Source organism: Streptomyces sp. NBC_01446 (assembly GCF_026340095.1).
Taxonomy (GTDB): Bacteria; Actinomycetota; Actinomycetes; order Streptomycetales; family Streptomycetaceae; genus Streptomyces; species Streptomyces aureus.
This window is the reverse complement of the sequence record NZ_JAPEPO010000003.1, coordinates 899411-956066: the sequence shown is the minus strand read 5'-3', so window position 1 is coordinate 956066 and position 56656 is coordinate 899411. Positions and strand designations below refer to the sequence as shown.

Here is a 56656-nt window from a genome sequence, read left to right as displayed (position 1 = left end):
GCGAATCGCGCCATGACCGCGACTCCGACGACCGCGAGGAAGACGGCCAGCGTCGGCACGGTCCACTCGGCGATCGCGACCGCCGCGATGAGCGCCTTGCCTTCGTAGAGGGTGGTGCCGGCGGCTTTGGAGTGGGCGGCCTGGTCGACGTTCCGGGCGCGGCCCGGAACGTTCGTGCCGGAGGAAGGAGGGGTCCCCTGCGGGGCTGCCGCGCTACCCGGTATCTGACCGGACCTCTGCGCCCCGCCGCCCTGAGCGCCCGCGTCCTGCGTCCCGCCGGCCTGTACGCCGTTGTCCTGTGCGGAGCTGTCCTGTGCGGAGCTGTCCTGTGCGGAACCGTTCAGTGCGGAACGGTTCTGCGCGGAGCCTCCCCGTGCCGCGGACTTGGCCATGGCGCCGCTGACCGTCGTGAAGGTGTAGCCCTTCGCCTTCATCTTCTTGATGTACTTCGGCAGCGCCTTGAGCGTCTGGTCACGGTTGCCGCCGGCGTCGTGGAAGAGCACCGACGCGCCCTTGTTCTTCTTGGGCGTCGCCCACTGGACGATCTTCGAGACGCCCGGCTTCTTCCAGTCGTCGCTGTCGGTGTCGACGAAGACGCTGGTGTAGCCCATGGCGCCGAGCTTCTTGTAGACCGGCCAGCTGTAGTTGTCGATCGCGGAGGCCTCGGACGAGTAGGGCGCGCGCACCAGCTTCGTGGTGATGCCGGCCGCTCCCGCCAGGGCCAGCTGGGTCTGTGTGAGTTCACGCTTGACCCGGGCGTCACTCTGGTAGGAGAGGTCGACGTGGGTGAAGGTGTGCAGGCCGACCTCGTTCCCCTGGGCGACCATGTCCTTCACGATGCCGGGGTGCCGGGCGATCATGGAACCCACGAGGAAGAACGTGCCGTCCACATCGTTGTCCGCGAGGATCTTGAGGACCTTCTCGGTGTACGTGGCGTCGGGACCGTCGTCGAAGGTGAGCACGATGGTCTTCTTCGGAACGGACTGCGTCCGCATGGAACCGTTGGCCGAGGTCAGAATCGGGCCGCCGTCGAGGATGCGCTGCGGCACCTTGTCGTAGGCCGCGTCGGTGCGCACGCGGTGGTCGCCCAGGACCTCGGCCCGCAGATATCCGTCGAGCAGCATCACGCTGACGAGTCCCAGGACGAGAACGAGCGCGAGGACGACGCGTGGCCGCTGCAGAGCTGCGGCCCGGCGCCCGGCGCGTTCGAAGCGGGAGGGAGCGGCGCGGCGACGGCGCCGCGCGGAGGTGTTGCGAGTCATGTCTTCCCTTACTGCGCGTCAGTGGCGTCGGCGGTGGCTGACGCAGAGGGGGCGGGCAGCGAAGGGCTGGGCGAGGGGGAGGGGCGGGTGGCCGGAGGCGTTCCCTGCTGCTGACCGGCGCCGCCAGGGGCTCCGTACCCGGCGTCGGCCGGACCACGACCGGTGCCGGCGCCGCCGCCTCCACCGCCGAAGGGCAGCAGGTCGGTCGTGCTCACGGACACACCCCACCCCATGAAGGACAGGCCGAGGACGACCGCGTAGCCCAGGCAGGCGACGACCACGGCAAGGCCGAACCTGCGCAGCAGTTTGGCCCGCCGCCCGGAGCTGTCGACGAAGACGGGGCCCTCATCGGCCCCTTTTCCACGCTTGCGGTGGCTTCCGCGCCCACTGGCACGGTTTTCGACGGAGGAATCGAAATGCATTCTCGGGACGCTAAGGGATCTTCTTGTGGCAACTCGTAGTCATTCCTGTGCGCACCCTGAGAAGGCCCTCAGTTCGCTGTGATTCGCCTGATGACACCTGGAACACAGGCTTCCGTGTTTCAGTTCCGGGACGGGACCGACAAGAAATGGGTGCATGCGCGATGAGGAATTTTTTGGGGAGGCCGGCCGCCGCGATCGTGTCGCTGGCAGCGGCAGCGACCGTCGCGGGGTGCTCATCGGGGAGCCCGGGATCGGACTCTGATCCGGCGGACGCGTCACCGCACGGAGCACCGTCGCCGGTCGAGGCGGCACCCTCGTCATCCAGTCCGTTCGCCCCCTACGTCAGCGCCACGGAGGCTTCGGACCTGGACGCGGCCGGGTCCGCTTCCACGTACAACCTTGCCTTCGCCATCGCGGACGGCAGCTCCTGCAAGCCCACGTGGAACGGCACGCACGCCATCGGCGACGCGACAGTGAAGAAGCGGATCTCGGCACTCAAGGCGTCCGGCGCGTCCGTGCGCGTCTCCTTCGGCGGGGCGTCCGGCAAGGAACTGGCCGAGACGTGCGGCAGCGCGTCCGCTCTGGCCGACGCCTACGCAGCCGCGCTCGACGCCGCCGACGCCACCCAGGCCGACTTCGACATCGAGGGAGATGCGCTCAAGGACTCCGACTCGGTGACCCTGCGCTCGAAGGCGATCGCCCTGTTGCAGAAGAAGCGCACAGACCTCACAGTGTCCTTCACTCTTCCCGTGATGCCCTCGGGCCTGGACGCGGACAGCGTGGCGCTCCTGGAGTCGGCCAACGACCAAGGCGTGAAGGTGTCCAGCGTCAACATCATGACGATGAACTACAGCACGTCCTACACCGGCGACATGGGCGACTACGCCATCACGTCGGCCAAGGCGGCCCATGCCCAACTCGCGGACGTTTTCGGGCTGTCTGACAGGAATGCCTGGCGCGGACTGGCCGTGACGCCGATGCTCGGCACGAATGACGTCGACAACGAGACGTTCACCCTTTCCGACGCCTCCCAACTGCGTGCCTTCGCGGAGAAGAACGGCCTCGCGTGGGTCTCCATGTGGTCCACGTTCCGCGACCAGCAGTGCCATTCCGCGGACACTTCGGCCGACGACGCGCTCAGTAACTGCAGTGGTGTGCAGCAGAGTTCGGGAGCCTTCGGCGAGGCTCTGTCCGGCTGAGGTGACGTGTTCGGGGACAGGGGTGGCGATGACGTCTGTGCCCACGCCTACGTCGCGGCCTGAGGCCTGAGGCCTGCGGCGAGAAGGAGAGCGAGAGCCAGAGCGAGACCAGCGACAGCGACAGCGACGGCAATAGCGACGGCGACGGCGACCGTGATCGACGCACCTCACGCGCCGGTCCCGCATCACTCAGCTCGACGCGCACGCATGCGGCATCATGCTCGGCATGAGCGACTCCCACCACACCCACAGCGCCGGCGGCAACCTGGCGCACAGTCGGGTGCCGATGACCGGCCGCGATCCGGAAGAACCCGGTCGGGCTTCTTCACCGCTGGAGCTGCTGTTCGACCTGACGTTTGTGGTCGCGGTGGGAACCGCCGCCTCCCAGTTCGCCGACATGGTCGCCGAGGGGCATCCCGGACAGGCCGTCACCGCGTTCGTGCTGGCGATGTTCGCGATCAGTGTCGCGTGGATCAGCTTCAGCTGGTTCGCGTCGGCGTTCGCTACGGATGACTGGCTCTACCGGGCTCTGACGATGGTGCAGATGATCGGCGTCGTCGTGTTCTCGCTCGGTCTGCCCGCGATGTTCCACTCGGTCGACGAGGGCGACCACCTCGAACTGAGGGTGATGGTGCTCGGGTATGTGGTGATGCGGATCGCGATGGTGCTGCAGTGGTGGCGCGCCGCGCGGGAGTCCCCTGAATTCAGTGACGTCGGAATGGCGAACATCCGCTGGACGGTGATCGTCCAGACCGGTTGGGTCGCTGTCGCGTTCGCGCATCTGCCACTCGACGCGGTGTTCGTCGCCTTCATCGTGCTCGGTGCGTTCGAACTGGCACTGCCGCTCCTCACCCAGGGCAGCGCGGGCGGCACCCCCTGGCACCCTCACCATGTCGCCGAACGGTACGGCCTGTTCGCCATCATCGTTCTCGGGGAGGGCGTCGTCGGGACCGTTGCGTCCTCGGGCGCCCTTCTGGGCGGTGTGGACGGGACCCAATGGAGCGGCAACGCGATCGCCGTGGTCGTCGCCGGCGTGGGACTGACCTTCGGCATGTGGTGGGTGTACTTCTCCACCCCTTTCGGTGACATCCTCGTGCACCGCCGCAGCCGCGGTTACCTCTTCGGCTACGGGCACATCCCGCTCTTCATCGGAGTGGCCGGCGCCGGAGCCGGTCTGCACGTGGCCGGCCTGCACCTGGAGTACCACTCGGAGATCAGTGACGTCGCCGTCGTGCTGTCCCTGGCCATCCCGGTCGGCCTGTACCTGCTGATGGTGTATCTCCTGCACACGCTGTTGCTGTCCGCGGCCGACTCCTTCCACGTGCTGCTGATCTCGCTCACGCTGGCGGTACTGCTCGCGGCGGTGCTCCTGTCCGCGGCGGGCGTCGCCACCGCGGCGTGCCTCCTCATCGTGATGCTGGCCCCTTTCGTCACCGTGGTCGGCTACGAGACGATCGGCCACCGCCACCAGCGACAGATGCTGGAAGGGCTCGGCACGCAGAACCCCTGACAACTCCCGCCGGAAATAAGGGAGATGGGCATGGGCCAGAGGACGCGGAACCCGTTCAGCCCCTGGGGTGCGGGTCGTACTGGACGATGGCGCCGCGGCTGAAGTTCGCGTCGCCGTGTGCCTCCACTTTCACGGAGCCGACGCCCCAGACGCGGTCGGTGCCGGGGATGGCTGTGATCTCCAGCAGCCGTAGCTTCTGCTTGCGGTCGGTGGCGGTGACTTTGCCGCTTCGGCCCGCGGCGGCCGGCGGGGAGCCGAGCTTACGAGCCCTGCCGTGCCTGGCGCGGTAGTGAATCGAGCTGAGCAGCATGCTGCTGCCGGCGTTGTCCCCTTCCATTCCGTCGGCCGTGATGACGCCGTCACCGGCAGCGATCCCGCAGCGGCGGCAGGCATCGGGCGACGTCTTGCTCCAACTGGTGCCGTTCCAGTGGAACGCGAAGGGTGCGATGTAGACGGCATCCCCGTTGTCGTCGTCCCCGACGAGGCGGCTGATCGCCCAGACGTCGTCCGCGGCCGGCGCGTAGAGCGCCATGGGACTTGCACCCATCGAGTTCGATCTATAGGCGGAAGGGGGTTCGACGGCGGGGAGCTGTTCCCGTTTCCAGGTCTCGCCGTCCCAGTGGAGCACGACGGGGGCGCCATAGGTGAGGCCGTCCTCCTCGCCCGTCGTCAGCCCGGACGCCCACACGTCGTCCCCGGCCACTCCCGCGAGGTGCGTCACGCGGGCAGGCAGGGGCACCGAAGTCCAGCGGGAGCCGTCCCAGTGCCAGGCGGTGGTGCTTTCTCCCACGGCCCAGACGTCGGCCGGTCCGAGGACGGCGACATCGCTGACGCCGCCTGGGGCAGGTGTCTGCTGCCACCGCGTCCCGTCGAAGTGCGCGGCGTACGTGCCGGTATTGGGGCCGCTGCGAAACAGCCACACGTCGCGCGGTGAGGATGCCTCGAGGCGGTACTCGGCGATGGGGGCCGCCGCCATCCCGGGCGGCAGCGTCTGCGGACGCCAGGAGGAGCCGTCGTAGCGCGACAGGGTCACTTGCTGTTTGTCGACGTTACCCACGACCGGCGTCAGGGCGACTGCCCAGGCATCGTGCGCGGATACGGCGGCGACATTGACGACGGAGGAGGAGAGATCCTTGGCCAGATGACTGTAGGTCCAGGCGACCGGATGCCCGCTGGGAGCCGCGGCGGGCTCGCCGGCTCCGCTTCCGCCTCCGCAACCGGCCACCGCAAGTGCCATCACCAGCACCGGAGTTGCCGCACGCCACCGCCGCATCCCGATTCCCCTCCCGCCTAGTGACCGGGACCCTACATGCCGGGCGTGGCACCCCGGGAGGCAGCGCTCGATGGTGAATGGGTTGAATGGCAGGCGACCGCGTCGCGCGGCGGACCCCCGTGCTCGCTCAGCCGGTGTGGAGGATCCGGAAGCGACCGGGTTCCGCCGGATCCCGGTCAGCGACCTGCACTGGCGTCCAAGCCCATTGCCAGACGCTGATGCCTGGCGTGCGGGAGAACCGGATCTGCCCGCGGGTGCCTTCGACCGCGACCCGCGGCCAGGATTCGGCGATGCGCGCCGGGTCCGCGCCGTGAGAGCGCAGCACGTCGGCGAGGACGGTGACCGTGTCGTAGCCCTCGAAGGCGACGAAGGAGGGCGCTTCGCCCAGCCGCTCACGCAGTGCCGTCTCGACTCGTGCACCGAGCGGGCTGAGGCGCTCGGGCAGGTAACGCAGGAACGGGATCGCTGTGCCGTCGTCGCCCAGCAACTTCGCCCATTCGGTGAACTCCGGTTGCCCGGCCGGAGCACCGATCAAGACCTCGGCGAGGCGCTGGTCGTGGCGGACGGACTTGACGATCGACACCGCCGGCTCCGGGTGGCCGGCCAGAAGGAGGAGGGCCGTCGCGCGGTTCTCGACGAGCTGGTCGCACACGTCCGCGGGGTCCAGCTCGCCCATGTCGAGTTCGATGACCGAACCACCGCGTGCAGCGAGGCAGTCCCGCAGGATGCGGGTCCCGGATGCCCAGTAGACACTCGGCTGCGCCGCTACGGCGATTCGGCTGTGGCCCGCGCCGAGGAGAAAGTCCGCGTACAGCTGCCAGCCGTGGGACTGCGCCGGGGCGAGGCGCGCGACCCACTCCGTCGGCCGGTCGGTGAGCGCGTCGAGAACCGCTGACGAGCAGAGGAACGGCAGGCCGAGGGCGTCGGCCCTGGCAGCGGCGGCGCGGGCGACGACGCTGTGATACTCGCCCGCCAGGGCGGCCACGCCCGCGCGAGCCAATTCATCGACGGCCGCCGCGGCCCTGTGTGGATCCGCTGCGGTGTCCCGGACCACCAGCTCGAGTGGCCGTCCGCCGATCCCGCCGGCGTCATTGACTTCGTGAACGGCCAACTCGAGTCCGGCGAGCAAGTGCTGGCCTGCCTCGACCCAACCGGGCCGAGTCAGCGGAACGAGGGCGCCGATCCGGACGCATGATCCGGCGGTCCGCTCCGCGGCAGGTGGCGATGGTGGCGTATTCATGTACTGGCGTCTCCTGAGTACGATGCGGTGCCACTTTGTCCGGTTCGCCGGATCGCAGAGTGATCACCAGTGGCGCCGAGAGTAGCCGAGCGGAGAGTGGCCACCTTCGGCGCCCCGTCTGCGTACGGGCCGACCCCCGGCTCTCCCGGGGAATCGCCATCAGCGGGACTGAGTTGCCAACTGTTGCAACGATGACAACGGGTGGACGGTGGTCCGCCGCGGGAAGGGGACGGGAGCCGATGAGTCTTCGTCAGTACGAGTACGCCCTGGCAATCGCCGAGGCGGGCTCGGTGACGGCGGCGGCGGAGCTGCTGCACGTCGCTCAGCCGTCGGTGTCCCAGCAGATCCGTGGCCTGGAGCGGGAACTCGGCGTGGAACTGTTCGCCCGCACGCCGACCGGACTGGTGCCCACTGTGGTCGGCCGCGCGTTCCTGCGGGAGGCGGAGGTCGCGGTGAGCGCGTCGCGGCGAGCGAGGGCGACGGCGCGGGCCGGTGCCGTTGAGCTGGTGGGCGAGCTGGTCGTCGCGGTGCAGATGGGCTTCGGCACACGGCAGCTGCCGGGCGCCCTCGGCGCGCTGCGGCGCCGCTTCCCGCGGCTGGAGGTCACCGTCTTCGAGGAGCCGAGCTCCGCCGAGCTGGAGCGGCTGTGCCGCCGGGGCGTCCTCGACCTCGCCCTGATGGCGGCGTGCGAGCGGAGCCCCGCCGACGCCCACCACCTCGGCGACGAGGAGTTCGTCGTGGTGCTTGCCGCCGGGCACCGGCAGCTTGCCGCGGACCGGGTCGGGCTCAGCGAACTGGAAGGGGAGCCGTGGGTGAGGTTCGACCGCGACAGCGCGCTCGACGGTGTGCTCCTGAACGTGCTGCGGAACAACGATCCGACCCCGACCACGGCCGCCCGCGTGTCCCAGACGGCGACGGCCGTGCGCTGGGCCGCCCAGGGGCTGGGGGTGACGCTCGTCCCGGCTTCCGCGGTGCCCCATGGGCACGAGTACCTTGTTCGCCCGGTGTTCCCGGCCGTGTCCCAGCCCGTCATCGCCGTGGTCCGGCCCGGCGCCGGGCCGGCGGAGACGGCTCTGCTCGAACTACTGCGTAAGGAGACCTGGACCGAGTCCGCCTCCTTCTCACCGGCCTGACAGGCGAGAAGGAGGCGGTTTCCGCTGAACTCCCTTTGGCGGAACCGGTGTTCCGGAATTCTGTCCGCGTCAACCCCTCGGGAATTCGCCGCCGTCCACGACGAGATTGCTCCCGGTCAGCCAGCTCGCCCGGCCGGACACGAGGAACAGCACCGCGTGGGCGATGTCCTCGGGCCGGCCGTCGCGCCCCAGAGGCACGGTGGGGGCGTCGCTCTGGCCCGGCGCCAGCTCAAGGCGCGACCACTGCTCCCGCGTTCGTTCGCCACCGGGGGTGGCGACTCTGCCGGGAGTCACGGTGTTGACCCGGATCCCGAACGGGGCCTGTTCCAAGGCCAGCCCCCGGCTGTAGTTCTCCAGCGCCGCCTTCGCCGCCGTGTAGTGCAGGAACGGTGCTACTGGTGTGAGGACCGCGGCGGAGGAGACGTGCACGATCGTCCCCGAGCGCCGCTCCCGCATTCCCGGTACCAGCAGCGAGTCCAGCCGCACCGACGCCAGGTAGTTCAGGTCCAGCGCGTCCTGCCACTCCTCGTCGGGGATGGCCGCGCTGCCCTCGTGCGGTCGCGCGCCACCCGCGTTGTGGACCAGGACATCCACCCCGCCGAGCACCTCCTGCGCGGCTTCGGCGAGCGCCTGTGTCCCAGCCCGTGTCCGTACGTCGCCTTCCACGAAAGTGGCCCCCTCCGGCACCGTGCTCGTAGCCGTCCTGGCGGTCGTGACCACCTCGGCGCCCGCGTCCAGGAGTTGGCGCACGACGGCCGCTCCGATGCCGCTGGAGCCGCCCGTGACAAGGGCTCGCTTTCCCGCGAGTTCTCGCGTTCCCGACCCGTTCTCGATCGTGGTCATGCCACCGGTCCTTTCGATCGCGTGTTCGTCAGCTCGACGGAAGAAGGATCGACGTGCGCAGAACGCGAATTCGCGGAGAAATCGCGGTGAGCACCTCATCGAGCTGTTTCACGGTAGGTCCGGAAAAGAGCGAGAGGCAAAGACGAAATATCAGCAGGTGCCATAGGGAATTCCTATGGCACCCCGGCCCCGGACGCCGAGCGCCGGACCCGCGGCGAAGTCCTGGTCCTGTAGTTGCTCGAACCGTGCCCGAACTGACAGCCGCGACCTCCAACGACGGCTCGCCGCCCCGGAGGCCGGGGCGGCGAGCCGTAGGTCGGTCGATCCCGTCAGCGGTCGTCGCTGTAGTGGCCGGCGTGGTCACCCTCGGTGTGGTCGTCGTCGCCGACGATCGTCCACGGGCGCATCAGGTCGTCGTCTTCGTGTTCGAGGATGTGGCAGTGCTGGACGTACGTCGCCGGCAGCTTGGTGCCGCTTCCCCGTAGCCCCGCGATCCTCTCCGTCGGCGGGTCGAATTCATTGATGACGATTCTGGTCACCGTCTCCGGATAGGACTTGACCGTGTCCTTGCGGGACAGTGCTTCATCCGGGTCCGGCGGAATCGGCGGACCGGTGAGATAGTTCGCCAACACCGGCTTGTCCTCGGGTTTGCGGCCCCCGGCAATCCACTTCTCATACTGTGCCTGGTAGCCGGCCGCGTCGATCGGCTGCCTGTTCAACACCTGGAAGTTGACGAGGTGGACATGCATCGGGTGGCCGTCGTGATTGGGATTGATGTACTCCCAGATCTCGGTCGAGCCCGCCTTGACGAAGTCCTCGGACGGCTCCATGAACGGCACCGCGTTGAACGTCATGGTGCCGAAGAGCTGGTGCTGGTAGAGGACCCACTCCCGCCGGCGGGTGTGCGCCGTCACCTGGATGGGTTCGGCCTTCGGCAGCTCGAGCTCCATGGGTGGCGTTGTCCTGTCGCCGCCTCCGGACGACCGTTTGGTGACATGGAATTCCATGACTTCCGAGATCTCCGGTCCATCTCCGCCGGGGAAGTGCACGGGCGCGTTGTAGTTCGTCAGCGTGACCTTCGTGCCCATGGGCACCTTGCTGAAGTCGACGATCAGGTCGTACCGCTCGGCCGGCGAGATCAGGAAGTTCAGCATCTGCAACGGGGTGCGGAGACCGCCGTCGGTGCCGATCAGCCAGAACGGCAGGACGGGCTGAGGCATTACGTCCTCGGGAACGTCGAACCTCAGCCGCCAGAAGCGCTCGTTCGAAGCGTTGAGAACGCGCAGCCGGTAGCGTCGCCGCTCGACCTCCAGGAAGGGGTATGCCTTCCCGTTGACGACCGGGGTGTCCTCGCCTTGCTGCAAGGTCATGGTGTAGGCGAGCGAGCCGTCCGGGTGGAAGGTCCGGTCCTGCAGGATGAGGGGGACCTCGAATTCGCCTCGCGGCAGTCCTAGCCGATCGTCGGCGGGGTCACCGACGCGGTAGAGACCGGCAAGGCCCGCATAGACGTTGACGCTGGTCATCCCCATGCCGTGGTCGTGATACCAGAGCATGCACGAACGGTCGTGGTTGGTGTAGGCGCAGATCTGCTCATTGGGTTCGACCCGGCTCGGGTCCAGGCTGCTGTAGGACTCGGCGTGGATGCCGTCCGGGCTGAACGACTGCAGCGGCATGCCGTCGGACTGTGGCGCGGTGAAACCGCCGTGCTGGTGTACGACGTTCCACACGTTGACGTTCGCGGGAAACGGCTGCATGGGCTTGTAGGGCGGCGGAGGGGTCGGGGTGAGCTGGGGGTCCCCCTTGCGAATCTTGTTGATCACGAACTGGAACAGGTGGGTGGTCGGCAGGTGGTTGCGGTACTTGACGACCGTCGGGTGGTCCCTGGTCACGCTGAGGGTCGGCCCCAGGTAGCCCATGCCGATCGGCTTGCGAGGGTCGTGCGGGTTCGCGGCCCAGTAGCCCCACACCTTGGCCGGCCCGAGATCCCGGTGGAAGCGCCATGTGCCCGGCCGCATCGTGATCTCGTAGTAGTCGGCGCCCGGATAGACGGAGGGATCCGAGATGGCTGTCCTCGGGATGGGCAGCGGGTCGACGAACTTCTTCAGCTTGGGGGTGTGCGGAATCGACGTGTTCGCGGACGCCGACCCATGACCGTGACCGTCCGCTGCGTACGCCTGCTCTCCCGCACCCCGTGGAAGCATGGTCGCACCGCCCATGGCACCGGCCATGAGGAATCTCCGTCGCCCAACCATCGTCTGCAGCCCTTCGTCGCCTCGCGTGACGTTGAAGAGATACAGGGCTGGTCAGAGCCGTGGACGCAGCGCGCCGGTCCGGTTCGGGAAAGGCACTCATTGAGCCGATCTCGGCAGTAATTCGGAAGGTATCGGTATCGGGATCGAATTATTACCACCAATCCGAATGCGCGGTTCGCCGCTTTTCCGTGCGCGAATTGCGCCTATTTTGCGCATTCAATGCTGCGGCCCTCTCGGATCGCGGACATGAGCGCTCAGTACCGCGCCGACAGCCTCGGGTTGCTCGACCGCGAGATGCCCGATGGCGCATGCCTCCAAGGTGGCATCGGCGATCCCGTCCGCGAGTTCCCGGGCGTGATCGAGAGGGGTGGCGATGTCGAGGGAGCCACCGACGACGAGAGTGGGAGCGGTGATGCGGGCCAGGTCGGGTCGCAGGTCGTAGGCGGCGAGTGCGTCGCAGCAGGCTGCGTAACCGACCGGATCGCTTTCGGCTAGGTCCCGGAACAGAGCGCGTCCGAGAGGAGTTTCGGCGGTCCCCGGATCGCCGAACCAGCGGCCCGGGCTGGTCTCCACCACCGGCCCGATCCCCTCGCGCCGCACGAGGGCGGCACGCTCCTGCCAAGGCTTCGGCGGCCCGAAGTGGGCGGAGGAGCAGACCAGTCCCAGCGAGGCGACACGTTCCGGGTGGTGGACCGCGAGATGGGCCCCGACCGCGCCGCCCAGCGAGATACCGGCGTACGCGAACGACTCCCAGCCCTGCGTGTCCGCGAGCCGCAACACCTGTGCCGCCAACGCGGCGACGCTCGCCGTCCCGTCGTGCGGAAGGAGGTCTGTACGCGAACCCCCGTGCCCCGGAAGGTCCCAGCGCAGTACGCGGTGCGTCCGCGTGAGAGTGGCCAGTTGTGGACTCCACACGTGCAGGGACGTTCCGAGCGACGGGCCGAGGACGAGCGGGGGAGCGCTGGGTGGACCGTCGAGTACATGGTGCAGGAGATGAGGATGGGCCACGCGGAATCCCTGAGTGCTGTTCGAGGAGGGCTTTCGGAGGGGCTGTGCGGAGGGGGCTTTCGGGGGAGGGATCTCAGCCGGTCGGCGTGCGGCCCGTGTCGACGATGCGGACGTCCTTGAGGCGGCTCACCGGACCACCTCCGGGATGTGGGCGTCCTTGAGGCGGCTCACCGGACCACCTCCGGGATGTGGACCTTGGCGCCGGTCTTGGCGACGACCTCGTCCACCGTCACATCCGGCGCCAACTCCACCAGCTGCATGCCGTCTTCGGTGATGTCGAGGACAGCCAGGTCGGTGACGATCCGGTCGACGCAGCCCTTGCCGGTGAGGGGGAGCGTGCAGGTGTCGACCAGCTTCGGCGAGCCGTCCTTGGCCGTGTGGGTCATGGTGACCAGCACCGTGCGGGCACCGTGGACGAGGTCCATGGCGCCGCCGATCCCGGTGATCATCTTTCCGGGGACGGCCCAGTTGGCCAGGTCCCCGGTCGAGGAGACCTGCATCGCGCCGAGGACGGCGACATCGATGTGACCGCCGCGGATCATCCCGAAGGAGAGAGCGGAGTCGAAGTAGGAGGCGCCCGGAAGGACCGTGACGGTCTCCTTGCCCGCGTTGATCAGGTCGGGGTCGACGGCGTCGTCGGTCGGGTACGGGCCGGTGCCCAGGATCCCGTTCTCGGACTCCAGGATCACCTCCACGCCCGCCGGAAGATGGTTCGGGATCAGCGTCGGCAGGCCGATGCCGAGGTTGACGTACTGCCCGTCGCGCAGTTCACGGGCGGCGCGGGCGGCCATCTGTTCGCGTGTCCAGGCCATGGTTAGTTGCTCACCGTCCTTCGTGCCGGAGGCGCGGAGATCGTGCGCCGCTCGATGCCCTTGTCGGCGGCCTGCGCCGGGCTCAGCTCGATCACGCGCTGCACGAAGATGCCCGGCAGGTGCACCTGGTCCGGTTCGAGGACGCCGGGCTCCACCAGCTCCTCCACCTCGGCGATCGTGACCCTCCCGGCCATCGCCGCGAGCGGGTTGAAGTTGCGGGACGACTTGTTGAACACCAGATTCCCGTGCCGGTCGCCCTTCGCGGCGCGGACCAGCGCGAAGTCGGTGCGGATGCCACGCTCCAGCACGTACTCGACACCGTCGAAGACGCGCACCTCCTTGGGCGGGGAGGCGAGGGCGACGCCGCCGGTGCCGTCGTAGCGCCAGGGCAGACCGCCGTCCGCGACCTGGGTGCCCACCCCGGCCGGGGTGTAGAACGCCGGGATTCCGGCGCCGCCGGCGCGCAGCCGCTCCGCGAGCGTGCCCTGCGGGATCATCTCGACCTCGATCTCGCCGGCCAGGTACTGGCGGGCGAACTCCTTGTTGGCGCCGATGTAGGAGCCGGTGACCCGGGCGATCCGGCCCGCCGTGAGCAGGACGGCGAGGCCGGAGTCCAGCGCGCCGCAGTTGTTGGACACCACGGACAGGCCGGTGGTGCCCTGCTCGTGCAGCGCCTTGATCAGTACGTTCGGCACCCCGCTCAGTCCGAACCCGCCGACCGCCAGGGACGCACGGTCCCCGACATCGGCGACGGCCCGCCCGGCCGACGCGACCACCTTGTCCATCAGGCGGCCTCGCCCGTCGCGGCGATGTCCGACGGGTGCAGCGCCAGCGGGGTGACCTCGATCTCCATGTACGGGAACAGCGGCAGACCCCACAGGATGTCGTGCAGCTCGTCGTTGTCCCGGACGTCGAAGACGCTGAGGTTGGAATACTGGCCCACGCAGCGCCAGATGTGCGGCCAGATGCCCTTGCGCTGGAGTTCCTGCGAGTACGCCTTCTCGCGGGCGAGCGTGTCCGCGCGGACGTCGGGGTGGAGATCGTTGGGTATGCGGACGTCCATCTTGACGGCGAACAGCACAGCGGGCTCCTTGAGTTACGGGGTGGGGCGGGTGCGCGCCCCGGAGGCCGGGCCCCCGGGGCGGGGCGCGTCAGGCGCGGTCGAGCACGAAGTCGTACGTCACTTCGTTGCCCTCGCCGGTCGTGGCCGGGGAGGGGGCGAGGACGAGTTCCGGCTTGACGGCCTGTGCGATGTCGTCCTCCACGTGGTTGCCGCCCTTGAAGTAGAGCTGCGTGGTGATGAGGTGGTGGCCCTCGGCGGCGACCTTCAGGTGCAGATGGGCCGGGCGCCAGGCGTGCCAGCCGGCGGCGGAGATGAGGTTGCCGCAGGCGCCGTCGGTGGGGATCTGGTAGGGGGCCGGCTCGATTGTGTGGATCTTGAAGTTGCCCTGGTCGTCGGCGACGACGGTGCCGCGCAGGTTCCACTCGGGCAGACCGGGGGCGTACTGGGAGTAGAAGCCGTCGTCGTCGGCGTGCCACATCTCGATCGTCGCGCCGGGCAGGGGGGTGCCGTCGACCGACGTGACCTGGCCCTGGAAGAGGAGGGGTGTGCCCTTCTCGTCGGGGCGCAGGGGGAGGGTCGCCTCGGCGGGCAGCTCCGGGGAGTCGGGCACGTAGTAGGGGCCCTCGATGGTGCCCTTGGAGCCCTCGCGGCTCTCGTTGGCGACCTCCTCGACGACGTGCTCGATCCACACGTCGAGGAAGAGCGGCCACTCGCCGTCCTGGCCGATCTGGATCAGCCATGCCTTGAGGGCGTCGTACTCGGCGTAGGTGACCTTGTGGCGGCGGATGATGTCGTGGACGGACGTGATGAGTTCGGACGCGAGGGTGTCGACGCGCTGCTGGCTGCTGGCCGCGCCGGAGCGGGCCTTCTGGGCGAACGCGGCGGTGGCGGCGTTCCCGGACGCGGCGGCGGTGGCCTGCTCCTGCTCGGCTTCGGTGAACGTGGTCATGATGCGGCTCCAATCGGGAGAGGTGGGGCAAGTCGAAGGTGTGGCAAGGGAGTTCAGCTGTCCTGGCGGTAGCGCGTCAGCTTCTCGGGGTCGAGTTCGATGCCCAGACCCACGCCCTCGCGCACCCGCAGCGTGCCGTCGCGGATCTGGAGGGGCTCGGCGAGCAGGTCGTCGCTCATGTCGAGGTAGTTGGAGAGCTCGCCCGCGCGGCGTGAGGTGGCCTCGAAGGCCGCGCCGAACGCGACCGAGCACAACGAGCCGATCTGACAGTCGATCTGATTGCCCATCACTACTTCGACGCCGAGGCCCTCGCTCTCGAACAGCACGCGCTGGGAGTGGCTGAAGCCGGTGCGGGCCGTCTTGATGCTGATGGCGGTGGCCGAGCCCCCGAGGAGTTCACGCGTGACCTCGCCGGGGCGGGTGGCGCTCTCGTCGGCGACGAAAGGGACCGGGCAGCGTTCGACGAGCCAGCGGCGGCCCAATACGTCGTCGGCGGGGCAGAGTTCCTCGGCCAGGGTGAGGTCGAGGTCGTCCATGGCGCGCAGGGCGCGGGCCGACTCGGAGGCGGTCCAGCCGCGGTTGCCGTCGACGTACAGCTCGACGCCGTCGCCGAACGCCTCGCGCAGCGCCCTGCAGACCTCGACGTCGAGCTGGTAGGGGCGGCGGCCGACCTTCACCTTGAACGTCGTGATGCCGTAGGTGTCGCGGACGCGCTGCGCCTCTTCGACCATCTCCGCCGGGGGAGCGAAGCCGAGCATGTGGGACACGGCCATGAACTCGCCGTAGCCGCCCAGGAGTTCGGTGACGGGCAGGCCGGCGGCCTGGCCGACGATGTCCCACAGGGCCATGTCGACGGCGGCCTTCGCCGTCGGGTTGCCGACGGTCCGGTTCAGCTTCGCGCGCACGGCCTCGCGCCGGGTGGGCGCCATGCCGAGCAGCTGCGGCTCGAAGATCTGCCGGATCACGGTGACGATGGACTGCTGGGTCTCGCCGTAGGTGAAGGGCCGGGGCGGTGCCTCGGCCAGGCCGGTGAGGCCCGCGTCGGTGTGCACCCGGACCAGGACGTGCTCGGCGGTGTGCACCTCGCCGCTCGCGAACTTCAGCGGCTTTCGGTAGGGGATGGCGAAGGGGATCGCCTCCACTGCGGTGATCTTCACGTGGTTCCTCTGTGATTCTGTGCACCGGCCCGGCTGGGGGCGGTGACGTCTGGGGAAGCGTCGCCGGTGGAGAAGGCGTCGGCCGCGGTGAGGGCCGCGAGGACGGCCGCGAGCAGCGGTGAGGTGTCGCCCGTGCGCCAGGCGAGGGCGAGGCGGACCCGCTGGGCGTCCGGGACCGGCCGGAAGACGACCCCGTCCCGGCTGACGGACCGCACCGAGTCGGGCAGCAGCGCCACTCCCAGACCCGCGGCGACCAGGGCGAGGGCCGTGGACGTCTCCGTCACCTCGTGGGCGGTGTGCGGATGGAAGCCGGCGCTCAGACAGCTGCTGATCACCGCGTCGCTGACGATGGAGCGGGACGTGGCGGCGTACATGATGAAGTCCTCGCCCCGCAGCCGCTCCAGTGGCACCTCGGGTGACTCGGCGAGCCAGTGGTCCGCCGGCAGCACCAGGACGAGCGGCTCCTGCGCGATGTCGCGGCAGGTGATGCCCTCGCCGCGGACCGGGGGCCGCAGCACCCCGATGTCCAGGCGCGACTCGGAGAGCGCCGCCTCCTGGGCCGGGGTGAACATCTCGGTGTGGACCTCCAGGGCCACCCCGGGCAGTTCGCGCTTGACGGTCCGGGCGAGCTCCGGCAGATGCCGGTAGCCGGCCGAGCCGGTGAGTCCGATACGCAGGATGCCCTCGGCGCCCTGCGCGAACCGCCGGGCCCGGGCGGCCGCCTCGTCGACGGAGCGCAGGATGCGCACCACGTCGGTGTGGAACACCTCGCCCGCACCGGTCAGGCCGACCTGGCGGGTGGTGCGGTGGAACAGCGCGACCCCCAGTTCCGCCTCCAGTTGCCGGATCGCCTGGGAGAGCGGTGGCTGTGCCATGCGCAGCCGCTCGGCGGCCCGCCCGAAGTGCCGGGTCTCCGCGACGGCGGCGAAGTACCGGAGATGGCGCAGTTCCATGAGGGCCTCCACAAACGAAGGGACACGCAGACACGCGGACAACGCGGACATGCGGACACGCAGACAACGAAGACAACGCAGACAACGCGGAAAGCGCAGACAGCGCAGACAGCGCTGACGACCAGGGGTCTTGGGGCGTCCGCACCTTCGTCGATGCAGCTCAGCGTAGGAGCCGTCATTCAGATGGCACAAATACCGAATTCAGCGTGATCCATATCTGCTGCATATGAAAAGCACCCTGGGTGGGGACTGGGCAAATGTCCGGGGTGGCCCGCCCCTGGCCCTGCCATGGTGCTGAGCACCCGATGAGCCGTGCCGGCGGGCGGCACCTCGCCGGGCATCAGGAGGAGCCATGACCGAAACCTGGGCAGCGGCCCGCAGTGTGTTGAGCGAGGCACTGGTGGAGGATCCCGGAAACGGGGTGTACCGGCTGCGTCGCAGCGCCTTCACCGACGAGCAGCTCTTCGAACTGGAGATGAAGTACGTCTTCGAGGGGAACTGGATCTACCTCGCGCACGAGAGCCAGATCCCGGAGATCGGCGACTACTTCACGACGTACATGGGCCGCCAGCCGGTCGTCGTCTCCCGCACCAAGACCGGCGAACTCACCGCCCTGATCAACGCGTGCAGCCACCGCGGCGCGATGCTGTGCCGCCGCAAGACCGACAACCGAACCACGTTCACCTGCCCCTTTCACGGCTGGACGTTCAACAACGCCGGCAAGCTCCTCAAGGTCAAGGACCCGCGGGACGCCGGATACCCGGAGCAGTTCAACAAGGACGGCTCGCACGACCTGACCAAGGTGGCCCGCTTCGAGAACTACCGCGGATTCCTCTTCGGCAGCCTCAACCCGGACGTCAAGCCGCTTGTGGACCACCTCGGCGACGCCGCCAAGGTCATCGACATGATCGTCGACCAGTCCCCAGAAGGCCTCGAGGTGCTGCGCGGCTCCTCGACGTACACCTACGACGGGAACTGGAAGCTCCAGGCCGAGAACGGCGCCGACGGCTACCACGTCTCCGCCACCCACTGGAACTACGCGGCCACCACCGCGCGGCGTACCTCCGGCGAGTCGAAGAACGACACCAAGAACATGGACGCGGGCGGTTGGTCCAAGCAGCGCGGCGGCTTCTACTCCTTCGAACACGGACACCTGCTGCTGTGGACCGAGTGGCTCGACCCCGCCAACCGCCCCCTGAACGAGCGGCGCGACGAACTCGTCGAGAAGTACGGCCAGGCCCGCGCCGACTGGATGATCGGCGTGTCACGCAATCTGTGCCTGTACCCGAACGTCTACCTGATGGACCAGTTCAGCTCGCAGATCCGGCACTTGAGGCCGCTGTCCGTGGACCGCACCGAGGTCACCATCTACTGCATCGCGCCCAAGGGCGAGAGCGCCGAGGCCCGCGCGAACCGCATCCGCCAGTACGAGGACTTCTTCAACGCGACCGGGATGGCCACCCCCGACGACCTGGAGGAGTTCCGCTCCTGCCAGAAGACGTACCAGGCCACAGCCGCTCCGTGGAACGACCTCAGCCGCGGCGCCGCCCACTGGATCGACGGACCCGACGACGAGGCCCGCAAGCTCGGCATCGACCCGATCGCGAGCGGCGTCCGCACCGAGGACGAGGGCCTCTACCCCGTCCAGCACGGCTACTGGCTCGACACCATGAGCGCGGCACTCGCCGCCGAGGACGAGCTGGCCGGGACGACGCGCAATGAGCGAGGGGGCGACGCACGATGACGACGACCACCGTGCCGGGCGAGAGCGCCTCGACGCAGGCCGACGAGTTCCAACTCCTCGAATCCGTACGGAAGTTCCTGTACCGGGAGGCCCGGTATCTGGACGACCGCGAGTTCGAGCGCTGGCTGGAGTGCTACCACCCCGACGCCGAGTTCTGGATGCCGGCCTGGGCCGACGACGACGAACTCACCCGCGACCCGCAGACCGAGATCTCCCTGATCTACTACGCGAACCGGGCCGGCCTGGAAGACCGGGTCTTCCGCATCCGCACTGACCGCTCCAGCGCCACGAGCCTGCCCGAACCGCGCACCGGCCACAACATCACCAACGTGGAGATCGCAGGGCGCGGCGGCGCGGACGGCGAACTGCTCGACGTGCGCTTCAACTGGTTCACGCTCTACTACCGCTACCAGCACACCGACATGTACTTCGGCACCTCGTACTACACGCTCGACCTGTCGGGCCCCGAGCCGGTCATCCGCCGCAAGAAGGTCGTCCTCAAGAACGACTTCATCCACCACGTGGTCGACATCTACCACCTCTGAGTGGCACCCGGCCGGCACCGGCTCCGCACCCGTCAGTCAACTCCCCGAATCGAGAACGTACATGGGCTACCAGGTCGCCTTGGGCTTCGAGGACGGCACCACCCGGTTCATCACCTGTGAACCGGCCGAGACCGTCGCCGACGCCTCCTACAAGGCCCGCATCAACATACCGCTCGACTGCCGCGACGGCGCCTGCGGCACCTGCAAGTCGTACTGCGAGTCCGGCAGTTACGACGGCGGGGACTACATCGACGAGGCGCTCACCGACGACGAGGCGGCGCGCGGCTACTGCCTGCCATGCCAGATGACCCCGCACAGTGACCTCGTGCTGCGCATCCCGACGACGTCGGCCGCCTGCAAGACGGGACCGGCCACGCACACCGCGACCGTGACGGCCGTCGACCGGCACTCGCCGACGACCGTCGGCATCACTCTCGCCGTCGACGACAGGGCCGCCCTCGGCTTCCTGCCCGGCCAGTACGTCAATGTCGGTGTGCCCGGCACGGACGGCGAGAGCCGCGCGTACTCCTTCAGTACGGGGCCCGGCCAGGAGCGGGTCTCCTTCCTGGTGCGCGTCGTCGAGGGAGGAGCCATGTCGACGTATCTGACCGAACGGGCCCAAGCCGGCGACCGGGTGACCTTCACGGGTCCCATGGGCGGCTTCTTCCTGCGCGAACTCGCACGACCCGCACTGCTGTTGGCGGGCGGAACCGGTCTCGCCCCGCTCCTGTCCATGCTGGAGACGCTCGCCACGGCGGGGTCCCCGCCCGCACACCCCGTCCACCTGCTGTACGGAGTCACCACCGACCAGGACCTCGTCCACCTCGAAACCCTCGCCGACTACGCGGCCGTCCTGCCCGGCTTCACCTTCGACCACTGCGTCGCCGACGGGGCGAGCAACGCCGCCAACAAGGGGTACGTGACAGCTCTGTTCGGCGCCGACGAGCTGCACGACGGCGACTGCGACGTGTACCTGTGCGGGCCGCCCGCGATGGTCGAGGCCGTGCGCGCCCACATCGACGCGCTCGGCGTCGAGCCCGCGCACTTCCACTACGAGAAGTTCACGCCCGCCGTCGCGGCGGCCGACCTGGTGGGGGCGGGCCGATGAGAGGCCAGGTCTACGCGGGCCGGTTCGCCGGGCGGACCGCCGTGGTGACCGGCGCGGCCCAGGGCATCGGCGAGACCGTGGCCCGCCGCCTCGCCGCAGAGTCCGCCCATGTGGTCCTCGTCGACCGCGCGGAACTCGTCCACGACGTGGCGGGGGAGATCATCGCGGCCGGCGGCGAGGCCGAGTCCGTCGTCGCCGACCTGGAGGAGTACACGGGCGCCGAGGAGGCGGTCGCCCGGGCGCTCGACCGGTTGGGCCGTATCGACGTCCTCGTGAACAACGTCGGCGGCACCATCTGGGCCAAGCCTTACGAGCACTTCGCCCCGCAGGAGATCGAGACCGAGATCCGCCGCTCCCTCTTCCCGACGCTGTGGACCTGCCGTGCCGTCCTCCCGCACCTGTTCGCCCAGCGCTCCGGCACCGTCGTGAACGTCTCCTCGGTCGCGACCCGGGGCATCAACCGCGTGCCTTACGCGGCGGCCAAGGGCGGCGTCAACGCCCTCACCGCCGCGCTGGCCCTGGAGGCGGCACCGTACGGAGTGCGCGTCGTCGCCACGGCGCCGGGCGGCACCGAGGCGCCGCCGCGCAGGGTCGCCCGTGGCCCTGCGGCGGGAGACGAGCAGGAACGGGGCTGGTACCAGCAGATCGTCGACCAGACCGTCGAGTCGTCGCTGATGAAGCGCTACGGCACGCTGGCCGAGCAGGCGGCGGCGATCACGTTCCTCGCCTCCGACGAAGCGTCGTACATCACCGGGACCGTCCTCCCGGTGGCGGGCGGCGATCTGGGGTGACGCACGCGCCCGCTGGTGGCGACGCCGGAGCGTCGCGTAGCGTCCGCCACATGCACAGCCGCGACCGGACACACCCCGAAGGCCCGGACGGACCCGTCGACGCGGTGGGCCGGGAGCGCGAACGGGCCGAGCTGGAGTCCGCGTACGCCGCCGTCGCCGAGGAAGGCCCGGCCGCCGTCCTCGTGCGTGGCCCCCGGGGCAGCGGCAAGAGGACGCTGGTCGAGCGCTTCGCCGCCGCGCACCCGGAGTCCCTGACGGTGCGCGTGCGCGGTCTGCGCTGGGAGGCGGACCGCGCCGGCGGGGTGGCGGGTCAGCTGCTGCGGAGCGTGGAACGGGCGGTGTCCGGTTCGCCGCCGAACGGGTCCTGCGACGAGGGCCGGCACGCCGGACCTGCGCAGGGCATGCCGCAGCCCGAGTCGCCGGGGGTGGCCGACCCGCTGGTCTTCGCCGAGCTGCTGGCGTCGGCCCTGGCCACGGGGCGCACCGGTGGACGGTGTGCGCTGATCGTCGTGGAGGACACCCAGTGGGCCGACGCCGCCTCCCTGCGGGGCCTCGCGTCTGCCCTGCGGCTGATGACGGACGTGCCCGTGCTCGCCGTGCACCTGGTCGACGACGACGCGGTGGCCGAGGCGGACACGGCGCGGTTCCTCGCGGAGTTCCCGGGCGATGTCGTCCACCTCGAACCGCTGCAGCCGCACGACGTGCGACGCCTGGCCGCGCTCCATGGAGTGGACCTGTCACCCACCGCCGCGCAGGAGCTGTGCCTCCACACGGCGGGCGTCGCGGGAGACATCACCGCCCTGCTGCGCGAGGCGCCGCGCGAGACCTGGTCCGACCCGCCGACCGTGCTGCCCGTCCCGCGTGACCGGGCGGCGGACGTACACCGCCGCCTGAGCGCCTGCGCCGACGAGGCACGGCGGCTCACCGAGGCGTGCGCCGTCCTCGGCAGCCCCGCGCGCTTCGCGGACGCGGCTCACCTGGCTGCGCTCACCGAGCCGCTGGACGCCCTCGACGAGGCGTGCCGCGCGGGCCTGCTCAGCCCGCCCGTGGGCCCGGGCGCTGGCCGCGTCGCCTTTTGCGACCGCCTCACCGCAGCGGCCGTGTACCACTCGCTCGGCCCAGGCGAGCGCGCCCAACTCCATTCCCGTGCGGCCGAGTTGGTCGAGGACGAGGGGCAGCGGCTGCGCCACCGGGCCGCCGCCGAACCGCCGCTCGCGAACGAGGAACTGGCCGCAGCCCTGGAGGCGCACGCCGCCGGGCGGGCAGCCGTCGGCGCCTGGTCGTCCTGCGCGCGGGCCCTGCTCCTGGCCGCCGACCTCAGCCCGTCCCCCGCCGGCCGACAGGCCCGGCTGCTGAGGGCCGTCGACGCCCTGGTCGGAGCGGGCGACCTGCCGCGCGCACAGAGTTTCTCGGCCGTCCTGGAAAGCTTCCCGTCCGGCGCCCTGCGGGACGCCGTGCTCGGCTACCTGACGCTGCTGGGCGGACGCCCGGCCGAGACCCAGCGCCTCCTGGACAGCGCCTGGCACAGGGTCGACCGGGGGCGCGACCCGGAGACCGCCGCACTGATCTGCCAGCGCCAGGTCCTGCACGCCCTCGCCGACTGGCGTGCTGACGACCTCGTGCGCTGGGCCGGGACCGCCCTCGAACTCGCCCCGGAGAGCTCGCCCGCCGTCGTCGAGACCCGTGCGATCCTCGGCCTCGGCTATCTCGGCCAGGGCCGGGTGGCCGAGGCGCTGGAGGGCGTCGACCGGCTGGTCGGCGAGGTCGCCGACAGCGCGCAGCGCCAGCGCGTCCGGATGTGCCGCGGCTGGCTGGCCCTGTCCCAGGACGACCTGTACGGCGCCTGGCACGACCTGGAGAGCGCCGTGCCCACCGAGTACCGCAAGGGCTCCACCCGCATCTCGCTGTGGGCGCAGGCCTGGCTCGCCCGTACCCGCTTCACCCTCGGCGACTGGGACGAGGCCCTGGAGACGGTCGACCGGGCCGCGGGCCGCGCCGCCGCGGCCCGCATGGAACTGCTGCGCCCGCTCATTCACTGGACCGGCGCCCAGATCCACGCCCTGCGCGGCGACCGGGCCCGCGCCGAACAGCACGTCAGAGATGCCGCGGCCGACCGCCGCCACTACGCGATGATGCTCATCCCCGCCTGTCTCGCCCGCGCCCACCTCGCCGAGATCCGCGCCGACTACGAGCAGGTGGTGGAGGCGCTGACCCCTGTCACCCGCCTCGCGTCACGCGACGCTGTCGACGAGCCCGGCATGTGGCCGTGGCACGACATCTACGCCAACGCCCTCGTGATGTGCCACCGCACCGACGAGGCCGACGCCTTCCTCGCCCCGCTCGAAGCCCGCGCCGCCGAGCGCGGCCACCGCTCCACCCGGGGCCGGCTCGGCTACCCGCGCGGCCGGATCGCGGCGGCCCGGGGCGACATCGACGAGGCCCGCGAGCACTTCGAACGGGCCCTGGCGGCGCTGGAACCGCTGCCGATGCCGTACGACCGGGCCCGCGTCAACTTCGCCTACGGCCAGACCCTGCGCCGGGTCGGCAAGCGCCGCGACGCCGACACCGTGCTGCGGCGGGCCAGCGACGGGTTCGCGGCCCTCGGCGCCACCGCCTACGTCGAGCGCTGCGACCGCGAACTCAAGGCGGGCGGCGTCACCGGCCAGCTCACCGACCGCACCACCGCCGACTTCAGCCGCCTCACACCGCAGGAACAGCACGTCGCCGAACTGGTCGCCCGCGGCGTGACCAACCGCGAGGCAGCGGCCGAACTGTTCATCTCCGTCAAGACAGTGCAGTACCACCTGACGCACATCTACACGAAGCTCGGCATCCGCTCGCGCGGGGAGCTGGCGGCGCTCCGGCGCGACGAGGCCTGACCGCACCCACCTGCGACGTGCCGTACGGAGCTGAGGAATTCCCCTACTCAGCGCAGTCAACTCTCAATAGTCCGCGCCCCTTTGCGCCTCGTAGCGTGAGGAGCAGGGCGGTACCGACACCGCCCGGCAAGGCGAGGAGACACTCACATGACGCAGGCGCTGAACTCGTCAAGGACAGCGCAGGAAACCTCCGGAGCGGACACACGCCCCGACATCCCGGGTCTCGACACGTCGGACCCCCTCGATCGCCTGCTCGCCGAAGTCGCCGCCCGACGGGGCGAATTCGAGGAGAAGCGGCACGTGCCGCGCGACAGCACGTTCGGGTGGACGGCGTGGAGGGAGAAAGGCCCCGTGACCAGGACCGCGTGGCAGGATGCGACGCCGTCGTCCCTGCGGCAGACGGACGGACGGCCGGCCTGGCGACCACGACACCGTGTGAGGGCCCTGGGCGCCAGAGGTAGGTCCCATCCAGAGGGGAAGCGGGCGGTGGTGTGGTGCCGGCCCGCCCGAGCGCCGTCCTGGCAAGATGGCGGCATGGAACGTGTGCTTGGTATCGGTGGGTATTTCATGCGGGCCGACGACCCGGCGGCCCTGAGCGCGTGGTATCGCGACTGCCTGGGCCTGGACGCCGATGAGAACGGCCTGTGGCATCAGGAAGCCGGGCCCACGGTGTTCGCGGCGTTCGAGTCCGGGACCGACTACTTCGGGTCCTGTACCCAGCGGACCATGCTCAACTTCCGGGTCCGCGACCTGGATGCGATGCTCGCGCAATTGCGCGCCAAGGGCGCGGACGTGGCCGGGGAGACACAGGACATGGAGGGTGTCGGCCGATTCGGCTGGGTCACCGATCCTGAGGGCAATCGGGTTGAGCTGTGGCAGCCTGCCTGACCGGGTCTTCACCCACGCGGTGACGTGCCGGGGGTGTCCGGGTTCTCACGGTGCGGCCCGCACAGCAGCCCGGAAGATCGCCGCAACCATAAACCGTGCAGTGCGGTTCAAAGGATGACCGGCGCATCGGCCTCACCCGCAGATGCTCACTCCTTCGAACCGATCCGGAGACAGCCACGATTGCGTGCTCAGGCGCGGATCGTCGCCAGTACCTCGTCTCGGAGGGCGCGCATCGCCGACTCGGTCGGGGCTTCCACGTTGAGTCGCAGCAGCGGCTCCGTGTTCGAGGGGCGGACGTTGAACCACCAGTCGGTTCCGCTGACGGTCAGGCCGTCGAGGTCGTCGAGCGTCACGTCCGGGCGGGTGCTCCACGCCGCGCGCACCGCCGCGGTGCGTGAGCTCGGGTCGCCGACGGCGGAGTTGATCTCACCGGAGGCGGCGTAGCGCTCGAAGCTGCTGGTCAGGTCGGACAGGGGGGCGCTCTGTGTGCCCAGGGCGGCGAGGACGTGGAGGGCCGCGAGCATGCCGGTGTCGGCGTTCCAGAAGTCGCGGAAGTAGTAGTGCGCGGAGTGCTCGCCGCCGAAGACGGCGCCGGCGCGGGCCATTTCCCGCTTGATGAAGGAGTGGCCGACGCGGGTGCGGACCGGGGTGCCGCCCGCCTCGCGGATCACCTCCGCAACCGTGCGGGAGGTGATGAGGTTGTGGATGACGGTGGCCCCGGGATGCCGCGCAAGTTCGCGTGAGGCGACCAGTGCGGTGACCGCGGAGGGCGAGACCGGGTCGCCGTGCTCGTCGACGACGAAGCAGCGGTCCGCGTCGCCGTCGAAAGCGAGGCCGATGTCGGCGCCCTCGGCGCGCACGCGTGCCTGCAGGTCGACGATGTTGGCGGGGTCCAGGGGATTGGCCTCGTGGTTCGGGAACGTACCGTCCAGCTCGAAGTACATCGGGACGATGTCCAGCGGCAGACCGGCGAGGACCGTCGGCACGGTGTGCCCGCCCATGCCGTTGCCCGCGTCGACCACGACCCTCAGCCGGCGGATCGCCGACAGGTCCACGAGGGAGTGCAGGTACGTCGCGTAGTCGGCGAGCGTGTCCCTGGTGGTGACGACGCCCGTTCGGCCGGCCGTCGATGGGGCGCCGTTGTCCGTCCACCCTTCGACCAAGGTGCGGATCTCGACGAGGCCCGTGTCCTGGCCGACCGGTTCGGCGCCGGCGCGGCACAGCTTGATGCCGTTGTACTGGGCCGGGTTGTGGGAGGCCGTGAACATTGCGCCGGGCAGGCCGAGGGATCCGGAGGCGTAGTACAGCTGGTCCGTCGAGCAGAGGCCGATCTCGGTGACGTCGGCGCCCTGCGCGGTCGCACCGCGGGCGAAGGCGCGGGCCAGGCCGGGGGACGAGGGACGCATGTCATGGCCCGTCACGATCGCGTCCGCGGCGGTGGCCTGGACGAACGCGGCGCCGAAGAGTTCGGCCGTCGTCTCGTCCCACTGGTCGGGGACCACCCCGCGCACGTCGTACGCCTTGACGAGTCCGGACAGGTCGGTGCGGTGCGTCGCGTCAGTCGCGCGTGTCATCGGTGTCGCTTTCGGCGAGAGGGGCGGGGGCGGTCGGGTCGAGGAGCCACAGCGCGGTGTCGGGCGGCAACGTGTCGCCGTCGAGCGGGCCGCTGCCGAGCGCCGGTCGGCCGGGCACACCGAGTGAGGCGAGGCGCAGGGGCTCCGCGCCCAGGTTGACGACGCAGACCAGCGCGCCGCGGCGGAAGGCGAGGTAGGGGGCGTCGGGTGCGGACAGCCAGGTCGGTGGGGCCGTCGGGTCCGGCGCCGGATGGCTGTGGCGGATCCGCAGCGCCGCCCGGTACAGGGCGAGCGTCGAGTCGGGGTCCCGCTGCTGCGCGGCGACAGCCAGGCCCGACCAGTCGTCCGGCTGGGGCAGCCAGGTGTGGCCGGGCGCCACGCTGCTGAATCCGTACGGTGCGTGCTCACCGGTCCACGGCAGCGGCACACGCGCGCCGTCGCGGCCGCGCTCCGTGCGGCCCGAGCGTTCCCACAGCGGGTCGAGGATGCGGTCGATGGGCACCTCGACCTGCGGCAGTCCCAGCTCCTCGCCCTGAAAGAGGTACGCGGAGCCGGGCAGGGCCAGCATCAGCAGCGCGGCCGCACGGGCGCGCGCCAGGGAGCCGTACCGGGTGACCGGGCGGACCGCGTCGTGGCTGGAGAGCAGCCAGGTGACCGCGCTGCCCGGCACGGTGAACGAGCCGTCGACGACCCGGCGCAGCTCCGCCGCCTCCCAAGGCGCCTCCAGGAACGCGAAGTTGAAGGCCTGGTGCATTTCGTCGGGCCGGATGTAGCGGCTGAGGCGGGCCGGGTCGAAGACGGCGGACTCGGCGACCATCACCCGGTCCTGGGGTGCCACCGCGCCGGCGGGTGCGGGGTGGGTGTCGAGAAGGGCCCGCCATTCGCGGTAGAGCGGGTGCAGCTCTTCCTGGTCGTAGTACGGCATCAGGTGGTTGCGCAGCGGGTCGGTGTGCTGGCCGGGGCCCGCGTCGGGCAGCCCTTCCGCCTTGAACAGGGCGTGGGCGACGTCCACGCGGAAGCCGTCCACGCCGCTGTCGAGCCAGTACCGCAGTACCTCGGTGAAGGCGCTCTGCACCTTGGGATTGCGCCAGTTGAGGTCGGGCTGCTCGGCGGCGTGGAGGTGGCAGTACCACTCGCCGTCCGCGACCCGGGTCCAGGCGGGGCCGCCGAACGCCGACTGCCAGTCGTTGGGAGGAAGTTCGCCGTCCGCGCCCCGGCCGGGCCGGAACAGGTACATCTCCCGCTCCGCCGACCCGGGCCCCGTGGCCAGAGCCTCCTGGAACCAGGGGTGCTGGTCGGAGGTGTGGTTCGGCACCAGGTCGATGATCAATCTGAGGCCCAACTCATGTGCACGGACCGTCAGTTGGGTGGCGTCGTCGTCCGTTCCCAGGTCCGCGGCCACGCCGGTGTAGTCCGCGATGTCGTAGCCGCCGTCGGCCAGCGGCGACGGGTAGAACGGGGTGCACCACACGGCGTCCGCGCCCAGATCCCTGATGTGCTCAAGGCGTGCGGTCAGGCCGGGCAGGTCGCCGATCCCGTCGCCGTCCGAGTCGGCGAAGGCGCGCGGGTAGACCTCGTAGCAGACCATGTCCTGCCACCAGCTCATGCGGAGGCTCCCTCGGAGACGGCCAGGTCGGGGGAGGGGACACGCTGTTCGGAGCCGGTGGAGGCGGCGAGGGTGGCCGCCTCGGCGACGGCGACCGCGGCGAGACCGCCGGCGGCGTCCGCGACCGGCGGCGTGCCCTCGCGGACGGCCCGGACCAGGTCGGCCACAGCGGCGCGCACGCTCTGCGCGTACACGTACTGCTTGCGGGCCTCGCCGCCCAGGTCGATGACGGCGGTGACGTGGTGCGGGACCGTGCGCTGCTCGCCACGCCCGCGGGCCGGGGCGACGGAGCCGGCGTCCCGTTCGACGCGGACGGTGATCCGCTCCTTGCCGTGCGGCCGGAAGCCGTCGACGGACAACAGCGTGCCCAGCTCGTCAGGCAGTTGCTCCCAGCAGCGGGCACCCGCCTCGTCGGTCCACGCCGAGGTCTCCGCCTGCACGGGGATCCAGCCGCTGATCCGCGTCTCGGCGAACCCGTGGTCCAGACGCATGAGTTGACGCTCGGCACGGTGGGCGTGCGTGAAGGAGTGCAGGTGGGAGGCGAGGACGCCGCCGGGGTGGACGACGTCGGCGCTCACCATGTCGACCGGGCCTCCGGGCCGGGCCACGGCGGTCGCCCGCACGCTGACCGGGTCCGAGTCCAGGAGTGCGCGGGCGGCGTCGAAGAAGTGGACGCCGTGCTCGACGAAGATGCCGCCGCTGTGTGCCGGGTCCCAGAACCAGTGGTCGGGGCCCAGGTCCTCGTCGGAGGCGTCGTTCTCGAACAGGAACCGGCGCGGGGGCGCGAGCAGCCCCCGCTCGGTGAGGCGCCGCACGGCCCGCAGCAGCGGGTTGTAGCGCAGCACGTGGTCCACGACCAGGACGCGCCCGGCGAGCCGCGCCTCGTGGGCGACCGCCGAGGCGTCCTCGGTCGTGGTGGCGAGAGGCTTCTCGCAGAAGACGTGGCGCCCCGCACGCAGTGCGCTGATGGCCATCGCGGCATGGGTGGCGGGCGGCGTGGCGATCAGCACGGCCGCCACGTCGTCCCGGTCGAGGAGCTCGTCGAGGGAAGCGAGCGCCGGGACGCCGTGCCGCGCGCCGAGCCGCTCGGCGCGCTCGCGCGAGGGGTCGACGACGGCCGCGATGCCCAGGCCGGGCAGGCCCGCGACGGCGTCCAGAACGAACTCGGCGAAACCGCCGCAGCCGACCAGGCCGACTCCGAGAGGTGTCAGGGCCTGTCCTGGGGCGCCGCCGGTCATGCCGTGCGCTCCAGGAGGGCGACGCCGATGTGCGCGTCGGCCATGCCGTAGAAGACGTAGAGCCGGCCGTCGATCTCCTCGATCGCCGTCGGGAAGACGACGTTCGGGACGGTGCCCGAGATCTCCTCCTCGGTCTCCGGGGCCATGAGCGGCTTGTCGGAGCGCGCGAGCACGTTCGACGGATCGGCGGGGTCGAGGATCATCGCGCCGGCGGCGTACGACACCTTCTGGTTCTGCGCCCACGGGTCCTCGATGGATCCGGAGACACCGTGGTGGATGAGCAGCCAGCCCTCGGGCACGCGGATCGGGGCCGGGCCGCCGCCGATCTTCAGCGACTCCCACGGGAACTCGGACAGAGCCAGCAGACGGTGGTCGCGCGGACGGGTCAGGGCGCGGATGTCGGCCTCGACCTCGGCGACCGGGACGTACGAGATCCAGATGCCGGGACGCTCGTCGGTGACACCGGCGGGCAGGTGCACGCCCTCGCCCGGACGGAACCAGCCCAGGTCCCACATCGGGCGGTGCAGCATCGCGTACGCCATCTCGCCGTCCGGGCCCGGGACGGGCTCCGGGAAGTGGACGACGTCCTTGTTCGGGAAGAGGTTGAGGTCGGTGTCGAGGTCGGCCTGGTACTGGAACTGGATCGGCCCGAGGCGGGTCCAGTCGGTGAGGTTCTCGGAGACGGCGAGCGCCGGCTTCGGGCCGAGCGGGCCGTAGGCGACGTAACTCATGACGTGCTTGCCGAGCGAGGGGACCCAGGTGATGCGGGGGTCCTCGACGCCGGCGTTGTTCTTGCCGCGCTCCCAGCCCTCGTCGGGGGAGAGGACGACGCCGCGGCGCTCGACGGCGCTGGGCACGCCCGTCTCGTCGAAGGTGACCTCGGCGAGGCCGACGCGGGAGACATTGCCCTCGGCGACCAGGCGCGGCAGCAGGTGCAGCGTGCCGTCCGGGGTGCGGCCGGAGGCGGGGTTCAGGACGCCCTCGACCTCGTTCGCCTCACCGGCCAGTGGGGACATGACCACGCCCTTGCGCACCATGCGGTAGGGGATGTCGGTGGCGACGGTGGTGTTGCTCATGGCGATTAGCCCTTTACTCCGGAGTCGATGTCGGTAGAGGTGAAGTGGCGCTGGAACAGGAGGAACAGGGCCACCGCGGGGACGGCCAGCACGCATGCGCCGGCCAGCAGGGCACCGGCCGGGTTGGCGACCGTGCCCTGGAGGTTGGAGAGGAAGCTGGCCAGCGAGACGGCCAGCGGCTGCATGTCGGCGTTCTTGGTGACGAGGAACGGCCACAGGAACTCGTTCCACGGTCCGATGAACGTCAGCAGCAGCGCGGTCAGCACCGCGGGACGTGCCATCGGCAGCGCGATCTGCCACAGGATCCGCAGCTCGCTCGCCCCGTCGATCCGCGCCGCCTCGAAGAGGGACTGAGGCAGCTGGGAGAAGAACTGGCGGAAGAGGAACACGGCCGTCGAGTTGATCGCGAACGGCAAGATCATGCCGAGGTAGTTGTCGCCGAGCCCGTAGTCGCGGACGACGAGCACGTACAGCGGCAGGGTGAGCAGCTGGAACGGGATCATCTGTACGAGGAGCAGCGCGGCGAAGACGGCGCCCTTGCCGCGGAAGCGCAGCTGGGCGAGCGCGTATCCGGCGAGTACGCCGAAGACGAGCGTGCAGACCAGGACGCCGATGGTCATGATCCCCGAGTTGAGCAGGGAGCGGCCCAGCGAGATCGCGCCGTTGACGGCCGTGTAGTTGGCGCCGGTCAGCCCGGACGGGACCGCGGCGGACAGATCACCGACCGTCGTCCCGCGCAGCGAGCCGACGACCATGTAGTAGAAGGGGAACAGGAAGGCGACCGCACCGAGTGACAGCAGGATGTAGCGGACCGCGCTCCCGCCGTGGTGGCGGGTCTCCAGGGTGTCACTCATGTCAGTTGTCCCTCTCGGTGAGCTTGCGGGCGGCGAGCGAGACGACCATGACGAACGCGACGAGGACGACGCCGAGCGCGGCCGCGAAGTCGGGGTGCCCCTGCTCGATGCCCTTCTGGTACATCAGCAGCACCGGCGAGGTGGAGGCGTGGTCGGGACCGCCGCCCCCGGTCAGTAGATAGGGCTCGCTGAACAAGTTGGCGCCGGTGATGATCGCGTAGATCACGACGAGCGTCGTCGCCGGGCGCACACCGGGCACGGTCACCGAGAAGAACTGCCGCACGCGGCCCGCGCCGTCCATGGCGGACGCCTCGTACAGCTCCTTGCCGACGTTCTGCAGCGAAGCGAGGTACAGCATCACGAAGAAGCCGAGCTGCTTCCAGGTCACGAAGACGGCGATCATCGGCATCGCGAGATGCGAGTTCACCAGCCACGACGGGTCGGGAGCGTGCGAGCCCAGCAGGTGGTTGACGAACCCGTCCGAGCCGAACAGGAACTGCCACACCGCGACCAGCGCGACGCTCGCGGTCACGTACGGGAGGTAGAACGCGGCGCGGAAGAACGCGCGGCCCCGTATCTTCGCGTTCAGCGCCGTGGCCAGGACCAGCGAGACGCCCACGGTGAGCGGCACGTTGATGACCAGGAAGATCACGATGTTGAGGAACGCCCGGCCGACCACGGGATCGGTGAAAACGTCCTTGTAGTTCGACAGGCCAACCCAGGGCGAGTCGACGTCGGTGCCCGGAGCCGTGAAGTAGAAGCGGTGGAAGGAGATCCACACCGTGTAGACCAGCGGGACGGCGAAGACCACCACGAGGAACAGCACGTAGGGCGACACGAACAGCGCGCCGACACGGGGCAGGCCACGGGCCTTGCGCGGCCCCTCCCGCCGGGCGGGAGCGCTGTCCCTGACGGTGGCGGGCGCTGACTGGAGATTCACGCTCATGACGGGTCCCCGTACTCGTTCAGCAGGTCGGTGATCTCGGACGAGGCGTTGCGCAGACCCGTCGGCGTGGACTCCCGGCCGAAGACGACCGACTTCGTCCACTCGTCGCGGAAGGTCTGCCAGATGTCGATGGAGCCCGGCACATTGGGCACCTCGACGACGCGTTCCGCCTGGTCGGCGAAGGCCCTGTACGTGGGATGCGCCTGGAAGTAGGCGGCGTACTTCTCGGTCAGGTGCTCGCGCATCGGCATCTGCCCGGTCGTCTCGAGGAACTTCCCGTCCTGGCCGGCGGAGCTCGCGAACTTGAGCACGTCCCAGGCCGTGGCCCGGTTCTTGCAGGAGCTGAACATCGCCGCGGACTTCTCGTCGCTGAACGAGTGCTTGTCCGAGCCGCCGTCCGCGGTCGGTACCGGCGCGACACCGATGTCCACGCTGTTCTTGTACGCGGCGAGCGCCCAGGGACCGACCGTGGCCATCGCGGCCTTGCCGTCGTTGAGCGAATCGCCCGGGTAGGCCTCCTGCGGCGCCAGCTTCTCGGCGTACAGCTTGCGCCAGAACGCCGCGACCTGGCGGCCCGCGGACGAGTCGAACTGCGGCTTGCCGTCCTCGATCAGCTGCTTGCCGCCGCTCTGCGCGGCGAAGGCCGGGTAGAAGTCGTACCAGGGCTGGAAGAAGTCGCTGCTGGGAGAAGGCCAGATGGCCGCCTTCGCGGCGCCGCTGTGCACGAGCTTGCGCGACGTGTCGAGGAACTCCTTGTACGTCGCGAGCTTCGGGTGCTCCGGATCCAGACCGGCCCTCTCGAAGAGCTTCTTGTTGTAGAGGATCATGACGGGGTTGCTCTTCCAGGGCAGCTGGTAGAACTTGCCGTCCGTCGACCGGTACTGGTCCGTGAGGGCGCCACCGCGCTCGGTGATGTACTTCTCGCCGTCCGGGAAGTCACTGAGGGACACGAGCCCGTTCTGCTTCTGGAACGTCGGCACCGCCGCGGGCGAGGTGTTGAAGGCGAGACAGGCCGTCGTTCCCGCGATGATCGAGGCGCTGATGGCCTCCTCGGACGTCTTGCCGGCCGGGATCTGCTGCGCCGTCACGTGCTGGTCGGGATGGCGCTCGTTCCACGAGGCGACCATGGCCTTGCCCCACTGGACCTCTTGCGCGTTGTTGGAAAGCCAGACCGTGATCGGACCGCGCGCGTCAGCGGCGGCGGCCGGATCCGGAGCCGACCGGCCGCAGGCCGTCGCCGTGCCCGCGAGTGCGAGCACGAGCAGCGCGTACGCCGTTCTCCTCAGCATGATTGATCTCCGAACTGTTCACGCGCGGCCTCGTCGCCGAGCGGAATTTCCGGTCGGCGCCAGCGCGACCGGTGCTTGATCCCTGCATGCGGGGGTGCGGTCCCCGCGTCACCCGCGGGGCGCGGGCCCGATCGACGCGCGGGGCACGAACTGGGCGGGCGGCAGCTCCACGTGCGCCGCGGTGCCGAGGGCGATCACCGCGTCCAGGGCGCGGGCCGCCGCTTCTCCCCAGCCGCGGGCGTCCGCGCGGGCGGAGGCGAGCGGCGGGTAGCTGTATCGGGTCAGGGGGGCGTCGTCGTACCCGACCACCGACAGCTGATCGGGGACGCGGACGCCCAGCTCCTGGGCGACCGAGAGCCCGGCCATCGCGGCAAGATCATTGCCGTAGACGATCGCGGTCGGGGGCTCGGGGAGCGTGAGCAGTTCGCGCGTGGCCCGGGCGCCGCCCTCGGGGCTGAACCCGCCGGGCAGCACCGGCCCCTCGGGCAGACCGAGCGCGTGCAGGGTCTGTTCCCAGGCCGTCCGGCGCCGGTGGGCGTGCCGCAGTTCCTGGGGGCCCTCGACGTGGGCGATGCGCCGGTGTCCGAGCTCCGCGAGCCGGCGGATCGCGTCGGCGTAGGCGGGTTCGTCGTCCAGGCTCACGGCCGTCAGATCGCCGCCCCACTCGGGCTGGCCCACCACGACGGCGGGCAGACCGAGTTCGCGCATGAGCGGGGGGCGTGGGTCGGCGCGGCGCAGGTCGGTCAGGAGGACACCGTCCACCTGCCGCTGTGCGGCAAGGCGTTCGTACACGCCCTGTTCCTGCTCCGGGGTGGTCAGATGCACCATGAGTCCGTCGCCGCGCTGCCCGATGACGGCTTCGACGCCGGCGATGAACGCCGGGAAGAACGGGTCCGCCCCGATCTGCTCCGCCTCCCGGGCCAGGACCAGGCCGAAGGCTCCGGCCTTGCCCAGCGAGAGGCCGCGTGCCTGACGGCTCGGCGTCCAGCCGAGGTCGGCGGCGGCCACGAGAACCCGGGCCTTGGTTTCCTCGGCGATGCCGGGCCGGTCGTTGAGCGCGAAGGAGACGGTGGCGCGCGAGACGCCCGCACGCTGTGCGACATCCGCGATGGTGGGCTTGCGTGCCATGGTGCTGGACTCCCTGGGTGCGGCCTTGGACGAGCCGGAGCGCGACGAACCGTCCAGCTGACACGGAACGATGGTCCGCAACCAGTCCTTAAACCGGTTTGAGTCGCTGAACGAGGCCGACTAAACCGGTTTGAACGTCGGAGGTCAAGGGGTCGGCGGGTGTGATCTGTGTCGTTCCTCCGGGCTCTCGCGCCGGCTCCGGAGCGGGACCCGTCCCGGCGAGCGTCCTCGCCCCGCGTCAGTTGCCGGTCTGCCTACCAGTGCCTTTGGCCCTTGCGGGACCGCTCTGCCTTCCGCAGTGCGCTCTCCGTCACCCGAACCGCGGGCCCTCGCGGAACGCTCCCGGCGTCATGCCCGTCCGCAGTCGGAAGAACTTCGTGAAGTCGCTCGCGTCCGTGAACCCGAGCCGGACGGTGACCTCCTTCGCCGGCAGGCCGCTGTGCTGCAACAGGCGCTTGGCCTCCAGAAGGACCCGGTCGTCGACGTACTGCTTGGCCGTGCGTCCCGTCGCGGCGAGCGTGGCCCGGGTCAGCGTGCGCGAGCTGTAGCCGAGCGCCGCCGCGTAGTCCTCGACGCGCCGGGTCACCGCATGGTCCCGCTCGACGGCCGCGTGAAAGCGACGGAACGTCTCCGACGCAGCGGTCGGCCGCGGCGCCGGGCCGCGCGCCTGCGCGAGCCGCACCACGAGGACGGACAGCAGCGCGCGCAGCACCTCGGTGTGTGCCTGGAGGGGGAGCGAGGCCATCGCCCCGTACTCGTGGACGAGATGGTCGAGTGCCAGGCGCACGCCTTCCGCGTCCGAGCCCTCGAGGACCGACGGGCGCTGTTCGTACGGCGGATCCATGTGTGCCAGCGAAACGGTCGTCGGCGGCAGGAAGCCGGGCTGGAACAGCACGATCACCCCGTCCGCGGCCACCAGATCGGGGCCGAACCGCTGCACCTGCCCCGGCCGGATCCACAGCCACGACCCGGGCCGCAGCTCGTGCTCGACGAAGTCGACCCACATGCGCAGCGGCCGTTCGCGGACGCCGATCAGCTGGTGGAAGGCGGGGCGCAGGGGCGCGTACGGGTCATTGCCGTGGCGCCGCGAGCGTTCGAGCAGGTCGGCGAGTTCCATCACCTCGACTCCGGCCGGTGCGCCCACGGCCGGGGTGTACTCCAGGTCCCTGACATCGGGGCGCCCTGCAGGGTGTCCGTTTTTCCCCATCGATGGTCCCGAGGGTACCGCTGCCGCGTCCAGATCGCTCCGTAGCGTGAAAGCACAGGTCAGCGACGTGTTTGAGGTGGTCCTATGCGGTTGGTCGTGGGAATGACCGGGGCGACGGGTGCCCCGTTCGGTGTCCGTCTGCTGCAGAATCTGCACGAGTTGCCGGGCGTGGAGACGCATCTCGTCCTGTCCCGCTGGGCGCGCACCACCATCGAGCTGGAGACGGGCCTGTCCGTGGCCGAGGTGTCCGCTCTCGCGGACGTCACGCACCATCCCGAGGACCAGGGCGCCACCATCTCCTCCGGTTCGTTCCGCACCGACGGCATGGTGATTGTGCCGTGCTCCATGAAGACCCTCGCCGGGATCAGGACCGGGTACGCCGAAGGTCTCGTCGCCCGGGCCGCCGACGTGGTTCTCAAGGAGCGACGCAGGCTCGTCCTCGTCCCGCGCGAGACACCGCTGAGCGAGATCCACCTCCAGAACATGCTCGAACTCGCCCGCATGGGCGTGCAACTGGTGCCGCCCATGCCCGCCTTCTACAACAACCCGCAAACCGTCGACGACATCGTCGACCACGTGGTGGCCCGCATCCTCGACCAGTTCGACCTGCCCGCGCCCGCCGCCCGGCGCTGGGCCGGGATGCGCGCCGCCCGCGCCGCCTCCCGATCCTTCGGCGACGCCGCCTGAAGTCCCCTGCCCCGTAAAGGAATTCACCATGGCCTATGACGACTTGCGCAGCTTCCTCGACACCTTGGAGAAGGAGGGGCAGCTGCTGCGCATCACCGACGAGGTGCTGCCAGAGCCGGATCTCGCGGCCGCCGCCAACGCGACGGGCCGCATCGGCGAGAACGCCCCCGCCCTCCACTTCGACAACGTCAAGGGCTTCACCGACGCCCGGATCGCGATGAATGTGCACGGCTCCTGGGCCAACCACGCGCTCGCGCTCGGGTTGCCGAAGAACACGCCGGTCAAGGAGCAGGTGGAGGAGTTCGCGCGGCGCTGGGACGCCTTCCCCGTCGCCCCCGAGCGGCGCGAGGACGCCCCCTGGCGTGAGAACACCCAGGAGGGCGAGGACGTCGACCTGTTCTCGGTGCTTCCCCTCTTCCGCCTCAACGACGGAGACGGTGGCTTCTATCTCGACAAGGCCGCCGTCGTCTCCCGCGACCCGGAGGACCCGGACGACTTCGGCAAGCAGAACGTCGGCACCTACCGCATCCAGGTCATCGGCACCAACCGGCTCGCCTTCCAGCCCGTGCCCATGCACGACGTGGCCCAGCATCTGCGCAAGGCCGAGGAGAAGGGCGAGGACCTGCCCATCGCCATCACCCTCGGCAACGACCCCGTGATGGCGATCGTGGCCGGGATGCCGATGGCGTACGACCAGAGCGAGTACGAGATGGCGGGCGCCCTGCGCGGCGCGCCCGCGCCGATCGCGACCGCGCCGCTCACCGGCTTCGACGTGCCTTGGGGGAGCGAGGTCGTCATCGAGGGCGTCATCGAGTCCCGCAAGCGTCAAATAGAGGGCCCCTTCGGCGAGTTCACCGGTCACTACTCGGGGGGCCGCCGCATGCCCGTCATCCGCGTGGACCGCGTCTCGTACCGCACGAACCCGGTCTTCGAGTCGCTCTACCTCGGCATGCCGTGGACCGAGTGCGACTACCTCGTCGGACCCAACACGTGCGTGCCGCTGCTCAAGCAGCTGCGCGCCGAGTTCCCCGAGGTGCAGGCCGTCAACGCCATGTACACGCACGGCCTGATGGTGATCATCTCCACGGCCAAGCGGTACGGCGGCTTCGCCAAGGCCGTCGGCATGCGCGCCATGACGACGCCGCACGGTCTCGGCTACGTGGCCCAGGTGATCCTCGTCGACGAGGACGTCGACCCGTTCAACCTGCCGCAGGTCATGTGGGCGATGTCCGCCAAGGTCAACCCGAAGGACGACGTCGTCGTGATCCCCAACCTGTCGGTCCTGGAACTCGCGCCCGCCGCGCAGCCCGCCGGTATCAGCAGCAAGATGATCATCGATGCGACGACGCCGGTCGCCCCGGACGTCCGCGGCAACTTCTCCACTCCGGCCAAGGACCTGCCCGAGACCGCCGAGTGGGCCGCCCGCCTGCAGCGCCTGATCGCGGCCCGCGGCTGACACCCACCGATTCTCACTGAAAGGACAACTCTCTTGAACCCGTTGCCTGTTGAATGTCCACGCTGCGCCTTTGAGGAGATCTCCCTGCTTGCCACGTCCCCCGTCCCAGGCGTGTGGGACGTGGTGCAGTGCGGCCGCTGTCTCTACACCTGGCGCACCATCGAACCCGCCCGTCGCACCCGGCGTGACGCCTACCCGGACAGCTTCAAGCTGACGGCGGAGGACATCGAGAACGCCATCGAGGTGCCCGCGGTGCCGCCACTGCTCAAGTGACGTTCCCGGCACGTCCGGAGGACACGTCCGCCAGAACCGGAAAGGGCCCGGCTTCGAGCTCCCGCCATGGGAGTGAGGGCGGCGGGTGCGGCGGACTGCCCGGACCCGTCAGTGAGGAGATTCCACCGAGAGTTCGCCCTGGTCGCTGATGACCTCGACCTCGACATCCTTCTGATTGGGGCCGTCCCAGACCCGGCAGTCGACCTTGTTGCCCACCTTGACCTCGACGGAGACCGGGCAGGTCACCCCCTGAACGGAGGCCTGTTTCGGGCCGAGGACCACCTCGGCCACCTGCCGCTCCAGCGCGTCCTGGTTCAGCACCCGAGTCTGTTCGACGGATATGACGTCGGTGGCCATCACCTTGACCGTCACCGCCACCGCGCAGCAGGCGATGACGGCCGAGGAGATCGCCAGGACGGTACGCGCGAAGTTTCGTTGATCTGCCACGCGGACAGTCCTATCGATCAGGCGACGGGCTGACAAGGCCTCCCGCTCCTGCACCACGGCCCATGGAGAGGAAGGCGTACGGGGCCGGCCGCCCGGAGTTCACCAGGACGGACAGCTCCGGCCGGGAAGGCGCCCCGAAGTCCTGCGACGCCTCCTGCCGCCAACGTCGCGTCGGGGAACGGAAAGTCCAGCGGGGGCCATCCGTGGGTACCGCGCCGTCATCGACCCGACCTCGGGTCCTGGCTAGCATCACGACCATGCCATCCGACATGGATCCGTCGATCATGAACCCGCTCGAACAGTTGACGATCGACCAGCTGCGGGCCCGGACCAGCATGAAGTGGACCACCTTTCCGGCGGACGTCCTGCCCCTCTGGGTGGCCGAGATGGATGTGCCGCTCGCCGAGCCGGTCGCGGCCAGGCTGCACGAGGCCATCGAGGCCGGCGACACCGGCTATCCCAGCGGCCGCGCGTACGCCCGTGCCCTCCAGTCGTTCGCCGAGGACCGCTGGGGGTGGCGGGGCTTCGAGGCCGAGCAGACCGCCATCGTCCCCGACGTGATGATGGGCATCGTCGAGGCGCTGCGGCTGATCACGTCCTCGGGCGATGCGGTGGTGGTGTGCCCGCCCGTCTACCCGCCGTTCTACGCCTTCGTCACCCACGCCGACAGGAGAGTGATCGAAGCGCCGCTCGGTCCCGACGGCCGACTCGACATGGAGACGCTCAGGGTGGCGTTCGCCTCGGCCCAGCGCGTCTCGGCGCGAACCGTCCTGCTGCTGGCCAATCCCCACAACCCCACCGGAACGGTGCACACAAGGGCCGAACTCGTCGCGGTTGCCGCTCTGGCCAGGTCCTTCGGAGTGCGAGTCGTCTCGGACGAGATCCACGCACCCGTGGTCCTGTCTGGTGCGGAGTTCGTCCCCTACCTGACCGTCCCGGGCGCCGAGAACGCGTTCGCCCTGCACTCCGCGTCGAAGGCCTGGAATCTCGCCGGCCTGAAGGCGGCGCTGCTGGTGGCCGGACCGAACGCCGTCGACGACCTGCACCGACTTCCGGAGGAGGTCAGCCACGGACCCAGCCACGTCGGCATCCTCGCCCACACCGCCGCCTTCGAGGAGGGACGCCCCTGGCTGGACGCGCTGCTGCGTGGTCTCGACACCAACCGCGCGCTACTCGCCGACCTCGTGGCCGAGCGTCTTCCCGGGCTCGCCCTGATGTGGCCGGAGGCGACGTATCTCGCCTGGCTCGACTGCCGCACCCTCGGCCTCCATACGACGTCCCCGACGGCTGCCGCTCCTGTGGTCAGTGACATCGACGGCCCCGCCCGGCTGTTCCTCGACCGGGCACGGGTCGCGTTGAGCTCGGGGCACGTGTTCGGCAGCGGCGGCGCCGGGTTCGTACGGATCAACTACGCGACCTCATCGGCGGTCCTCAGCGAAGCGGTGGACCGCATGGCCGCCGCGGTGTCCGGCCTCGAAACCCCCTGACCAGCCGAGAAGCGGACCACATGTCCAGGTCCGTGACCAACTGCGAGAAGTCGGCCACGGCGCCGCCCGGAAGACCGTGACTGTCCGTCAGAGAATGCGCACCGTGCCGCGGGCCCGCGCCGTCGAGCTCGTACCCGCGTAGACGTCGACGCGCCCGCGCTCCACGACGTACGTCCCTGCCGGGTCGTTCGTCCAGAAGCCGAGGTCCTCGGCGCCGAGCCGGAAGCGGACCGTGGTGCTCTCGCCCGGCTCCAGCGTCACCCGCTCGAAGCCGCGCAGCCGGCGCACCGGCTGGGCGATGCTCGCCGCGACGTCGTGGATGTAGAGCTGGACCACCTCGTCGCCGACGCGGTCGCCGGTGTTGGTGACCGTCACCGTGACCTCGAGCGTCTCGCCCGCCGCCAGCTCGTCGCGGGTGATCTCCTCGCGCCGCAGCTCCGGGGCGCCGGTGGTGAACGTCGTGTAGCTCAGGCCGTGCCCGAACGGGAGCTGCGGGGTCTCGTCCAGGTCCAGGTACTTCGAGACGAACTTCGGGTCGGCGCCGGGGACGTGGGCGGGGCGGCCGGTGTTCTCGTGGTTGTAGTAGACCGGGATCTGGCCCACCGCCCGCGGGAAGGTCACGGGCAGCTTGCCGCCGGGGTTGACCGTGCCGAACAGCACGTCCGCCACAGCGTGCCCCGCCTCGATGCCCGGGTGCCACGCCTCGAGGACCGCGGGCGCGGCGTCCAGCCAGCCTCCGATCGTCAGAGGCCTGCCGTTCAGAAGCACCACGGCATACGGCTTGCCGGTGGCGGCGACGGCGGCGATCAGCTCCTCCTGCCCGCAGGGCAGTGCGATGTCGCTGCGCACGGCCGCCTCGCCGCTGAGTGCGGGAGGTTCGCCGACCACGACGACGGTGACCTCGGCCTCCTGCGCCGCGGCGACCACGGCCGCGATGTCGTCATCGGCGTGGGTGACGCGGGCGCCGGGCGCCGCCGTGCGCACCGCGTCCAGGATGCTCACGGACGGGAGCCGGAAGCCGCCGGGGCCGGCCCAAGTGCCGTGCAGGTCCGTGGAGTTCGCGAGCGGGCCGACCACCGCGATCGAGGGCGTGGTGCGCTCCAGGGGGAGGACACCGTCGTCGTTCTTGATCAGCACCATCGACCGGGCGCCCGCGGCTCGCGCCGCCTTCCGCGCGGCCGGCGTCGGACGGGTGATCTCGGTGGCCTCCTCCGTGTACGGCTGGTCGAACAGGCCGAGGGCGAACTTGAGGCGCAGGATGCGCGTGACCGCGTCGTCGAGGCGGGATTCGCCGATCAGGCCGTCGGCCACGAGCCGCTCGCCGTGCTCGGTCACGTTGGTGGAGACCATCTCCATGTCGAGCCCGGCGCTGAAGGCGAGGCGAGCCGCGTCGGCACCGTCCTCGGCGAAGCCGTGCGCGACGAGTTCCTCGACACCCGTGTAGTCGCTGACGACGAACCCGTCGAAGCCCCACTCCTCCTTGAGGATCGTGTTCATCGTGTGCGGATTGCCGTGTGCCGGTACGCCCGCCACGGTGTTGAACGCTGCCATCACCGTGGCCACGCCCGCGTCCACGGCGGCCTTGAAGGGCGGCAGGTAGTGGTTGCGCAGCCGCTGCTCGGAGACATCGACCGTGTTGTAGTCGCGGCCGCCCTCCGCCCCGCCGTAGGCGACGAAGTGCTTGGCGCACGCCGCGATGCGCCCCCCGTCCGTCAACTCGCTGCCGTCGTCCGCGCCTTGGTAGCCGCGGACCTTGGCCACCGCGAAGGCGGCGTTGACGTACGGATCTTCGCCACAGCCCTCCGCGACGCGGCCCCAGCGCGGCTCGTGGGTGACGTCCATCATCGGTGAGAACGTCCAGCGCACACCGTTCGAGCGGGTCTCCGCCGCAGACACCTCGGCGTCCCGGCGGGCCACCTCCGGGTCGAAGGACGCCGCCTGGGCCAGCGGGATCGGGAACGTGGTCCAGAAGCCGTGGATGACGTCCAGGCCGAACAGCAGCGGGATGCCGAGCCGGGACTCCTCGACGGCCATCCGCTGCAGCGCGTTGGTGTGCGCCGCGCCATGGATGTTGAGCACCGAGCCGAGCAGACCGGCGCGCGCCGCCGCCTCGATGTGCGCGGTCTGGCCGCCGCCGGGCCCCGTGTCACCGGTCCAGGTCAGCTGCTGCACCTGACCCAGCTTCTCGGCGGTTGTCATCTGGTCGAGAAGCACCTTGACCTGGTCCTCATACCTTCGAAGCACGCGAGCCCCTCACCGCTCTATTGCCGCATCGCCCACGCGAAGTTAACGTGTGCGCCAGTCATGTAAGCGCATTCAGGAAGCGCGTACAAGTGGGTGATGGAGGTTTCTGATGGCCGACCTCGGGACTCCGACGGCCGGGGACGGACTGCACGTCATGAGTTTCAACCTGCAGGTCCACTGGAACAATCCACCCCACACCTGGCCCGAGCGCAGACAGGCGGTCGCCGACCTGCTGCGCCGCGCACGTCCCCACCTCATCGGCACCCAGGAGGGCCTGCGGCACCAAGTGCACGACGTCGAGGCCGCCTTGGGCGAGTACGGTGGCGACTACGGCTGGATCGGCGAGGGCCGGGAGGGCGGTGACGACGGCGAGTTCATGGCCATCTTCTACGACCGTCGGCGCCTGGCCCCCCTGACACACGGTCACTTCTGGCTCTCCGGCACACCGGACATCCCGGCCTCCAACTCCTGGGGCGGCGGCTGCCCCCGCATGGTCACCCACGTCCACTTCCGCGACCTGGCCACGGGCGGTGAGCTGTACGCCGCCAACACCCACTTCGACCACGCGAGCGCCGACGCACGAGAACGGTCCGCGGCCCTGCTCGCCGAGCGGCTGAGCGCTCTCGCGCCGGCCCTCCCGACCGTCGTCACCGGCGACTTCAACACCCCGGCGGGACCGAACAGTCCGCCCTACACCCGCCTGCTCGCCGACGCGGGTCTCATGGACGCCTGGGACGCGGCCGAGGAACGCGGCCCGGACCTGGGCACCTTCCACGACTACGGGCCCCCGGTCCCCGACGGCGAGCGCATCGACTGGATTCTCGTCTCACGCGGCGTCCGGGTGCGCTCGGCGCACGCCGACACCTTCGCGCCCGGCGGCCGCTTCCCCAGCGACCACCTGCCGATCGAGGCTGTCCTGCACACCGCATCACCCCGACCGTCCTCGGAGGACCCCACCCCATGACCCCTCGCCGCCCCGCCACCGAGTGGCTCGCCGACTCCGTCCTCTACCAGATCTACCCGCAGTCCTTCGCCGACTCCGACGGCGACGGCATCGGCGACTTCGCCGGTGCCGAGGCCAAGCTGGACCACCTGGCCTGGCTCGGCGTGAACACCGTCTGGTTCAACCCGTGCTTCGCCTCCCCGTTCCGGGACGCGGGCTACGACGTCAGCGACTACCTCACCGTAGCCCCGCGCTACGGGACCAACGACGACCTGGTCAAGCTCGTCGACGCCGCCCGGAGCCGCGGCATCCGCGTCCTGCTCGACCTGGTCGCAGGCCACACCTCCGACGAACACTCCTGGTTCAAGGCATCGGCGGACGACCCCGCCGACCAGCGCTACATCTGGGCCGACACCGACGCGGCGCCGCCCGGCTTCGTCGCCTCGCCCGGCACCCGCCCCGGCTTCTACCAGCCCAACTTCTTCGAGTCGCAGCCCGCCCTCAACTTCGGCCACGCCCGCAGGAACGCGGACGAGCCCTGGCGCCTGCCCGTCGACGCCGAAGGACCCCGCGCCAACCGCCGCGCGCTGCGCGACATCATGGACCACTGGCTCTCCCTCGGCCTCTCCGGCTTCCGCGTCGACATGGCCGCGTCACTGGTCAAGGACGACCCGGGCCACGTCGAAACCGCCAAACTCTGGCGGGAGCTGCGCGGCTGGCTCGACAACAGCCACCCGCACGCGGCACTCCTGTCCGAATGGGGCGACCCGGCGATCTCCGTCCCGGCCGGCTTCCACGCCGACTTCTTCCTCCAGTTCGGCTCCGAGAACGACGGCCTGTACCTGCGCTCCCTGTGGAACAACTTCGCCGGCACCGTCAGCGAGCCCTGGACGCCGCAGACCCCGTACTTCGACGCGTCGGGCGAAGGCTCCGCGCGGACCTTCCTCGACGGCTGGCGCGCGGCCTGCGACGCCGTCGGCGACGCCGGCCTCATCGCCCTTCCCACCGCCAACCACGACTTCTCCCGCCTCGCCTGCGGGCCCCGCACCGCCGAGCACCTGCCCGCCGCCTTCGCGTTCCAGCTCACCTGGCCCACGCTGCCCGCGATCTACTACGGCGACGAGATCGGCATGCGCTACGTCCCCGGCCTGCCCGACCACGAGGGCAGCCGCCTCGGCCCCCGCTACAACCGGGCCGGCTCACGCACCCCCATGCAATGGGACGACACGCCCAACGCGGGCTTCTCCACCGCCCCGGCCGACCGGCTCTACCTGCCCCTCGACCCCGACGCGAACCGGCCCACCGTCGCCGCACAGCAGGCCGACCCCGACTCCCTGCTGAACCTGGTCCGCGGCCTCATCGCGCTGCGCCGCACCACCCCGGAACTCGGCCCGGCGGGCAGCACCGAGGTCCTGCACGACGGCTACCCGCTGGCCTACGTCCGCGGCGGCCGCTACCTCGTCGTCGTCAACCCCCGCGGCGAACACGCGGACGCAGCCGCACCGAAGGACACCGCCACGCCGGTGGTGGCCTCCGGAGTCACGGTGAGCGAGGGCAGGATCAGCGCCGACGGCTTCGGTTACGGCATCTTCGAGCTGTAGCCCGATCTTCGAGCTGTAACCCACAGGAGAGGGGCCGCACTGCCGTCCGGCGGTGCGGCCCCCTCGTGCGTCGACGGCGTCAGCCGGCGCCGGCGCCGACGAGGACCTGCTTGTCGCGGTACGTGACCGAGGCAGGGCAGCCGTCGCCCGACGGCGAGGCCTCACCGGCTGCCGCCGCGGAGTTCAGCGACCCGCAGGCCGCCGCCAGGGCCACCCCTGCGCCCAGGCCGCCCAGGACAGTTCTGCGCCGCGCAGCGGAGGCGCCGGCGATCGGCGCGGACTGCTGCGTCATCGCGGCTCCTCGGCGCTCACGTGCTCCGGTGTGTCCAGGTAGTGCAGTTGCAGCGCGGTGAGCCGCGCCGTGAGGTCCTCGACGATCTGTGCGTACTCGGGGTCGTCGTACCGGTTGTGCAACTCGTCCGGATCCCGCTCCAGATCGAACAGCTCCCACTGCGGCGCACACGTCTGAGGCGACGCCCCGACCTGCCCCGAACCGTGGCCCGGGTAATGAATCAGCTTGTGCGTGCGGGTGCGGATCCCGTAGTTGGCCTGCACGCCATGGCACACGTCCAGATGCTCGAAGTAGCGGTAGTAGACCGCGTCACGCCAGTCCTCCGGGCGCTCGCCCCGCAGCAGCGGCAGCAGACTGCTGCCCTGCATCCGCTCGTGCGCGGGCACGTCGGCCACGTCGAGGATCGTCTGCGCGTAGTCGACGTTCGCCACCAGCTCGACGCACGACGACCCCGGCTCCACCACCCCCGGCCAGCGCACGACCAACGGGATGCGCAGCGACGGCTCGTACATGAACCGCTTGTCGAACCAGCCGTGTTCACCCAGATAGAAACCGTGGTCGGAGGTGTACGCGACCACAGTGTCGTCCGTCAGCCCGCCGACATCGAGATAGTGCAGGACACGGCCCACGTTCTCATCGAGCCCCGCGATCACCCGCAGATACTCCTTGATGTAGCGCTGATAGCGCCACTCCCGCTCCTCCCGCTCCGAAAGACCCTCGGGCACCGGCATCTTGAGGTCCTGCGGCAGCAGATCGGACATCCGCATCCGGGCCTCGGCCGCCGCGCCCGACCGGTTCGCGTAGTCGTCGTGGAGCGTGGCCGGGGCCGGAATTTCCTCGTGCTCGTACAGGTGACGATGGCGCTCGGCCGGCTCGAAGGCGCGGTGAGGCGCCTTGTGCTGGATCAGCAGCGCGAACGGCCGCTCCGGGTCCCGCCGGTCCAGCCAGTTCAGGGCCAGGTCGGTGATGATGTCGGTGACGTACCCGCTGTACTCGTGCTCACCGTCGGCAGTCAGGAACGTCGGGTCGTGGTACCGCCCGTGCTCCGGCAGGATCTCCCAGTGGTCGAAGCCGCACGGGTCACTGACGCCACCGTGCCCCAGATGCCACTTGCCGACGATCGCCGTCTGATAGCCCGCCGCCTGCAACATCGCGGGGAACGACGGCTGACGCGCGTCGAACTTCTGCCCTGGCTGCTCCAGCGTCGTCATGCCGTGCACATGGCTGTACGCGCCGGTGAGGAGCGTCGCCCGGGCGGGCGAGCAGATCGAGTTCGTACAGAAGGCGTTGTCGAACCGCATGCCCTCAGCCGCGAGCCGGTCCACCGCAGGGGTCCGGTTGATGACACTGCCGTAGGCGCCGATGGCAGGCACGGCATGGTCGTCGGTCATCATCAGGATGATGTTGGGGCGGCGGCCCTGCCCGTGTCTCGGATCCGTCATAGCCCGAAGTTCTCCTTCGCCAGCAGTGGCCGAACGCGCCGGGCGAACCCTCCGCTGCGGAACGGGCCTTGCAGCAGGCCCGGCTTGAGCACCTGGGCGAGCGCCGCCGCGATCATGCCCTGGTCCAGCGCGAGCATGTAGTCGCTGACCCGGCCCGTGTGCACGTCGACCGAGTCGCGGAAGCCCAGGCCGTCCTCATACGCCCCGAAGTCCTGGGCGATGCGCACTAGGTTGGTGACCGCCTCGTGGCGCGCGAACGGCATCGCGAGGAAGGACGCGTGCGGAGTGACCACGCCCCCGGAGGCGTAGCCGTCGACCGCCATGCCGAGGGCGTCCACGCCGTACGTGGCATAGCCGCCCGCGGGAATGTCGGCGGGCGAGAAGCCCCAGTAGCCGTACGCCTCCTCGACCATGCCGTGCTCGATCTGACTGCGCACGTAGTGCTGGTGGTTGAGCCCCCACGCGCCCGGGGACCACGCCGCCTCCGGCACGAACAGCGGCACCATCAGCGCCTCGAACATCGACCCGCCCCAGGAGGGGACGATCGTGCGGCCCCGGTACGTGTAGTGCCCGCGCCACAGCCGTACACCGTCGACCGTGACCCACTCACCCTCGGGCTGCTGGTCCTGCTCGGCGCCCGGCTCCAGCGTGCGGAAGGTGTGCCAATAGTGCTCGCCGGGCAGCGAGCCATCGGCGATACCCAGGTAACTGGCCATGCGTGGTTCGGTGTTGAGCGCGCCGTACCAGTGCGGGGTGAAGGACTCGGTGGCCGTGGAGTAACCGCCGTGCAGCTGGCCGGGGTTGGCCGCCGGATCCGCGGCGTCGTACGGCGTGTAGTAGAACGACCAGTCGGCGTCCGCGAGCAGCCGTGCCACGCGCGGGCGCAGCTCCGCGTCGGCGTCGGCGGCGATCCGCAGGCCCGTGACCAGCCAGGCGTTGTCGACCGACGACAGGAACGGGTCGACCGGGTCGCCGCTGCCCGGCCACGAAGTGAGGGTCTCGCCGGTGTAGGCGTCGTACCAGTTGAACCAGAAGCCGTGGGCACGCTCCAGCCGCTCGACGGCGGTGACGGTGCGGGCGAGGCGGCGGTGCATCGTCGTGGCGTTGATGACCCCGAGCCCGCCGGCCGCGACCGTTGCCCACTGCCCGCAACCGATGTTGGTCGGCGAGGTGTTGACGGACGGCGTGAGCCTGCTCGCCGTGACGTCCATGGTGTCCGCGGCCAGACCGAAGTCCGTGGTCAGGGCCTCGATGGAGCGGTACGTGTCGCGGAACCAGCGGCGCAGCAAGGCGTCCGTGCCGGCGCCGGCGGCCGTGGTGGCGGTGCCGAGAGCGAGGGCGGTGGAGGCGCCCGCAGCGGTGGCGAGGAAGGTGCGGCGTTTCATCCGGTCTCTTTCCATTGAGGTGCGGCGTGGTCAGATACGGGACAGACGGAGCGAGCGCAGGCCCGGCAGCGGGACGTCGAGCGACAGGGACGCGGTGCCGTCCGGTGTCGTCGTCAGCGGCGGGAGCGGCTCGTGGGGCAGGAGGCTGCTGGATGTGTCGTGGGCCCTGGGCAGGGTGTCGCTGAGTGCGCCGCAGGCCGTCTCGGCATCGGTGGGAACGGCGTCCGAGCAGTGCAGTGAGGCGGCGTACGAGGTGTCCGGGGCGAGGCCGGTCACCCGCAAATCGGCCGTGCGGTCGAGTGCCGGCGATCCCGACGACGTACCGGTGCGGTCGGCGGCCGTGTTCCACACCACGACGTGCACGTGCGAGCCGTCGTCCGTGTGCCTGGCCACGGCGCGGACCAGGGCCTGGGCGCCGTCGCCGGTGACGTGCGGGGGCGCGGTGCCGGTGGCGTCGACCGTGACGGTCACGGTCGCGAGGGCGATACCCCGCGCCTTGACGCACCCGGGAACGGGCGTCGGGGTCAGCGCGCCGGTGCCGTCGTCGCTCAGGGCCGCGATCTTGTACCAGTAGCCCCGACCGGGTTCGGCCCGGGTGTCGGCGTACGAAGGGCGGGGGAGGGGCTGTACGGGCAGGGGCTCGTAGGGGCCCTCCGCGAACGGCGAACGATGTACCACGTAATCACGGGCGCCCGGCACCGGCTCCCAGGTCAGGAGCACATGACCGGTGCCGTCCTCGGCGCGCAGTGCGGCGGGCGGTGGCAGGGTGACGTCCTGTGCCGGACGAGAGGCCCGGTCCAGGGCGCGTAGCTCGGCGTTCCTCGGTGACCTGGTCGTGAACATGGCCCGCCTCTCGAATGGATGCGCATTCATTCTTGGCGTACGGATTCACCGGTCCCCGCCCCCGTGGCACGGGACGGGAACCGGCCGGCGGGTAGGGCTACTTCAGCCCGGCGGTGGCGATGCCCTGGGTGAAGAAGCGCTGGAGAAGGACGAAGACAAGCAGCACCGGCAGCACCACGAGGAACGCCCCCGCCATCAGGACGCCGTTGGAACCGTCCGCCTGGGTCGGGTCCGTGGCGAAGGTGGCGAGTGCGACCGGCAGCGTGTACTTGCCCGGGTCGTTGGTGGCGACCAGCGGCCACAGGAAGTTGTTCCAGGAGCCGAGGAACACGAAGATCGACAGCGTCGCGAGGGCCGGCTTGACCAGCGGCAGCACAATCCGCCAGAAGATGTACCACTCGCGGGCGCCGTCCATCCGCGCCGCCTCGAGCAGCTCGTCCGGGATGGCCTGGATGAACTGCCGCATGAGGAAGACACCGAAGGCCCCGGCCGCGAAGGGCAGGATCAGTGCGGCGTAGCTGTCGATCAGCCCCATCGCGCTCATCATCACGAACATGGGCAGCAGCATGAGGTTGCCGGGCACCATCAGCGCGCCGAGCACGATGCCGAAGATCGGCCGCTTCCCGGCGAAGTTCAGCTTCGCCAGGGCGTAGCCGAGCATCGAGCAGAACAGCAGATTGCAGACGGTCACGAACACGGCCACGAGCAGGGAGTTGAAGAGCGCCTGCCCCACGTCCATGCGGTCGAGCAGTTCCCGGAAATTGTCCAGCGTCCACTCGGACGGCAACCACACCGGCGGGCTCGCGCCCAGCTCCCGCTGCGTCTTGAACGACGACAGCGCCATCCACGCGAACGGCGCGACCGTCACGATCAGCCCGAGGGTGAGCAGGACGTACACGAGCGTCCGGCGGGCGCGGGCCGCCGGGTCCCGCCGCGCCCTGCTCGCCGGGGCCGCGAGCGGGGCCCGGGTCTCAGTCGTGCTCATCAGGTCTTGTCCTTCAGGAGGCGGAGCTGGAGCGTGGTGATCGCGAGGACGATCACGAACAGGACGTACGCCATGGCGCTGGCGTAGCCCATGTGGAAGAAGTCGAAGCCCTCGCGGTACATGTGCAGCGAGATCGTCAGGGTGCTGTCCGACGGGCCGCCGTCGGTCATCACGAACGGCTCCTCGAATACGTTGAGGAAGCCGATCGTGGTCATGACGGCGACGTAGAGCATGGTGGGCCGCAGCAGCGGCACCGTGATCCTGCGGAACTCCTGGAAGATCCCCGCGCCGTCGATCCGTGCAGCCTCGCGCACCTCCGTCGGAATGGCCTGCAGACCGGCGAGGAAGAGCACCATGGCCGAGCCCATGTTGCGCCAGACGGCCATCATGATCAGGGAGGGCATCGCGAGTGTCTCGGAGCCGAGGAAGTCCGGTGTCTGGACGCCGAGTTGGTGGCCGAGGCCGGCGATCAGGCCTTCGCTGGGGTCGAGGACGAAGCGCCAGATGACGGCGACGGCCACGATGGCGGTGACGACCGGCGCGTAGAAGCCGACCCGGAAGAAGGTGCGCAGCCGGTCGATGCCCGAGTTGAGCAGCACGGCGGCCGCCAGGCCGCTGCCGATGGTGAGCGGCACGCCGAGGACCACGAAGTACCCGGTGTTGAAGAGCGCCTTGAGGAACTTGTCGTCCTGGAACAGCTTCGTGTAGTTGTCCAGGCCCACGAACTGCGCCGACAGCGGATCGGTGACGTTGCGCAGACCGAAGTCGGTGAAGCTCATCAACAGCGTGGCCACGATGGGGAAGGCCATGAAGGTGAGGAACAGGACCAGGAACGGCGTGGAGAACAGCCAGCCGGCCAGATTGTGGCGGGACAGCCGGTCCCGACGGCGCCGGTCGGGCCCGGCGCCGTCGTCCTGGGCCTTCGGCACCACTGCGTCCGGCCCGGCACCAGGCGTACCGGCCTGTGCGGTGGTGGTGCTCATGGGATCAGCCCACCAGCCCCTCGGCCGTCTTCTGCAGCGCCTTCGCGGTCGCCGCCGGGTCCGCGCCCTGCGAGATCTTCGCCAGGGCGCCCTCGACGGCCGCGGCGAACTCGTTCCACTTCTCCAGCGGCGGGATCGCCTTCGCCGTGTCGAGCGAGGTCTTGAAGGTGGCGAGCGAATCGCCGCCGCCCTTGAGGGCGGGCTCGTCCCAGGCGGCCTTGTTGGCCGGCAGCGCCTTGTCCGCCTCGTACCACTGGGCCTGCGTCTTCGGCGTGGTGAGGTACTGGGTCAGCTGCTCGGCCGCCGCCTTGTGCGCGCTGTTCTTGAACGTGACGAGGGAGGCACCGCCGACCCAGGAGGTCGAGGTCTTGTCCGCCGGGACGGGCACGACCTTGTACTTGTCCTTGATCTGCGGCTGCTGGTCGGCGATGTTACGCACCATCCATGGGCCGGACTGGAACATCGGGCGCTTGCCGGAGCCGAAGTCCTTGGTGACGTCGTACCCGGGCGTGAAGGTCTTCTTGGCCAGACCCTTCTTGAAGTAGCCGGCCCACTCGGTGAACGCCCGTATCGCCGCGGGGGAGTCGAGGGCCGGCTTGCCGTCCTCACCGATCAGCTCGCCGCCGGCCGAGTACAGGTACTGCACCCAGCTCTGCCAGGCGCCGGTGCTGCTGGGCTGCAGGTCCGTGCCCCACTCGGCGCCCGCCTTCTGGTAGGCGGCGGCGAGGGCCTGCTGCTCCTTCCAGGTGCTGGGGGCCTTGTCGATGCCGGCCTTCTTGGCGAGGTCGGTGCGGTAGTAGAGCGCGCGGGTGTCGGCATACCAGGGAACGCCGTACGCGGTTCCGTCCTTGACGTTGCTGTCCCAGGTGGCGGGGAAGAAGTCGGACTTCTTGAACGTCTTGGTGTCCACCGGCTCCAGGGCGTCCAGGGCGATGAACTCGCCCATCATCGTGGAGCCCATCTGCGCCATGTCCGGCGTCTTCTTGGCGGCGATGGCCGACACCAGCTTCTGGTGCACGACGTCCCAGCCCACCGGGGTCACCTTGACCTTGATGTTCGGGTGCTGCTTGGTGAACTCGTCGGTGACCGCCTTGAGGCGGGTGCCCTCCTCGCCCATGGCCCACACCGTGAGCGTCTGCTTCTTGTCCGCTGCCACCTGCTCGCCCCCGCCGCTTCCGCAGGAGGTCAGGGCGAGCGCCGTCACCACCACGGTCGCGGCGACGCTGACGGACTTGGTGCGTGTCATGGGGCCCTCCAACACATTCATGTATGCGCTGTACGTAAGCGCATACATGACCCTGTAGTACGACGCGGACCGACTCAAGGGGTCTGGAGGTAACGCTTCCGTAAACGTGCGGAAATCTGCGAACGCGTAGTCGGCAAAAGGCGGTTACGCCCCGCTCAGACCGTGCGTTCCCCTGCGCATCCGCAGCTCGCCCGGCGTGTCACCGTCACTGGCAGCACGCGTACCTCGGCCGCCCGGTCGCGCTGGTGGAGCCGGGCGATCAGCAGCTCCACGGCCACCTCGCCCAGGAGCCCGGTCGGCTGCCGTACGGTCGTCAGCGTCGGCCGCACCAGACGACTCAGCGGGATCCCGTCGAAGCCGGTCACGGCGATGACGTCCGGGACGGCGACGCCGCGCGCCTCCAGGGCGTGCAGCGCGCCCACCGCCATCTGGTCATTGGCGAACACCAGGCCGTCGGGCATGGCCTCGTCCCGGTCGAGGAGCTCCAGCGCGGCCTTGCGGCCCGCGGCCTGGGTGAGGTCGCCTCTGGTGTCGGGCGTTTTCGGCAACGGCAGTCCGGCCTCCAGATGGGCTGCCTGGAAGCCACGAAAGCGCGCCTCGCCGTCAGGTGAGTCGGCCGGGCCTCCGGCGAACGCGAGACGGCGCAGCCCATGGTCGACGATCAGATGCCGGGTCAGCTCCAACTGACCGTCGAAGTTGGCCACTTCGGCATGGTCGTAGCCGGCGTGCCGCTCTCCGGCCAGCAGGACGACGGGCTGCCGGCGCCCCACGACGTCGAGATCCTCTTCGGTCAGCGACTGCGCGAGCACGGCCAGACCGTCCACGCGCCCCGCCACCTCGGCGAGTTGCCGGCCGGCCTGGTCGGCGTGCGCGGCCGAGATCAGCAGCGCGTAGCCCTGGCGCCGCGCCGCACGCTCCATGCCGCGAATGACCTGGTCCGAGTAGAGCACCAGCTCCGCGTCCTCGGCGCCCGGCGCGTGCTCCGCCTCGGTGTCGTGGAAGTCGGGGAAGCAGAGTCCCAGCACTCCGGTCGCGCGGCTGGCGAGCCCCCGGGCACTGCCGCTCGGCACGTAGCCGAGTTCGCGTGCCGCGGCCAGGACCTTGTCGCGGGTCGCCGCCCGGACCGCGTCGGGGTTGCGGTAGACGCGCGAAACGGTCGCGATCGATACGCCCGCCTGTTCGGCTACGTCGTACACCGTGGGAGTGGTCATCTTGCTGTCTCGCCTCGCCCCTTCGCCCGGCACCCTGTGGCGTGCCCGGCTGCCCGCCGTCGTTGCTGAAAGCGCATTCAGCCTACGGTCGGGCCGGGTGCCGGGGCAACATACCTGGTGCTGGTGCTGGTGCTGGTGCTGGTGCTGGTGCTGGTGGGGCGGGTGGGCCGAGTGGCGACGGCAGATGGCCGCTGGCGACGGCCGCCGGCCTGGGCGCATGCGGGTTGCGGTGCCGTCAGCGGCACGCGTCGTACAGCACGGGGTTGAGCGGAGTGTCCGGGATCTGGCCGATCGCGGTGCCGGGCATCCAGCCGCGGTCCGCGGCCTGGTGGTCGTTCGTGGGCTCGGCGACGCGGATGCCGGCGTCCACGTAGATCACCGTCATGACGCGGCGTGGGACGGTGGCGCGGTTGGGCCCCGCGTGGTGGAAGGTCCACCCCCGGTGGAAGCTCGCGTCGCCGAGCGCGAACGGCTCCACGACGTCCTCGAAGTTCTGCTCGCCGACGGTCTGCTTGAGGCGGGCCTCGGACTCGTCGGAGATGGGCAGGTCACGGCCGTACGCGAAGTGGTGGCTGCCGCGGGCGAAGGCGAGCGGGCCCATCTCCACGGGGGTTTTCTGCAGCGGCAGCCAGACGGTCAGGCAGCGGTCGGAGGACAGGGGCCAGTAGTACTGGTCGGCGTGCCAGGGCGTGATGCCGCCGGACGGCTCCTTGTACAGCGCCTGGTCGTGATAGAGCCGCACCGCGGGCACCCCGAGCAGTTCGGCGGCGATTCGCGCGAGACGCCGGGAGAACACCAACTCCTTCACCTTCTCGTTGTGTTCCCACAGGTTCGTCACCTGAAGGAACGCCTTGCCGTAGGTGTCACGCTCCGCCAGCGGCAGGTCCTGGGTGTTGAGCCGGATCACCTCCGCGGTGATCGTCGGCTCGTACGCGGCGATCGTCTCGGACGTGAGCACGTTCCGCAGATGCGCGAACCCGTCCCGGTCGAAGTCCGCCACGGCGTCCGACGGCAGGCCGTCGTAGGGGCGGTCGAGTTCCGGCATCGGCGACGTCGCCGTAACGGTCATGGCGGACTTCTCCTCGCTGTATCGGCGTGGTGCTGTTCCTGCGGGAGGCAGGTCTCCACCGTCCCAGCGGACGCCCGTGGGGGCTACGCCGCCAATGACCCGTTCCGGTACTCAGTTGCCCCGTAGGCGGGGGGCCCGCCTGCGTTAGCCTGCCCGCCGTGATCGACGCCGGTCGTGTGCGCTGGTCCCGCAGGTCGTCTCCGGCCTTGTGCCGAAGTGCTCTTCCAGGCAGGCGCGCAAAGCGACTCCGATAGGAGGGAGAGGGGTCAGGCACCTTCCGCCAGGGTGGCGACGCCGGGACCGTGGAGATCGTCGAGTGCCACCCGGCGCCCCATCACGGCCAGAAGCAGAGAAAGCGCGGGCCCGTTGACCTCCGGCCCGGTTCCGATCGTCAAGTCGGCGTTAATCGCGGTGAGTTGAGTGCGCGTCAGCAGCTCCTTGGCGCCCCCGAAGGACGCCGGGGTGCGTGTCTGAAGGCGGAGTGATCTGACCACGGCCTGTGCGGGGTAGGCGCGGGTGAGGCCGAGGGGCCGGCGGATGTCCTCGCCATGGACGATTTCTTCGACGAGTCGGCTGTCGAGGGGTGCCGGAGGGGTCGATGTGCGCGATGCCACCTGACGGAACCGCTCCAGGGTCTCCTGTGGTGTGCTCCGGCGTTCACGTTCCACGCCACGGGTGTTCTGGCGGTTGAAGTCGAACCGTGCGAGGGCCAGGTCCTTCACGAACCCGAGGCGTGTGGTGCGGGCTGTGTCGACCAGGTGGGCGAGCACGTCGTGCACGGTCCATCCGTCACAGAGCGACGGCTTCAGCCACTGATCGTCCTTCAGGTGTGGGAGGTCGTCGATCAGCGCCGTACGCTCGGCGTGCACGATTGCCCAGACATCGTCCGTCACGGCTTCTCCTTCATCGGCGCAGCGTCTGTCAGCCAGGACTTCGGGGACGGCGGGAACTCATCGTCCGGCGTGCAGGGCATCCGTTCCGCGACGAGCGGCCCTGCGGTGTCCCACCTGTTCGCAAGGACTGGCTCAATTGCAATTCTCTGACTAAAGTCAGAGGTATGGGTGTGACGCAGGTAGACGCGGTGCGGCGGTTCAACCGCACGGTCACTGAACGTGTGGGCGTGCTGCACGATCACTATCTGGGCCTCGACCGGCCCGTCGCCGAGGCGCGGCTGCTCTGGGAGATCGGCGTGCGAGGCCGGGACGTACGGTGGCTGCGCGAGCGCCTCGGGCTCGACTCCGGCTACGTCAGCCGCCTGCTGCGCTCCCTGGAGACGGACGGCCTGGTGACGGTGGAGCCGCAGCCCCAGGACAGGCGGGTACGCACTGTACGTCTCACTGATGCGGGCCGCGCGGAGTTCGCCGTGCTCGACCGGCGTAGCGACGAACTGGCCAGCTCTCTCCTGGAGCCGCTCAACACCGACCAGCGCGCCCGGCTGGTCGCGGCCATGGCTGAGGTCGACCGGCTGCTGACGGCCGCGACGGTCACGCTGGACGTGGTCGACCCGGACCGCCCGGACGCCCAGCACTGCCTGCGGTCCTACACTGCCGAAGTGCGGGAACGCTTCGAGACCGGATTCGACCCCGCGCGGAGCCTGCTGCCCGACGCGGGCGAACTCCGGCCGCCGCACGGTGTGTTCCTGGTCGCCCGGCTGCACGGGGAGCCTGTCGGCTGCGCAGGTCTGAAGCTGCCGGCCGGCGCCCCGGCCGAGATCAAACGCATGTGGGTCGATCCCCGCACCCGGGGCCTCGGTCTCGGCCGCCGGTTCCTGACGGAGTTGGAGGAGAGGGCAGCCCAGCACGGCTGCGATGTACTGCGCCTGGACACCAACAAGGCGCTCACCGCCGCGATCGGCCTGTACCACTCGTGCGGCTTCCAGGAGGTCGCCGCCTTCAACGACGAGCCCTACGCCCACCACTGGTTCGAGAAGCGCATCAGCACACCGCGATCGGATTGAGGCTCCGGCAGGCCGGCGGGTTGCGTGCCGGATGTTGATCAGGCCTGGTGCGCGCGAGCAACTGCGCCGTGTGGACCACCTGCACGTCGGCCGGTTGTAGCCTCTCTCCCATGAGCTGGCTCCCGGATGACTTCGTCCACCCCGTCCATGTGCCCG

The 56656-nt window shown here is 70.1% G+C and carries 51 protein-coding genes (2 of these 51 cut by a window edge); 17 read left to right on the top strand and 34 right to left on the bottom strand.

Annotated elements, in window-relative coordinates:
* Together OG456_RS49050 and OG456_RS49045 are read right to left on the bottom strand one after the other, a co-directional pair.
* Positions 1-1262 carry the 5' portion of a bifunctional polysaccharide deacetylase/glycosyltransferase family 2 protein gene (locus tag OG456_RS49050; protein ID WP_266571588.1) on the bottom strand. It extends 1153 nt beyond the left edge of the window, so only the first 1262 of its 2415 coding nucleotides appear in the window; it begins with the start codon at positions 1260-1262; its stop codon lies off the left edge, out of view.
* A gap of 8 nt (positions 1263-1270) precedes the next feature.
* A complete protein-coding gene (locus OG456_RS49045) occupies positions 1271-1684 on the bottom strand; it encodes a hypothetical protein (protein WP_266571587.1) in 414 nt (137 codons plus the stop codon).
* Between the two features lie 161 nt (positions 1685-1845).
* On the opposite strand from OG456_RS49045, the gene OG456_RS49040 reads away from it, so the two are divergent.
* Together OG456_RS49040 and OG456_RS49035 are read left to right on the top strand one after the other, a co-directional pair.
* Positions 1846-2883: a chitinase gene (locus OG456_RS49040; RefSeq protein ID WP_266571586.1), complete on the top strand. Its 1038-nt coding sequence runs from the start codon at positions 1846-1848 to the stop codon at positions 2881-2883.
* Between the two features lie 226 nt (positions 2884-3109).
* Entirely contained in the window at positions 3110-4393 is a 1284-nt protein-coding gene (locus OG456_RS49035; protein ID WP_266571585.1) for a low temperature requirement protein A, read from the top strand.
* Positions 4394-4448: 55 nt separating this feature from the next.
* On the opposite strand, the gene OG456_RS49030 is transcribed toward OG456_RS49035, so the two are convergent.
* Positions 4449-5630, bottom strand: a complete 1182-nt coding sequence (locus OG456_RS49030) for a hypothetical protein (protein WP_266571584.1) — start codon at positions 5628-5630, stop codon at positions 4449-4451.
* Between the two features lie 163 nt (positions 5631-5793).
* Positions 5794-6906 (bottom strand): ABC transporter substrate-binding protein, encoded by a 1113-nt coding sequence (locus OG456_RS49025; RefSeq protein WP_266571583.1) that lies wholly within the window; start codon positions 6904-6906, stop codon positions 5794-5796.
* Between the two features lie 239 nt (positions 6907-7145).
* On the opposite strand from OG456_RS49025, the gene OG456_RS49020 reads away from it, so the two are divergent.
* Positions 7146-8039, top strand: coding sequence for a LysR family transcriptional regulator (locus OG456_RS49020; RefSeq protein WP_266571582.1), 894 nt, complete (start codon positions 7146-7148; stop codon positions 8037-8039).
* Positions 8040-8108: 69 nt separating this feature from the next.
* Here the strand turns inward: OG456_RS49020 and OG456_RS49015 are convergent, their stop codons facing one another.
* The 9 genes from OG456_RS49015 to OG456_RS48975 all read right to left on the bottom strand — a co-directional run bounded on the left by OG456_RS49015 (position 8109) and on the right by OG456_RS48975 (position 17076).
* Positions 8109-8882, bottom strand: a complete 774-nt coding sequence (locus tag OG456_RS49015; RefSeq protein ID WP_266571581.1) for an SDR family oxidoreductase — start codon at positions 8880-8882, stop codon at positions 8109-8111.
* 329 nt (positions 8883-9211) lie between these two features.
* A complete protein-coding gene (locus OG456_RS49010; RefSeq protein WP_266571580.1) occupies positions 9212-11110 on the bottom strand; it encodes a multicopper oxidase family protein in 1899 nt (632 codons plus the stop codon).
* Between the two features lie 240 nt (positions 11111-11350).
* Positions 11351-12142, bottom strand: coding sequence for an alpha/beta fold hydrolase (locus OG456_RS49005; protein ID WP_266571579.1), 792 nt, complete (start codon positions 12140-12142; stop codon positions 11351-11353).
* 167 nt (positions 12143-12309) lie between these two features.
* Positions 12310-12954: a CoA transferase subunit B gene (locus tag OG456_RS49000; RefSeq protein WP_266571578.1), complete on the bottom strand. Its 645-nt coding sequence runs from the start codon at positions 12952-12954 to the stop codon at positions 12310-12312.
* Positions 12955-12956: 2 nt separating this feature from the next.
* Positions 12957-13739: a CoA transferase subunit A gene (locus OG456_RS48995; RefSeq protein ID WP_266571577.1), complete on the bottom strand. Its 783-nt coding sequence runs from the start codon at positions 13737-13739 to the stop codon at positions 12957-12959.
* The gene (gene catC / locus OG456_RS48990; protein ID WP_266571576.1) at positions 13739-14035 is read right to left on the bottom strand and encodes a muconolactone Delta-isomerase; all 297 of its coding nucleotides are present in this window, start codon (positions 14033-14035) and stop codon (positions 13739-13741) included. Before catC ends, OG456_RS48995 begins: the two co-directional genes overlap by 1 nt.
* 70 nt (positions 14036-14105) lie before the next feature.
* Positions 14106-14966, bottom strand: a complete 861-nt coding sequence (gene catA, locus OG456_RS48985) for a catechol 1,2-dioxygenase (RefSeq protein ID WP_266571575.1) — start codon at positions 14964-14966, stop codon at positions 14106-14108.
* A 53-nt stretch (positions 14967-15019) separates the two neighbouring features.
* Positions 15020-16123 carry a mandelate racemase/muconate lactonizing enzyme family protein gene (locus OG456_RS48980; RefSeq protein WP_266571574.1) on the bottom strand — a complete coding sequence of 368 codons (1104 nt, stop codon included), beginning with the start codon at positions 16121-16123 and terminating at the stop codon, positions 15020-15022.
* Positions 16120-17076, bottom strand: coding sequence for a LysR family transcriptional regulator (locus OG456_RS48975; RefSeq protein ID WP_266571573.1), 957 nt, complete (start codon positions 17074-17076; stop codon positions 16120-16122). Before OG456_RS48975 ends, OG456_RS48980 begins: the two co-directional genes overlap by 4 nt.
* A 352-nt stretch (positions 17077-17428) precedes the next feature.
* Between OG456_RS48975 and benA the strand changes: the two genes are divergently transcribed.
* From benA to OG456_RS50760, 6 genes are all read left to right on the top strand, one after another.
* A complete protein-coding gene (gene benA / locus OG456_RS48970; protein WP_266571572.1) occupies positions 17429-18820 on the top strand; it encodes a benzoate 1,2-dioxygenase large subunit in 1392 nt (463 codons plus the stop codon).
* The gene (gene benB / locus OG456_RS48965; RefSeq protein ID WP_266571571.1) at positions 18817-19365 is read left to right on the top strand and encodes a benzoate 1,2-dioxygenase small subunit; all 549 of its coding nucleotides are present in this window, start codon (positions 18817-18819) and stop codon (positions 19363-19365) included. Before benA ends, benB begins: the two co-directional genes overlap by 4 nt.
* Positions 19366-19426: 61 nt before the next feature.
* The gene (benC, locus tag OG456_RS48960; RefSeq protein ID WP_266571570.1) at positions 19427-20473 is read left to right on the top strand and encodes a benzoate 1,2-dioxygenase electron transfer component BenC; all 1047 of its coding nucleotides are present in this window, start codon (positions 19427-19429) and stop codon (positions 20471-20473) included.
* Complete coding sequence (locus tag OG456_RS48955) at positions 20470-21264, top strand: 1,6-dihydroxycyclohexa-2,4-diene-1-carboxylate dehydrogenase (protein WP_266571568.1); 795 nt, start codon at positions 20470-20472, stop codon at positions 21262-21264. The genes benC and OG456_RS48955 overlap by 4 nt, the downstream gene beginning before the upstream one ends.
* Positions 21265-21314: 50 nt before the next feature.
* Positions 21315-24143, top strand: coding sequence for a LuxR family transcriptional regulator (locus OG456_RS48950; RefSeq protein ID WP_266571567.1), 2829 nt, complete (start codon positions 21315-21317; stop codon positions 24141-24143).
* 534 nt (positions 24144-24677) lie between these two features.
* A complete protein-coding gene (locus tag OG456_RS50760; protein WP_323136495.1) occupies positions 24678-25031 on the top strand; it encodes a VOC family protein in 354 nt (117 codons plus the stop codon).
* A 188-nt stretch (positions 25032-25219) separates the two neighbouring features.
* Here OG456_RS50760 and OG456_RS48940 read toward each other — a convergent pair whose 3' ends face one another.
* The 9 genes from OG456_RS48940 to OG456_RS48900 all read right to left on the bottom strand — a co-directional run bounded on the left by OG456_RS48940 (position 25220) and on the right by OG456_RS48900 (position 35949).
* Positions 25220-26605, bottom strand: a complete 1386-nt coding sequence (locus OG456_RS48940; protein ID WP_266571565.1) for a phosphomannomutase/phosphoglucomutase — start codon at positions 26603-26605, stop codon at positions 25220-25222.
* The gene (locus OG456_RS48935) at positions 26589-28211 is read right to left on the bottom strand and encodes a glycoside hydrolase family 13 protein (RefSeq protein WP_266571564.1); all 1623 of its coding nucleotides are present in this window, start codon (positions 28209-28211) and stop codon (positions 26589-26591) included. Before OG456_RS48935 ends, OG456_RS48940 begins: the two co-directional genes overlap by 17 nt.
* The gene (locus OG456_RS48930; protein WP_266571563.1) at positions 28208-29449 is read right to left on the bottom strand and encodes a Gfo/Idh/MocA family protein; all 1242 of its coding nucleotides are present in this window, start codon (positions 29447-29449) and stop codon (positions 28208-28210) included. The genes OG456_RS48935 and OG456_RS48930 overlap by 4 nt, the downstream gene beginning before the upstream one ends.
* Positions 29446-30525, bottom strand: a complete 1080-nt coding sequence (locus OG456_RS48925) for a glycosidase (RefSeq protein WP_266571562.1) — start codon at positions 30523-30525, stop codon at positions 29446-29448. The genes OG456_RS48930 and OG456_RS48925 overlap by 4 nt, the downstream gene beginning before the upstream one ends.
* A 5-nt stretch (positions 30526-30530) precedes the next feature.
* A complete protein-coding gene (locus OG456_RS48920) occupies positions 30531-31379 on the bottom strand; it encodes a carbohydrate ABC transporter permease (RefSeq protein WP_266571561.1) in 849 nt (282 codons plus the stop codon).
* Between the two features lies 1 nt (position 31380).
* Positions 31381-32325 carry a carbohydrate ABC transporter permease gene (locus OG456_RS48915; protein WP_266571560.1) on the bottom strand — a complete coding sequence of 315 codons (945 nt, stop codon included), beginning with the start codon at positions 32323-32325 and terminating at the stop codon, positions 31381-31383.
* Positions 32322-33614 carry a sugar ABC transporter substrate-binding protein gene (locus OG456_RS48910; RefSeq protein ID WP_266571559.1) on the bottom strand — a complete coding sequence of 431 codons (1293 nt, stop codon included), beginning with the start codon at positions 33612-33614 and terminating at the stop codon, positions 32322-32324. The genes OG456_RS48915 and OG456_RS48910 overlap by 4 nt, the downstream gene beginning before the upstream one ends.
* A gap of 108 nt (positions 33615-33722) precedes the next feature.
* On the bottom strand, positions 33723-34742 hold the full coding sequence (locus tag OG456_RS48905; protein WP_266571558.1) for a LacI family DNA-binding transcriptional regulator: 1020 nt from the start codon (positions 34740-34742) through the stop codon (positions 33723-33725).
* A 310-nt stretch (positions 34743-35052) separates the two neighbouring features.
* A complete protein-coding gene (locus tag OG456_RS48900; RefSeq protein ID WP_266571556.1) occupies positions 35053-35949 on the bottom strand; it encodes an AraC family transcriptional regulator in 897 nt (298 codons plus the stop codon).
* 84 nt (positions 35950-36033) lie between these two features.
* Here OG456_RS48900 and vdcB point away from each other — a divergent pair, with 84 nt between their 5' ends.
* The 3 genes from vdcB to vdcD are packed head-to-tail and all read left to right on the top strand — an operon-like array spanning position 36034 to position 38365.
* Positions 36034-36636: a non-oxidative vanillic acid decarboxylases subunit B gene (gene vdcB / locus OG456_RS48895; RefSeq protein ID WP_266571555.1), complete on the top strand. Its 603-nt coding sequence runs from the start codon at positions 36034-36036 to the stop codon at positions 36634-36636.
* 28 nt (positions 36637-36664) lie between these two features.
* Entirely contained in the window at positions 36665-38092 is a 1428-nt protein-coding gene (vdcC, locus tag OG456_RS48890) for a non-oxidative vanillic acid decarboxylases subunit C (protein ID WP_266571554.1), read from the top strand.
* A gap of 33 nt (positions 38093-38125) precedes the next feature.
* Complete coding sequence (gene vdcD, locus OG456_RS48885; protein WP_266571553.1) at positions 38126-38365, top strand: non-oxidative vanillic acid decarboxylases subunit D; 240 nt, start codon at positions 38126-38128, stop codon at positions 38363-38365.
* A gap of 108 nt (positions 38366-38473) precedes the next feature.
* Here the strand turns inward: vdcD and OG456_RS48880 are convergent, their stop codons facing one another.
* Complete coding sequence (locus OG456_RS48880) at positions 38474-38812, bottom strand: DUF4333 domain-containing protein (RefSeq protein WP_266571552.1); 339 nt, start codon at positions 38810-38812, stop codon at positions 38474-38476.
* 257 nt (positions 38813-39069) lie between these two features.
* Between OG456_RS48880 and OG456_RS48875 the strand changes: the two genes are divergently transcribed.
* Positions 39070-40299, top strand: a complete 1230-nt coding sequence (locus OG456_RS48875) for a MalY/PatB family protein (RefSeq protein WP_266571551.1) — start codon at positions 39070-39072, stop codon at positions 40297-40299.
* 87 nt (positions 40300-40386) lie between these two features.
* On the opposite strand, the gene OG456_RS48870 is transcribed toward OG456_RS48875, so the two are convergent.
* Positions 40387-42498, bottom strand: a complete 2112-nt coding sequence (locus OG456_RS48870; RefSeq protein ID WP_266571804.1) for a glycoside hydrolase family 3 N-terminal domain-containing protein — start codon at positions 42496-42498, stop codon at positions 40387-40389.
* A gap of 154 nt (positions 42499-42652) precedes the next feature.
* Between OG456_RS48870 and OG456_RS48865 the strand changes: the two genes are divergently transcribed.
* Positions 42653-43507 carry an endonuclease/exonuclease/phosphatase family protein gene (locus OG456_RS48865; RefSeq protein ID WP_266571550.1) on the top strand — a complete coding sequence of 285 codons (855 nt, stop codon included), beginning with the start codon at positions 42653-42655 and terminating at the stop codon, positions 43505-43507.
* Positions 43504-45087, top strand: a complete 1584-nt coding sequence (locus OG456_RS48860; protein ID WP_266571549.1) for an alpha-amylase family glycosyl hydrolase — start codon at positions 43504-43506, stop codon at positions 45085-45087. The genes OG456_RS48865 and OG456_RS48860 overlap by 4 nt, the downstream gene beginning before the upstream one ends.
* 79 nt (positions 45088-45166) lie before the next feature.
* On the opposite strand, the gene OG456_RS48855 is transcribed toward OG456_RS48860, so the two are convergent.
* From OG456_RS48855 to OG456_RS48810, 10 genes are all read right to left on the bottom strand, one after another.
* The gene (locus OG456_RS48855; RefSeq protein ID WP_266571548.1) at positions 45167-45379 is read right to left on the bottom strand and encodes a hypothetical protein; all 213 of its coding nucleotides are present in this window, start codon (positions 45377-45379) and stop codon (positions 45167-45169) included.
* The gene (locus OG456_RS48850) at positions 45376-46821 is read right to left on the bottom strand and encodes a sulfatase (protein ID WP_266571547.1); all 1446 of its coding nucleotides are present in this window, start codon (positions 46819-46821) and stop codon (positions 45376-45378) included. The genes OG456_RS48855 and OG456_RS48850 overlap by 4 nt, the downstream gene beginning before the upstream one ends.
* Complete coding sequence (locus OG456_RS48845; RefSeq protein ID WP_266571546.1) at positions 46818-48206, bottom strand: glucoamylase family protein; 1389 nt, start codon at positions 48204-48206, stop codon at positions 46818-46820. The genes OG456_RS48850 and OG456_RS48845 overlap by 4 nt, the downstream gene beginning before the upstream one ends.
* Positions 48207-48236: 30 nt before the next feature.
* The gene (locus tag OG456_RS48840; RefSeq protein WP_266571545.1) at positions 48237-49049 is read right to left on the bottom strand and encodes a fibronectin type III domain-containing protein; all 813 of its coding nucleotides are present in this window, start codon (positions 49047-49049) and stop codon (positions 48237-48239) included.
* A 97-nt stretch (positions 49050-49146) separates the two neighbouring features.
* Positions 49147-50034, bottom strand: coding sequence for a carbohydrate ABC transporter permease (locus OG456_RS48835; RefSeq protein ID WP_266571544.1), 888 nt, complete (start codon positions 50032-50034; stop codon positions 49147-49149).
* The gene (locus tag OG456_RS48830) at positions 50034-51017 is read right to left on the bottom strand and encodes a carbohydrate ABC transporter permease (RefSeq protein ID WP_266571543.1); all 984 of its coding nucleotides are present in this window, start codon (positions 51015-51017) and stop codon (positions 50034-50036) included. Before OG456_RS48830 ends, OG456_RS48835 begins: the two co-directional genes overlap by 1 nt.
* A 4-nt stretch (positions 51018-51021) precedes the next feature.
* Positions 51022-52263: an extracellular solute-binding protein gene (locus OG456_RS48825; protein ID WP_266571542.1), complete on the bottom strand. Its 1242-nt coding sequence runs from the start codon at positions 52261-52263 to the stop codon at positions 51022-51024.
* 155 nt (positions 52264-52418) lie between these two features.
* The gene (locus OG456_RS48820; RefSeq protein ID WP_266571541.1) at positions 52419-53474 is read right to left on the bottom strand and encodes a LacI family DNA-binding transcriptional regulator; all 1056 of its coding nucleotides are present in this window, start codon (positions 53472-53474) and stop codon (positions 52419-52421) included.
* Between the two features lie 235 nt (positions 53475-53709).
* Positions 53710-54543, bottom strand: coding sequence for a phytanoyl-CoA dioxygenase family protein (locus OG456_RS48815; RefSeq protein WP_266571540.1), 834 nt, complete (start codon positions 54541-54543; stop codon positions 53710-53712).
* 266 nt (positions 54544-54809) lie between these two features.
* Complete coding sequence (locus OG456_RS48810; protein WP_266571539.1) at positions 54810-55436, bottom strand: maleylpyruvate isomerase family mycothiol-dependent enzyme; 627 nt, start codon at positions 55434-55436, stop codon at positions 54810-54812.
* 164 nt (positions 55437-55600) lie between these two features.
* Between OG456_RS48810 and OG456_RS48805 the strand changes: the two genes are divergently transcribed.
* A complete protein-coding gene (locus tag OG456_RS48805) occupies positions 55601-56500 on the top strand; it encodes a helix-turn-helix domain-containing GNAT family N-acetyltransferase (protein WP_266571538.1) in 900 nt (299 codons plus the stop codon).
* 110 nt (positions 56501-56610) lie between these two features.
* Positions 56611-56656 carry the 5' end (the start) of a GNAT family N-acetyltransferase gene (locus OG456_RS48800; RefSeq protein ID WP_266571537.1) on the top strand. Its footprint extends 452 nt past the window's final position, so only the first 46 of its 498 coding nucleotides appear in the window; its start codon is at positions 56611-56613; its stop codon lies off the right edge, out of view.

Coding starts and splice junctions, on each gene's coding strand:
- OG456_RS48995 (WP_266571577.1), bottom strand. CDS start 13,739: ATGGACAAGGTGGTCGCGTCGGCCGGGCGGGCCGTCGCCGATGTCGGG.
- benC (WP_266571570.1), top strand. CDS start 19,427: ATGGGCTACCAGGTCGCCTTGGGCTTCGAGGACGGCACCACCCGGTTC.
- OG456_RS49030 (WP_266571584.1), bottom strand. CDS start 5,630: ATGGCACTTGCGGTGGCCGGTTGCGGAGGCGGAAGCGGAGCCGGCGAG.
- OG456_RS48950 (WP_266571567.1), top strand. CDS start 21,315: ATGCACAGCCGCGACCGGACACACCCCGAAGGCCCGGACGGACCCGTC.
- vdcC (WP_266571554.1), top strand. CDS start 36,665: ATGGCCTATGACGACTTGCGCAGCTTCCTCGACACCTTGGAGAAGGAG.
- benA (WP_266571572.1), top strand. CDS start 17,429: ATGACCGAAACCTGGGCAGCGGCCCGCAGTGTGTTGAGCGAGGCACTG.
- OG456_RS48860 (WP_266571549.1), top strand. CDS start 43,504: ATGACCCCTCGCCGCCCCGCCACCGAGTGGCTCGCCGACTCCGTCCTC.
- OG456_RS48825 (WP_266571542.1), bottom strand. CDS start 52,263: ATGACACGCACCAAGTCCGTCAGCGTCGCCGCGACCGTGGTGGTGACG.
- OG456_RS48905 (WP_266571558.1), bottom strand. CDS start 34,742: ATGGCACGCAAGCCCACCATCGCGGATGTCGCACAGCGTGCGGGCGTC.
- OG456_RS49025 (WP_266571583.1), bottom strand. CDS start 6,906: ATGAATACGCCACCATCGCCACCTGCCGCGGAGCGGACCGCCGGATCA.
- OG456_RS48840 (WP_266571545.1), bottom strand. CDS start 49,049: ATGTTCACGACCAGGTCACCGAGGAACGCCGAGCTACGCGCCCTGGAC.
- OG456_RS49040 (WP_266571586.1), top strand. CDS start 1,846: ATGAGGAATTTTTTGGGGAGGCCGGCCGCCGCGATCGTGTCGCTGGCA.
- catA (WP_266571575.1), bottom strand. CDS start 14,966: ATGACCACGTTCACCGAAGCCGAGCAGGAGCAGGCCACCGCCGCCGCG.
- OG456_RS48975 (WP_266571573.1), bottom strand. CDS start 17,076: ATGGAACTGCGCCATCTCCGGTACTTCGCCGCCGTCGCGGAGACCCGG.
- OG456_RS48930 (WP_266571563.1), bottom strand. CDS start 29,449: ATGACCGGCGGCGCCCCAGGACAGGCCCTGACACCTCTCGGAGTCGGC.
- OG456_RS48805 (WP_266571538.1), top strand. CDS start 55,601: ATGGGTGTGACGCAGGTAGACGCGGTGCGGCGGTTCAACCGCACGGTC.
- OG456_RS48955 (WP_266571568.1), top strand. CDS start 20,470: ATGAGAGGCCAGGTCTACGCGGGCCGGTTCGCCGGGCGGACCGCCGTG.
- OG456_RS48820 (WP_266571541.1), bottom strand. CDS start 53,474: ATGACCACTCCCACGGTGTACGACGTAGCCGAACAGGCGGGCGTATCG.
- OG456_RS48865 (WP_266571550.1), top strand. CDS start 42,653: ATGGCCGACCTCGGGACTCCGACGGCCGGGGACGGACTGCACGTCATG.
- OG456_RS50760 (WP_323136495.1), top strand. CDS start 24,678: ATGGAACGTGTGCTTGGTATCGGTGGGTATTTCATGCGGGCCGACGAC.
- OG456_RS48925 (WP_266571562.1), bottom strand. CDS start 30,525: ATGAGCAACACCACCGTCGCCACCGACATCCCCTACCGCATGGTGCGC.
- OG456_RS49035 (WP_266571585.1), top strand. CDS start 3,110: ATGAGCGACTCCCACCACACCCACAGCGCCGGCGGCAACCTGGCGCAC.
- vdcB (WP_266571555.1), top strand. CDS start 36,034: ATGCGGTTGGTCGTGGGAATGACCGGGGCGACGGGTGCCCCGTTCGGT.
- OG456_RS48870 (WP_266571804.1), bottom strand. CDS start 42,498: ATGACAACCGCCGAGAAGCTGGGTCAGGTGCAGCAGCTGACCTGGACC.
- benB (WP_266571571.1), top strand. CDS start 18,817: ATGACGACGACCACCGTGCCGGGCGAGAGCGCCTCGACGCAGGCCGAC.
- OG456_RS49020 (WP_266571582.1), top strand. CDS start 7,146: ATGAGTCTTCGTCAGTACGAGTACGCCCTGGCAATCGCCGAGGCGGGC.
- OG456_RS48900 (WP_266571556.1), bottom strand. CDS start 35,949: ATGGGGAAAAACGGACACCCTGCAGGGCGCCCCGATGTCAGGGACCTG.
- OG456_RS48855 (WP_266571548.1), bottom strand. CDS start 45,379: ATGACGCAGCAGTCCGCGCCGATCGCCGGCGCCTCCGCTGCGCGGCGC.
- OG456_RS48815 (WP_266571540.1), bottom strand. CDS start 54,543: ATGACCGTTACGGCGACGTCGCCGATGCCGGAACTCGACCGCCCCTAC.
- OG456_RS48910 (WP_266571559.1), bottom strand. CDS start 33,614: ATGCTGAGGAGAACGGCGTACGCGCTGCTCGTGCTCGCACTCGCGGGC.
- OG456_RS48915 (WP_266571560.1), bottom strand. CDS start 32,325: ATGAGCGTGAATCTCCAGTCAGCGCCCGCCACCGTCAGGGACAGCGCT.
- OG456_RS48935 (WP_266571564.1), bottom strand. CDS start 28,211: ATGAGCTGGTGGCAGGACATGGTCTGCTACGAGGTCTACCCGCGCGCC.
- OG456_RS48830 (WP_266571543.1), bottom strand. CDS start 51,017: ATGAGCACCACCACCGCACAGGCCGGTACGCCTGGTGCCGGGCCGGAC.
- OG456_RS48845 (WP_266571546.1), bottom strand. CDS start 48,206: ATGAAACGCCGCACCTTCCTCGCCACCGCTGCGGGCGCCTCCACCGCC.
- OG456_RS49010 (WP_266571580.1), bottom strand. CDS start 11,110: ATGGCCGGTGCCATGGGCGGTGCGACCATGCTTCCACGGGGTGCGGGA.
- OG456_RS49015 (WP_266571581.1), bottom strand. CDS start 8,882: ATGACCACGATCGAGAACGGGTCGGGAACGCGAGAACTCGCGGGAAAG.
- OG456_RS48875 (WP_266571551.1), top strand. CDS start 39,070: ATGCCATCCGACATGGATCCGTCGATCATGAACCCGCTCGAACAGTTG.
- OG456_RS48920 (WP_266571561.1), bottom strand. CDS start 31,379: ATGAGTGACACCCTGGAGACCCGCCACCACGGCGGGAGCGCGGTCCGC.
- OG456_RS48835 (WP_266571544.1), bottom strand. CDS start 50,034: ATGAGCACGACTGAGACCCGGGCCCCGCTCGCGGCCCCGGCGAGCAGG.
- OG456_RS48850 (WP_266571547.1), bottom strand. CDS start 46,821: ATGACGGATCCGAGACACGGGCAGGGCCGCCGCCCCAACATCATCCTG.
- OG456_RS49000 (WP_266571578.1), bottom strand. CDS start 12,954: ATGGCCTGGACACGCGAACAGATGGCCGCCCGCGCCGCCCGTGAACTG.
- OG456_RS49045 (WP_266571587.1), bottom strand. CDS start 1,684: ATGCATTTCGATTCCTCCGTCGAAAACCGTGCCAGTGGGCGCGGAAGC.
- OG456_RS48940 (WP_266571565.1), bottom strand. CDS start 26,605: ATGACACGCGCGACTGACGCGACGCACCGCACCGACCTGTCCGGACTC.